Consider the following 41,146-nt stretch of genomic DNA (forward strand, 5'->3'; position numbering starts at 1 on the left):
CAAGGAAATGGGGTAGCATCCTTCATAAGTATGGCATCACCTTGCTCAGGTAAAATGTACCCTTGCTCCCCCAGCTCCCCCAGCTTCCCCAGCTTCCCCAGCTCCCCCTCACCACAAGACTTATTCAGCAGCCCCTAATTAATTGACTAACCCAGCGTATCCGGCAAGTAAAAAATAAATCACAGTCAATAATCAACAATGAACAATCAACAAGCATTGAATTTAATGGGTCTAACCAGCACCATTTGCCTAGTCGCAGCCGCCCCTGTAAAAGCCGGGGTTGTCGAAGTCACCGATGTGCAACTTAACCCCACAGTAGCCGGACTTGAAGTTATCTTAGAAACAAAAGATGATAGCCAAACCAGAGTCTTTACTGCCTCTCACGGAAATACCTTTTTTGCCGATATCATTAATTCTCAATTAGCCTTACCAGACGGTGAAGAGATTCGTCTGGAAAATCCCAGCGCTGATATTGCCTCCGTGCGAGTGTTTCACAAATATGCTAATACTGTTCGAGTTGAGGTGATTGGTCAAGCGGGTGTTCCGACTGTCCAAATTGATCGAAATAATCAACAATTAGCATTTAGTTTAGTTGCACCCGTAACTACAACGGCGACTCCACCGACTTCAACACCCCCAGTACCATCCACGGAAGTTCCCTCTTCAGATACGCCTACCCCCCCATCCACAGCAGTTCCAGTTTTCCCTGACACTCCAACCTCACCGTCTCCCCAAATACCCGTCTCTCCAGAAACGCCTACCCCACCATCAACAGAAGCCCCCATTTCCCCAGAAACCCCAACCCCACCGTCTACAGAAGTCCCCTCCCCGGAATTGGGACAAGAACCCCTGACGCCAACGGAACAGCCACCCCTGTCACCGGAAAGTCCTGATCCGCTACTTGAACGAATTATCGTCAGCGTCACTCGTACCGAAGAAGAACTCTCGGATGTTCCGCGTTCAGTAACCGTGATTACCCGCGACGAAATTGAAGAACAAAGCAATTTGACTCAAAATGTGGGTGATATTCTCGGTCAAGTTGTCCCCGGATTTGCGCCGCCGACTCAAAGCAGTAGCGCGTTTGGGCAATCTCTGCGAGGGCGGAATGTGCTGGTATTGATTGACGGCGTTCCTCAATCCACCAGTCGGAATGTATTTCGGGATTTAAGTAGTATTGACCCCTCGGCGATTGAACGGGTAGAAGTCTTACGAGGTCCCACCGCCATTTATGGGGATGGGGCGACGGGTGGCGTTGTCAATATTATTACCAGACAACCCACAACCAACCAATTCACATCAACCACAGAACTTGGTATCAATTCATCCCTAACTCACGTTGATGACAGTATTGGCTATCATCTCCAACAGCATCTCTCTGGCAGACAAGGAACGTTTGACTATGCATTAACGGCGTCTTTTACTGAGACTAGCGGCTTCTTTGATGCCCAAGGCGATCGCATTCCGCCTGATCCGAATGGACAAGGAGGGTTAGCTGATGCGGATATCCTGAATCTTTTGGGTAAAGTTGGCATCGATTTGAGTGAGGATCAACGCTTACAATTGACGATTAATCACTTAAATGATCAACAACATACTGATTTCACCACTGATCCGAGGATTCTGGACATAGATGGACGGCAAAAAGCCCGCGCCTTGGAAGGATTGGAGTTAGATGATCCTCAAGGTACAACAAATACGGTGATCAACCTTGACTACAGTCATGAAAATATTTTGGGGAGTCGCCTAAAAGGACAACTCTATTATCGTGATTATTCCACCCGATTTTTCCCCTTTGATGCCCGTAATTTTGATAGTTTAGGGAATGTTATTTTCCAATCGGAACTGGAATCGGAAAAATGGGGCGGTCGCTTCCAGGTTGAGACTCCCTTAGACCCGAATGAGTTTATTACGTTACTGTGGGGATTGGATTATTCTAGTGAAGACAGTTCTCAACCTGTTTCTATTTTTGAGGAAGATAGATTTGAACGGAGTAACGGTTTAGTGTTCCGAGAAACTGGGGAACGGTCTTGGACACCTCCGTTTGACCAAAATAGCTTGGGACTATTTGCCCAGTTGAAATGGGATATTAGTGAAAGCTGGATTTTGAATGGCGGCATCCGTCATGAACGAATTGGGGTTAATGCCGATGATTTTACAACCATTCGCGGCGATGATATTGGCGGAGGTGAGTTAGATTATGATGCCACGCTGTTTAATATTGGTGCTGTATTTTACGCAACCGATGAGTTGGATTTATTCACCAACTTTGCCCAAGGCTTTTCTGTTGCTGATGTGGGTTTAGCCTTACGAAATGCCCCGGCAGGTTTTTCAGTCGAATCCTTACGTCCCGAAGCCCAAAAAGTCGATCACTTTGAACTCGGAATTCGGGGAAATTGGCGAACGGTTCAAGCTTCTCTGGTGGGGTTTTACAACGAATCCGACTTAGGCACAACCTTTACCGCACCGGGAACCGTCACGCGATCGCCCCAGCAGGTTTATGGCGTAGAAGCAACACTAGACGTACAACCTGTCCAAAATTGGCAGTTCGGCACAACGGTGAGTTGGACAGAAGGGAAACGGGATAGTGATGATGATGGCGATTTTGATGCGGATTTGGATGGGTTTACAATTCCCCCGTTGAAAATAACGGCTTATGTGGAAAATCAAACTACACCGGATTGGCGCAATCGTCTCCAGCTTTTGTTTTCGGGAAATCGTGATCCGGAGGGAACTGGATTTGGTTTAAATGAGGTGGATAGTTATGTGACGTTGGACTACATCAGTCAGATTCAATTGGGTCAAGGGGTTCTGAAAATCGGCGTTCATAACTTACTGAATAACCAGTATTTCCCTGTGGTTTCGCAATTGCAAACCAATGAATTGAGTAATGCGGCGGCGAGGGGGATTACGTTGGGGGTTAGCTATTCGTTAACGTGGTGATTTTTCAGTGATCAGTTATCAGTGATCAGTTATCAGTGATCAGTTATCAGTGATCAGTTATCAGTTTTTCCAGATATACCGTAGGGTGTGTTAGCGAAGCGTAACGCACCTTCTCCCCTGTAGTGTAGCTGCGTAAGTCCTGCATTATTCTTAAATGCCGAACCGCTTACCTCTGCACGCCTATTTTCTGAGAAGGGCGGGTTTAGTTCCGTTATTGGTCATTGAAAAATGTTATCGGTAAAACCTGCCCCTACAACCTTAAAGGTAAGGTGGGCAATGCCCACCCTACATCGTTTGCCTACTGTTGCCGGTTGCCTTCCTTATGACACTTACTGCTAATAATCTAACTATTCGTTACGGTGAAAAACCGATTGTTCCGAACCTTTCAATCACTCTGCCAACGGGAGAGGTGACAGCTTTAATTGGACCCAATGGATCAGGAAAAAGTACCATACTGCGAACCTTGGCACGCCTGATCCAACCGAGTAAAGGAACCGTTTATCTCAATGGTCGCAATATCGCCCAGATGCCGACTCGCGAGGTTGCCCGTCAGTTAGCCATGCTACCTCAATCGTCAGAGATACCTGCTAATATTAGCGTTTGGGAATTAATTGGCTTTGGTCGCTATCCCCACCGCAGCTTGCTGGGTAGCTTTTCTGCTAAAGATATCGCCGCAATGCGATGGGCGTTGGAAATAGCAGGGTTAGAACCGTTGGCGGATCGTTCTGTGGACACTCTCTCCGGCGGTGAACGCCAACGGGCGTGGATTGCCCTGGCGCTGGCACAACAGACTGAGGTGTTATTACTGGATGAACCTACCACCTTTCTGGACATCCGTCATCAGCTTGAGGTACTGTCTTTAGTCCGGCGCTTAAACCGTGAACATCAGATTACCGTGGGATGGGTACTGCATGACTTGAACCAAGCCGCCGCCTATAGCGATCGCTTAATTGTACTGTCTCAAGGGACAGTTGTGGCGTCCGGATCTCCGGCTGATGTGATCACCCCGCCGACAATTTGGGATGTTTTCGGGGTGAAGATGGTTGTGGTTCCTCACCCCATCAATGGTTTACCGCTATGTGTTCCCTGTGATTTAGGTAAAACCGATGAATCAAATTAACAGACGCCAATTTTTAGTCACGGCGGTACTCTCTGCTTTAGGAGTGGCGTGTACAGCCTCTCCCCAGAAATCGACACCTATAACCAACACAGCTACCCGCGTTGTGGCTTTGGAATGGGAGTATGTTGAAGATCTGTTGGCATTGGGAATGCAGCCTGTGGGCGTTGCAGATATCCCAGGGTATCAGCAATTTGTGCAAATTGAGCCAACGTTGGCAGAAACAGTGATAGATGTGGGTACACGTCAGGAACCTAGCCTAGAAGCGATCGCACAATTGCAACCTGACTTAATTTTAGGTGTAGAGTTACGCCATCAGCCTATCTACGATACCTTATCTGCGATCGCGCCAACTCTTCTATTTAATCCCTATCCCGCCGCTGATGAATCCACACAACTAGAACGGATGCAGCAAACCTTCTTAGAGATTGCCGATGCTGTCAACCGACGCCCCCAAGGGGAAGCGGTTCTCAACCAGATGCAGGAAACATTTAACCAAGCTTCCAACCAATTACAAGAGTCTCATTTAACAACTCCTCGATTTATATTGGGGCAATTTGTCCCCGGCGTTCCCCAGCTACGCCTATTTACTGATGATGCCATGGCGGTGCAAATTTTAAGCCAAATTGGGTTAGAAAATGCCTGGATTGGGGAATTTGATCGCTTTGGATTTAATACAGTATGGGTGGAAGCGTTACCTGCTGTCGATAAAGGGAACTTTCTCTATATTGCCGAAAACCAAAATACGCATTTTAAACAGTTACAGAAAAATCCAGTTTGGCAGAACTTACAGTTTGTGCAAGAGAACCGCCTTTATCCCATAGGATCAGATACTTGGGTATTTGGGGGTCCTTTGTCAGCCCAGGTACTGGTTGAAAATGTGGTTAGCGCTTTTTGATTGTGTAGGGGCGGGTTTGACAATTATCCTTTTTTGAGACCCTGATTTGACTAAACCCGCCCCGACTGAGAGGGTTTTGTCCCTTCGCTTGGCTAGTCTGGCATTGTTTTCAGCCAATTTAAAATTGAATCGGGGCGGGTTTAGTTAAGTTAAACGTTTTCTCCTAAATGTTATCGGTAAAACCCGCCCCTACAAAAATGGGTTTAATTTTCAAAGGACGAGTATGACAAATGACGAATGACGAATGACAAAGGACTAAGGACAAGTCTGATCGCGCTGTTACTGCTGTTGGTTTTTGCTATTCATATTACCCAAGGGCAGGCAGATCTTGATATCAGCACGATTATCACCGCGATTTTCTCCCCAGATAACACCACGGCTGATAATCTGGTGCGTTACGTGCGTTTACCCCGCGCCACAATTGGTGTGATTGCAGGTGCAGCATTAGGCATCGCGGGGGTTTTACTGCAAACCGTGACTCGTAACCCCCTGGCATCTCCAGCTACATTAGGGATTAATGCAGGCGCTTATTTAGCCCTCACTACATCCGCGATCGCAATGCCGACTCTATTTGCCCAATCTCCGGTGCTGGTGGCATTTGCGGGTGGAATGGTAGCGGCGTTGTTGGTTTATGCGATCGCCTCTAGTGTGCAAATTACTCCGATCCGGCTTACCTTAGCCGGTGTGGCAGTTTCGTTGATGTTAGCGGCGTTGACTGCCCTGTTACAACTATTTTATGAAAATGAAATTGCCGGTTTATTTTTCTGGGGTGCGGGTTCCCTGGTGCAAACCGATTGGAGTGGTACAGTTTATGCAGCACCGAAGGTATTGCTAGGGGCAATTGCTGCGATCCTGATGGCGAAGTCCCTTGACGTACTCTCACTGGGAGATGAAATCGCGCGATCGCTCGGTCAACGGATACAATTGACTCGCTTGATGGCAACTGGGGTGGGTATCTTTTTAGCAGCCGTAGCCGTAAGTGTGGTCGGACCGATTGGTTTTGTCGGGTTGGTTGCGCCTCACCTGGGGCGATTGATGGGATATCAGAAACACCAACACCTGCTACCCTTAGCCGCCCTCTGGGGGGCTGTACTGTTAGTCGGGGCGGATGTGGTGGCGCGATTTGTTACCGGGACTGTCAGCGAATTGCCTGCGGGTACAGTCACCGCTTTAATCGGCGCACCGTTTCTAATTTGGCTAGTGCGGGTTTCTCAATCGGGACAACGGGGAACGGTTGGGGAATTTGCGGTGTCAGGGAAATCCTCTCGCCGTCTTTCGTACCCGGTTTTACTCCTAATTGTGATTGGATTACTCCTAATTAGCCTAGTGGCTGGCTTATTATTAGGCGGTATTTCCCTCAACGGGCAGCAACTCTTAAATACTATCCTTGGGCAGGGTACAGCACTATCAGAACAAGTCCTTTTCCACCTCCGCCTACCCCGTCTTTTAGTCGCCCTATTCGCTGGCGCATCCCTAGCCGCCAGTGGTTTACTCCTACAGGGTGTAGTTCGCAATCCCTTGGCTGGACCGGAAATTATTGGGATTACCTCCGGGGCTGGGTTAGGGGCGGTGTTTGTTCTGGTAATATTACCCAATGCACCTGTGGAAGCGGTTTCCATTGCCGCCTTTATCGGCGCGTTTGTCGCCTTTGGTTGCGTCTATTTAGCCGCTTGGCAAGGAGGCGTGTCACCCGCCCGCCTAGCATTGGTAGGGATTGCCGTTTCTGCATTTTGTGCCGCCGGAATTAATCTCCTAGTTGCGATCGCGAAATTACGAGTCGCACAAGCTTTAGTCTGGCTGGTAGGCAGTACCTACGCCCGCACTTGGGATCAGCTATGGCGATTACTGCCTTGGTTTCTAATTTTACTGCCTTTAGCTTGGCTGATCTCTCGCTGGTTGGATTTGATGGCATTAGGGGAAGACTTACCCCGTACCCTAGGGTTATCCTTGGAAAAAGCTCGCCTCATGTCCGTTGCGATCGCGGTGGGTTTAGCGGCGACAGCCGTTTCTACGGTGGGTACGATTAGTTTCGTCGGTTTACTCGCCCCCCACGCCGCCCGCCTCCTCGTTGGTTCCCGTCATCGCCAACTGCTTCCCATTGCCGCAATTTTGGGAGCCATTCTAGTCACCTTGGCAGATAGTCTAGGTCGAATTATCCTTGCGCCTAGAGAAATGCCTTCGGGACTGGTTACAGCATTAATTGGCGCTCCCTATTTCCTGTGGCTACTTTATCGCAATCAAAAGTAAAATTTTAGGGAAGAGAGAAAATTTTGAGAATTCCAGGACTATGCCTTTGCTAACTGCATAGGTTCCCAGACTCCAGAGATATAAAGGGTTATGCTCCTTCCTACATAGTCCCCTCAGCCTAGAACTGAGGGTTTTTTTTACTTTTCACCTTTTTTTCACAATTGTTCGATAGGTTTAATCATAGTTGTTACCCTGATGTGGAAGTGATTAACCACCCCCTGCTAAAATGGCGGGGGTATTTTTTTGTCCATCTTGGTCGGTGCGCCGATCATCAGCTTAAACTCTAAACAGGGAAAAACCAATGACCAATGACCAATAACCAATGACCAATGACGAAGGACAATTCATGAGTTCAACACTTCAGCGTCAAATTCAGCAGTTTTACGACGCCTCCTCTGGACTGTGGGAACAGGTTTGGGGCGAACACATGCACCATGGTTATTATGGTCCGCTGGGTCGCGAGAAAAAGAATCGGCGTCAGGCGCAAATTGATTTAATTGAGGAACTGCTGAATTGGGGTGATGTGCAGCACGCCGAGAATATCTTAGATGTGGGGTGTGGGATTGGCGGGAGTTCTTTGGACTTAGCCCAACGGTTTGGGGCGCAGGTACAAGGAATTACCCTGAGTCCCGTCCAAGCGGCGAGAGCAACAGAACGGGCAAAGGAGACAGGGTTAGAGGCTGAGGTAGCATTTCAGGTGGCTGACGCCTTGGATATGCCCTTTGCGGATAACTGTTTTGATTTTATCTGGTCGTTAGAAAGTGGGGAACATTTACCCGATAAACAGAAATTTCTGGCAGAATGCTACCGGGTTCTGAAACCGGGTGGGACATTTCTGATGGCGACGTGGTGTCATCGTCCGATTACGCCAGCCACGGGAGGTTTGACGGTGGATGAAAAGGAGCATTTAGAGCAAATTTACCAGGTTTACTGTTTACCTTATGTGATTTCATTGCCAGAGTATGCCGCAATTGCCCGTGAGTTATCTTTTGCGGATATTCGCACTGATGATTGGTCAGATGCAGTCGCACCGTTTTGGGATATTGTCATTGATTCAGCCTTTGAACCCCAAGCGTTAATCGGTTTACTCAAAAGTGGTTGGGGTACAGTGCAAGCGGCGCTATCGTTGGGATTAATGAGTCGGGGGTATCGGCGGGGTTTGATTCGGTTTGGTGTACTCTCTGCTCAGAAACCGTCAGCTATAACGTCGTAAATTATGTTTTTAAAGAAGTTCGTAGTCAGGGCTTTAGCCCTATACAAAATGACCTGTCCCGATGGCGAGGAAGTGCGGAATGTGGGTTTAACTGTGATGGTGATACGCCCCAAATTCGGGTTGAAAGGGAGCGATTTCTGGCTTCACATCTACGCCTAACTGATTTAGCATCGCCTGTAAAACGGAGTCAGGTGACAAACGTAAATAGTGGGGAGTGACTTCTAGGGGGACATGGCGATTACCGAGATGATAAGCGGCTCGCAGTAAACTCAGGGGATGGGGGGACGTAACGGTTAAAACGGGTTCGGGTTTCGCCGCAATCTGCACCACTATCTCACCTGTCTCAGATTGGAGTAAATCCCCATCCTTGAGAATCGTCCCTCTCGGTAAACGCAGATACAAACCCTGACCCTCTGGGGTTTCAAAGCGGTAGCGTGTCCGGGTGCGTTCCTCGGCGGTGAGGGAAAGTGTAAAATTAGCGGAGAGTTCTGTCGCTGAGTTCAAGCGTTTCGTCAACGTCAGCATATATTGCCCAATCTGTCAAGCTAAAGTGCCAGCTAAAGTGACCGTTTCAGGCGAATCAGTTGATTCTGAATTTGCCGTTGTAAATCGGGGTCAAATTGAGCTGTATTAGTAATGGCGTTAAATTGAGCCATGTTAAACCCCTGACTTTCGCCAATTTCTTTGGCTTTATTGCAGTAGTTGACGGCAATACCTTGGACATCATCGGGGAGTTCTTTGAGGGAATCGGGTTGGGTACAGGTAATATTAGGAATCTGGTCTTGGTTTATCTGTTGCTGAATTTCGCTGAAGGCAGTTTGACGGCTACTTTCAATCGCCAGAAGCGCCTTGGCGTAATTTTCGATTTCCTCTTCCGTGATAGTTTCGGGTGGTAACGGGGAAATAGTGGGACTTGCCTCTGGAGTGGAGTTAGAGGCACATCCAGAGAGAACGAGGGCGAGTGCGGTTACACAACTCGTCCAGGGAATCTGATAGGTTCGCGATCGCGCCTGTATGGACATGGAATCCGATTCAAGTAGCAACGGCAAAGTGTAACTCTATTTTGACAGGTTTTGACCGTTTGGAACTCAGGAACTTAGTAAAACTCAGGGTTCTTGCTTATATCTTATATCTAGAGTTCCTTACCGAGCGTTATTGTACCACAAGAGGGGCTTATCGTTGGCTCGATTCTTGCTGTCTTTGTAATGCATTTTGAATCCGCTGTCGTAAATTACTATCTTTTTCCGCCAGACGTGTAATTTGATTGAATCGGGAGGGGGTTAAATAATTATTCACCAGCGCTAACGCTTGGTTACAATAAGTATTGGCAATTTTTCGCGCCTCCTGAGACGGCAGTTGATTGATGGTTTCTGAGCGATGACACTGGATATCAGGAATGTTGCCATTTACGATTTTTTTAATTTCGTTATAGGCTACTTGGCGCAAGGGTTCCATGGCTAAAACTGCTCTAGCATAGTTGGTAACCTCCGCCTCGGTAACGGCTTGTTGAGCATAGACAGCACGGCTGAAGTCCAAACTTAGAGACTGTCGCGAAAGTTCGGGAATGAACCCAGACAGTAAACCTAAGCTAGTTAGTGCAGCTACAATAAGTGGACGAGAGAACCGAGGCAAATGAGGGTGATTACAGTAAGACGAGATCATAGCGATCGCAAATAATTAAACAGTACACAACAAAACCCAGAGTGGGCTTGTTTTTCCTGAACTATTTTAGGGGATAGAAGTTCCAGTGTCGGGTGTCGGGTGTGAGGGTGTGAGGGTGTCGGGTGTTGGGTGTTGGGTGTGGAGAAGCTGGGGAAGCCATGTAGAGACGTAGCATGCTACGTCTGGAAGCTGGGGGAGTCAACAAATGACAAATGACAAATGACAAATGACATAAGACGAATTAACGACAAATTTGACACAGTTTGATCACTTGAGTTTGCAGAGTGGAGAGTCCGTCAGCACCGCGTTTTAGGCTAACCTCTAACTCTAATAAAACTCGTAACGTTGCCATTAATTGATCCAGGCTGAGGTGTTGCACATCTTTCTTCAGGAAGTAAATACGCTTAGGGTTTCCGACTTCGGCGGCGTTAGCAATAACTTTTATATCCTTTTCTCCCTCACTTATCATTAATTTCACCCATAACCAAGTGCGAAATTGTCCCACCAGGGTGGCGACAATTCGTAATGGGTGTTCGTTATTGTTGATTAAGTCAGCAATCAATCCTAAGGCTTTATGGGTATCGCCTTTGAGGATACTCCCGGCTAATTGTAGACTATTGTGAGTGGTGGTAGTGACTAATGTAGCAACAGCGCGTTCATCTAAGCTAGTTGTCTCATCGCCAGCGTAAAGGCGTAATTTATCAAGTTCGTTGGCAAGTTGGCGGGTATTGTTACCCACTGCATCAGCCAGGAGTTCAGCCGCTAGGGGAGTGAGTTTGACACCTGTGGTTTGGGCGTAGGATTTAACCTGTTGGACTAATTCCTCGGTTTTCCAGGGAGGAATTAGGGGAAATTCTTTGATTTTGGCGTGTTTTTGCAGGAGTTTGGTGGATTTGAGTCGCCCATCGGGGCGATTATGACTGGTGAGCAGTAATATAGATTCTGGCGGAATAGCGGGAAGCGTGCGCTGAAGTTCCGCAAGAAGGTTTTCCGAACAGGTTTGGCAAACGGTGGTATCGACTAGCCAGACTAATCGTCCTCCCATTCCAAAAGGGGGAGTCATCGCCTGATTGAGTCCCTGAATTACGGCGTCTGATTGGTCTGGGGGAATTCTATCATAGTTAAAACTCAGCCAGTTGGGGTCGAGGACAGACTGGCGCAATTCGTTGACGGCTTGGGTAAGAGAAAAGTCATTGTCTCCCCAATAAAGATAAATTGGCATAAGGACGTTTAGCGTATTCGGAGGAAATTTAACGTGGATGATACTTATCCAACCTATGTCAATCGGGTGGCGAGGATGACTGTACCCGATAGTTATCACTCCCAGTTACCCAATATCCAGGAGTCACCGAAGTTTGAGCATCTGACTGATGGCACAACCAAGGCGGTTAATTTTCCAGGATACACGGTGATGACGCCACCGTGGGAGGATGAGTCGGAGAATGAGGCGTTTTACGGGAGTTTACAGGAGTTACAAGGGATATTAGAGCAGGAATTGCAATCCAGTTTGATGATATCGCTTCCGGCTAAGAGTTTTCATTTCACGCTGGCGGATTTAATTTGGGAGAATAATTATCGGGATGCGGTGCAGAATAATCCAGAGTTTGAACCTCAACTTCAGGGACGTATTCGAGAGAGTTTTGGGCAATATCAGGAGTTGTATAGGAGTTCTTATCCTATATATTGGCAGTTTTTCGGCGTGATTGTTATGCCCCGTGCAATTGGGGTTTCTTTAGTACCAAAAGATGAGGAGTCTTACCAACGAGTGGTTGAGTTCCGGCGTTGTCTTTATCAAAATCCGGGATTAATTGGTTTGGGGGTTGAGCAGCAGTACCATTTTACGGCGCATATTACGTTAGGATACTTCGGGGAAATTCCAGCACAGCTTGAGCGCGATCGCATCAGTAGTATGTTATCGGATTTGAATGAGCAATGGTTAGGGAAGGAGGATAATTTATTTTTGGTTAAGCGGGCTGAGTTGCGGAAGTTTGATAATATGACTCATTTCTATCGCGAATCGGATTTTCCAGCTGTTGAGTTTTGAGTTAGTGTGGCGTGGAGGGGTGGGTAAGGTTTAGCTTTGATAAGTTTAAAACCCGCCCTCTTTTAGGTTGTTGAAGATGGGATTTGTGTATTTGCGGTGTGAATGGTTTGGTTTCATGATTGAATCGTTTTTAACGCAGAGGTTCGCAGAGGGAAGCGCAGAGGTTCGCAGAGGGTTGGGCGTTAGTTGTGAGTAGGAGATGGTAGGATGTTTCTGGCTAAGTTTCGCTCTGAGTTTTTGCAGAAGGTGATTGAAGGGAATAGTGTTCAGGATTAATTTTTGGTTGAGTTGGGAGTTCGATAAATGTCATGGTGCGTTACGCTACGCTAACACACCCTACGCACTCTACGGATTAATGCTTTTAATTAGAATATTTAGTTCGCGACTCATTTAGGGAAAATAACGATAGATAATTTCTATGAACCCGCTAAATCATCCAATTCTAGAACAAAGTTTCGCTATCATTGACCAAGAAATTGGCGAACATAAATTCACGCCTGAGGAATATACAATTATCCGGCGGGTGATTCACAGTACCGCTGATTTTGAATTTGCCCAACTGATTCAGTTTAGTCCCGATGTAATTGCATCCGGAATTACAGCTATCCAGAATAAAATCCCAATTATTACTGATGTGGGTATGGTTAAACAGGGAATTACGGGAATGGTGAGTAAGACGTTTGGGAATCCGGTAATGGCGGCGGTTGAACAAGCATCGGTGGCGCTTCCTGGTAAGACGCGCACAGAAACGGGTTTATTAAGTTGTTATCGTCAGTTTCCTGAAGCTATTTATGTGTTTGGTAATGCGCCGACTGCACTTTTAGCATTATGTGCTGAGTTACAACAAGCTTCAGTAAAACCCGCTTTAGTTATTGGCGCACCTGTGGGATTTATTTCTGTCGTAGAAGCAAAAGAGACTTTAGCAAAAACCCCAGTTCCGCAAATTGGGATTAATGGGCGCAAAGGAGGTTCCCCGGTTGCGGCGGCGATTCTTAATGCTTTAATTGTTTTAGCGTGGGAAAACTTGTAAGATTATGTCCAGTAGAGCATTAGCTTTCAACATGAATAATTGCATCCACTGGTGACATATCATTCTCAACTACGGCGATAATCCCCGGTAAATACTGATCCATTGTCAGGACATTAGTGCAAACCAGTTGTTTGATTAGGGGGAAAGTGATACTATCTCCTTCCACATCAATGCTGGGTATGGCTGTCTGTTTTGGGATTGGGGCAAAAGACCAATCTTCTTTATCAAAGAAGTTAGTAACCGTGGTGAATACGGAATTGTTTGTTTCACTTTTGTTTTCTAGATCGGCTAAACCACTGTCTATTAATTTTTCAAATTTACCTGCAATTTCTTGGAATAGTTGAGGCGTAACGTTTTGGGCGGCTTCAGCAAAATTAGCTATTGGATGTTCTGTATTTTCTTTGCTTTCAAGCTGGGTTAGGTTTTCATCCAATACTCCTACCAAGCTCTCTAAAATTCTATTAAAATCTGTCGATAAGTGTTCAGAAGTATTTTGACTGTTTTCTAAAAGGTTGGTATCTGTCCATTTTTTTGAAAAATTGATCAGCTTCTCTATGATTGTATCACTTGTGATATCAGGTTGATTTACCGTTGAGGGATTAATATAATTCCAAAATGTGCTAAATCCCACCTCACCTGATTCTTGATGCTGTTTAACCGAGAGGCATAGCCAGCTTTCAGTTTTCAGCAGAGGGTTTATTTCTTGATTGGTTAACTTGCTTTCGGATTGTTGCTGGCTGAGATTTAAAAGATAATCAGCTGCTTCCTGAGCAGTAGTGGCGTGTTTCAGAAGGTGAGGAAGTAGATCCGGCTTTAGGGCAACCTCAATTTCGATGGGGGAACTGTCCTCAAAATGTTTATGATTATGAGAGTTACATCTCCAAACGTCAGGAGTGAAATTGAATAGTTTTTGGCTAGTAACACGTTGGTAAACGTTGGTGTCAATTTTAAATACAAGACGACAATCAACTATATTTTTACCATGTTTTAGCAATACTAAATTTACAGCATCAATAGGTAGAACAATGCTTGATTGATAACAAATACTGAGGTTGTTTATTAAAGCAAATTGCTTGGTCAGCATAATAGTAAATATAGCATTTTAAGGGTTCGTAAATGTAAAAAATTTTGAAAAAATTATCTATACTGCAAGGATTTATGCAACATGATTTATCGAAGCGTCTTGTCGCTGAAAGGGGCATTAGCAATTGCTCTATGAAGATTGTTTACGGCTTAAAATTGTTTCAATTAAATCTGTGTGATAATCATCATTGAATAAGCGCTTAATCTCTTGCAAACGTGGCTTCACTGATTCACTAGGTTGATAAACATCGTCTCGTCCTTCTAAAGACTCAAGAACTTGCTCTAAAACCTCAAGATCATCAGATTGCAACATATCCTCAAGGAGCGTAATAGCACAGATATTGCTACATGAGAAAAGTGCATCGGCTAACCGCCCTTGCCAATCGCGAGATCGCTCATACCAGATTTGCTCGATCATTTTCCAATCCTGATTATCAAGTGAGTCTAATAGTTGAACTGCTCGCTCGAATGAAAAATCAGACCAAGTATCAGGATGATGGTCAAGTTTGAGATAGTTATCCAGTTCTGTTAGGAGTTCAGACATTGCTGTTTTAAATGTGAATATCTTAAAAGCTAGTTGGTACAGAACCACCAGATGGATACGAGCTAGTTACTTTCCCTGTATTATCTTTAATTACAACCCATTTAACGCCATTAACATCACCAACGTGTAATGTTGCACCATCACTTGTCCGGGGACCTAAATGAATGGGTTCTTTTGCTATGGCATCGCCAGCACGTAATATATCATCTTGTGTCCATCCTGGTGGTGCTAGAGTTGATGTTTTTGGTTTCGACCAAACTGGTGGAGGTCCAGAATGCAACAACTTCTCAAACTTAGCCGTAATTGTGCCATCTGAGTTTGTCGTCTGCGATATTATTCTGAAGTTGGGATGGGTTAGGATATCGGGAGAGTGTCCACCGATTATTCTGCGCTGATTGCCGGCAGGTGCTGTTCCGGGGGGATGGGGATTAGGCTGTTCAGCATGAAGTATTTTACTATCAATTTTCTGTTGCTTGGCAATTGCTTTTTGAATTTCAGTAATGCTATGTTGACCAGAGCCCAAGTAGTTTTTGATTGCACGTTCAATACGCAAACCTGGTGATGTATTACCGTATCCTGCCTTATTGAGTAACCTTACTAAATCATCGACGTTGCTAACAGACTGCTTCAACCTCAAAAGTTGAGAAACATCATCTACCTGACTCAACAGTTGACGTAACTTTAGTGGATCTTTACTCCAGCGTAGCAGTTCAATGAGTGCATCAGGATCTTTTACTTTTTTAAGAAGCTGTAGCAATTGTATGGGATTATCAAGCTCATTGAGCAAATCTAGCAATTTTTGGGCATTACCAGCTTTATCCAATAACTTGCCCAGCATTTCAAGATCTGTAACTTTATCTAGCAACTGAATTAGCTTATCGGCATCACCAACCTTGTCTAGTAACTGAATTAACTTATCGGCATCGCCGACTTTATCAAGCAATAGGAACAACTTCTCCAGATCAGGTACTTTATTAATCAGGCGTAGGGCTTTAGCAACACCACCCACACGAGCAACTAACTGACGCAGGCGACCCAATTGTGCAAATACACCCAGTCGCTTGAGAATACCTGTACCAGCAAACGCCATGATGACTTCAAAAATTGCTTTACCCATCAACCGACCACGTTCACGGGGGCTGAGGTCAGGCTGAGTAATCATCAAGTAGATGTAGTAACCAGCAGCAATCACGCCAGCAATTACACCAATTACCAGCAGCACTTTTCCAGCAAACGCCAGTACCGCACCAATTGCCGCTAGCACCGCCGCTCCCTTGATAACCAGTACAATTACTGCAATTACCAGCACAACAGCGACAACAGCGACAACGATCCAAAACAGAGGTTCTTTAATCGCTTCCCATATCGCTTTAAGCGTCTCCCAAGCACCAATAACGATGCCTTCAAAGACACCAGCGACAAAATCCCAAATTGCCTCTAGGATACCTGGATCAGCGGCACGGGCGGCACGAGCATCAATTTCCGCCGAGAAGTCATTTAAAGCGCCATCTTCTTTCGCCAGTGCTTTGTCTACTTCCCCAGCAATTTCAGTAGCCTTTTCACTAAGCTGCTTTTCCCATTCACTATCACTCTTATCAACTGCTTCCTGTAGCTTTTTCTCTACCTCCTGGGTAACTAATTTCATGCTTTCCTCGCCCTTACCAGAGGCTTCTTGCATCTTGCCTTTGGTATCATCGGCAATTTTGCTGGCGTTGGTCTGGAAGTCATGACCGACCTGTTCCACTGCACTGATGATTGTTTGCGCTTGCCCAGTCACCTCTGTTTGTGCAGTTGATGCTGCCTGTCCAAAACTACCTACCACTTGTGCAACAAATTGTTGTTGCTCACTTTGCTGGGAAGCAATTGATGCCAAAACTTCAACCTTTGCATTCTGCACAAACGGTGGATACCAACCCCCCTCTTTTACCTGCTCGGCAAAGCTGTTCAATTCCTGAGATGTGCTAGCAGTCTGCGTATCAATTTTGGTGAGTGCATCCCTTACATTTTCGTCTAATGAGGCACTTAACCCTGGAGCAAGTTCACGAATCTGTGCTGCCTTACTTGCCTTATCAGTGCTAAGTTTTTGAACCAGATCATTTGTTTGGTTACTGAGCTGGGTTGCAGCATCGTCCGCCATATTTTGCAATGTTTCCAGCGTTTTATTACGGTTCTCTAAGATTTGCTGGCGAGCATCACCCTGCGACTTATTGAATTCTCCAGCAATCTCCCTTGCTTCCTCACGAAAATTCCCAGCGACCTCCCCAGCTTTTTCACGGACACCACTAGCAACATCATTACCAATCTGGAAGAACTTTTGGACTAGTTTAGGAACTTCGCTGTGAATATTACTAGCAATTTCTGCACCATTTTCACCATTTCTATACTGAGCAGTTTTCTGGCTACCAATTTCTTCAGCACGCCGACCTCGCTCAGTGCTTCCCTGCTGGGCACGTTGGGCTTCTTTATTACCCATCTCACGAGCTTTACCTGCTTTTTCGTTGCCCTTTTCCACAACAGCTTTCTTTTTGGCTGCAACTGCCGTTTCTAGTTGAGCAAGCTCTGCTTCAGCGGAGGCATTGACTCTAGCACGTTCAACCTCTAGTCCGCCATAAATTGATTGGCGCTGGGCTTCAGCCGTACCTTGGATACGGGCAATGACCTGATCGTAAGTCCCCTCAATCCTCACCGTCTGAGTTTCAACCTTCTGCTGAATAGTTTGCTTCTGTTGTTCAGCAGCATTGGTAATTTGAGCCTTCTGCTGTTCAGCATTCGTCAGCATAAGTGCATGCTGAGCAGCAAGTTCCTGAATCAGGGCAGCATATTCGGGGCTAGTATCATTAGTATCAGTGGTAAACTCAGACTTTACCTCAGATGCCGTGCTGACTTGGGACGCATTTGTTGAGTCTGTGATCACAGCCCCGCCACTCTTAGCTGTGGTGATACCTCCATTTCCTTGAGCTGTAGCGACTATTGCTGACGAGTTAACCTGATCAGATCCACCGTCAGTCCCAGCTCCATTAGCATCTGGGGTACTGCTGACTGCATTTTCTTGAGCGCCTGCTTCTGTACTCTGAGAATTCTGTTGTTGATTTTCAGAGATAACTTCGTTGGTTCCCACATCGCTGCTTGGCATATTTCCAGACGCCTCTGAAGAGGTTGGGTTATCGACGGCTGGTGCTTCTTTTATGGATTGTGAAGATTCATGACTATGATCGGTACTATCTCCTCTAGGGTTCTGAATAGAATCTGTTTGCTGATCTTCTTGTTGAATCTTATCTTGCTCTTTATTCGCTTTAGATGTAGGTTCTTGTTGAAGTTGTAGGCGATCGCGAGCTGGCAGATCCGAGGCAGGCGATTGTTCTAGCTTGAACTGAAGCTTATTCGACTTTCGCCTAACTCCTTCCTCACTCGGCTGCACCCCGGGAGCCAACTCCAAAGAACCTTGATTCTGCTCTTGAGTCTCTTGTTGAGGCAATTGCTCCTTGGGCCACAAATTCAACCGATTCCTTAGCGGAGCAACTCTCTGAATTGATGGTTGATGCCAACTTCCCAATCCCTTTTCCTTTGTCTGAACTGGTAGCGGTGGCGTTTGTGGCGCATGAACCGGTACCTCTAACGCATTGTAACCAAACTGGTTTGCCCCTTCCATTTTTTCTTCAACAGAACGGGTATCTGATGGTTGGGATAATCCTGGGTTGGGGGAGGCAAAAGGGCGTGGCTTTAGCGAATTGCTCTCAGGTAGTTGGGCATTTCTTGCCTGGATACCGTTACCGAACCCCCGGCTTTTGAAGGGATTGACAGGAGGAGTAAAAGTAGATTTACTAATGCCTTTCTTTTTGATGTGTCGCCGGGAACTCATAGACTCCTCTGCCTTGGTGATCAACTCTGCTAGATATTGGAGATATCGTATCTTTCTAGGAAAGTCCTCTTATTTCTTAATCATAATTGTATAATGATAAACGAAAAAGGGTAATCGCTTCTGAAAATGAACAAAAAAATTTACTTAGTGTAACAGTTGCTCAACAATTGTGATCGCCTAGCCAGTGCAGAGTGGTATAGGGACTAGGGTGAATGTCGACTGACCAATGACAAATGACCAATGACATCCATGTAATCGGAATCGGTTTAGATGGTGCGGCGGGACTGACAGAATCCGTGCGACAATTAGTTAAACGGGCGACGCTGTTAATCGGGAGCGATCGCGTCTTGGGTTACTTCCCTGAACATCCCGCACACCGCTTGGTTTTGGGGGATTTGACGCAGGTAATCCGCGAGATTCGTCGCCAGTTGGCTAAGAATGAGCTAAATTGCTGTATCATCGTGTTAGTGAGTGGCGATCCTTTGTTTTTTGGCTTGGGACGTTTATTATTAGCTGAATTGCCCCCTGAACATCTCACGTTTCATCCCCATGTCAGTGCGGTACAATTAGCGTTTAGTCGGGTTAAAGTTCCTTGGCAAGATGCGGTGACAATTAGTAGTCATGGGCGTTCTTTAGAACGGTTAACTCAAGCGCTACAACAGGGGACGGAAAAAATTGCCGTGCTGACGGATAAAATAAATACGCCGAGTGCGATCGCAAATCTATTACTTGATCTGGATTTACCCTGTGAGTACCAGTTTTGGCTGTGTGAAAACCTGGGTGGAATGGATGAACGGGTGCGGTGTTTGCCTGTGGATGCGGTACACTTAGAAGCGATCGCGCCGCTGAATGTGGTGATTCTCCTGCGTCAGTCTGAACCTAGTGATACTCCCCTAGATGTCGCCACTTTACCGATTTTAGGGCTATCGGATCACAGCTTTGCCAGTTTTCGCGATCGCCCGGGTTTAATCACCAAGCGAGAAATCCGTACTCTGATTTTAGCGGAACTCTCCCTACAACCCGAACAAATTATCTGGGATATTGGTGCGGGAACGGGTTCTGTCTCCATTGAAATTGCCCGATTATCGCCTACCTCTCACGTCTATGCGATTGAAAAAACGACGATGGGAACGGCTTTAATTGAACAAAATTGCCGCCGTTTACAGGTTAAGAATGTTACCTCTATCTATGGTACAGCACCGGATATATTATCTCAACTGCCCACCCCCCAGCGGGTTTTCATTGGCGGAAGTGGCGGTAATTTGTTAAAAATCTTAGAACGAACCCAGGCACAATTAGGAGATAATGGCATAGTGGTGTTAGCCTTAGCCACCTTAGAACACCTAAATCAGGCAGTCAACTGGTTTAGCGATCGCGGTTGGATGTATCGATTGTTACAGGTTCACCTTTCCCGTTCCATTCCCGTCGCCCAACTCACTCGTTTTACTCCCCTAAATCCGGTGACGATTATTCGAGCTATCCCACCGGATACAATAAGTAAATTGTAGGGGCGGGTTTAGCCATATTGATGTTAACTTAAGGTAAAAAGCAATGCTGGTCAGCTTTTATTGCTTCCCCCTCATCCCCTAACCCCAACTCCGGACCCCCCTCGTTCCCCCCTGCAAGGAGGGATGACAGAGGATGCTTCGCTTTTGTTGCACGGGAGAAGGGGAACCAGATTCTCTTACTCCCCACTTACTCCCCTCTCCCAAGCTTGGGAGAGGGGCTGGGGGTGAGGGCTGAAATTAAACTGAACCACCAAACCCGCCCTGATTCATACGTCGTAGATTATGTAGAGACGCAGCAGGCTACGTCTATCATCAGTGACATGAAGCAAGTTACAGTTTATCTCAACCACGGAAAACACTGTACCGGAAGCTCGGATAATGGCAGAACCACCACCGAGAACCATATCTTGTATCCCGGTGATATGTGTATTGTTGATCCCGCCCATTCCAACAAACACAAATATAGAGGTAGAATTGGCAGACTGGATGGAACTCAACGAAAAGGAATTCCCCGACTTTGTTTCATGGACAAAAAAGGCGGGTATGGTTACATTAATCCCGTTGATCTCTCCCCTCTCCCCGCCAATTTACCTGCTATAACCAGTATTAAATCATCGTCCCAAAAACCCCATCCCACCTTTGCGGTAGACTTACCCCCAAAAGTTCCCGGCGATAAAGATAGCCTGCAACGCGCCATCTGTCTCCTAGGAAATCGCACCAAATCCGAACTCAAACCCAAGCATCAAACCGAATTAAAAGAACTCATTGGCACGTATCCCAACCCCCAGAGAGCCGCCGACTGGAAGAAAGGGTTAAAGCAAGTGGTTAAACAGTCGGATTGAGGGAGATGAGGGAGATATGCTACGGCACGTCTGTGTGTAGGGGCGGGTTTAGGGAATAATATTGATGGCTATCCCTAGCTTAGCTGCAAAACCCGCCCCGACTAAATGACGAATGACAGCACTTCCTAATGTGCCTCTGTTTGCCAATATGATAGAAGGGGGCAAAACTCCGGTGCTGTCAGGTCAACAATTACAAGCGTTGGGCTTCAAAATCGTCGTCTATCCCCTCTCTGGCTTATTTGCTGCGACTAAAGCCATGATGGACTGTTTGACTCATTTACGCCAACAAGGGACTACCGCAGGCTTTACAAATCTCGTCTCCTTCCCACAATTTGAGCAGCTTATTGACGTACCGCACTATCGCCAACTCGAACAGCAGTTCACTGTATCAGAAGCATCACCACCGGGGGAAGCGTGAAGGGAGATAGTGTAGAGACGTAGCATGCTACGTCTCTGATCCGGTTGACCCATAGAAGAATGTCAGTATACATGGGTAGAAAGGGACGCCATCTTCAAAACTTAACCGGAATCCCCTGAAATCCCCTGTAGACGGCAACTACACCTAACCATTACGGTTCTGCCCACTGATACAGTCCATCATACAGAGGTAAAGTGTTAGTAGAAAGTACATAAAAATTTACAAATAAGGGTAAATCGTTTACCCCTTCAGCCAATCATATACCGCTCGGCAAAGGAAACCAACCATCCATGTTTGAACATTTTACAGACAGAGCTATCAAATCCATTATGCTCGCCCAAGAGGAAGCCCGTCGCCTGGGACATAACCTCGTGGGAACGGAGCAAATTCTCTTGGGATTGCTGCGAGAAGGAACCAGTGTCGCCGCGATTGTCCTCAAAGAGATGGACGTCACCCTGGAATCGACTCGGAAAGTCGTCGAGAAAATCATTGGTCGCGGATCAGGCTTTGTTCCAGCAGAAATTCCCTTCACTCCCAAAGCCAAACGCCTGTTTGAGCAATCCTTTAAAGAAGCTCGACAACTGGGACATAATTATATCGGTCCAGAACATTTGTTACTCGCCATTCTGCAAGACACTGACAGCGTTGCGGGTAAAGTGTTGCAAAGTTTAGGCGTCAACCCATCCACCGCCCGCACCAAGCTGATTCAAGCTATTGGCGAAGTAGCTGCTGCTGCAACCGCTAGAGGACCGGGTACTTCAATGATGGGTCGCACATCAAAGTCCGCCACCTTGGAAGAGTTTGGCAGGAATCTCACCCAGTTAGCCTCAGAAGGTAAGTTAGACCCTGTGGTGGGTCGTGTCAAGGAAATTGAACGGATTATCCAGATTTTAGGACGCCGAACCAAGAATAATCCCGTATTATTGGGAGAACCGGGCGTTGGTAAAACCGCGATCGCAGAAGGATTGGCGCAACGGATTTCCGATAGTCAGGTGCCAGAACTGTTGGAAAATAAGCAGGTAATCAGCCTGGATATCGGCTCACTGATTTCCGGTACTCGTTTCCGGGGTGACTTCGAGGAACGCATCAAGAATATAATGGCGGAAGTGCGTGAAGCCGGAAATATTATCCTGGTGATTGACGAAATCCATACCTTAGTGGGTGCTGGGGCGCTAGAAGGCGGCTTAGATGCGGCGAATATCCTCAAACCGGCTTTATCGCGAGGCGAACTCCAGTGTGTCGGGGCGACGACGTTGGATGAATATCGCAAGCATATTGAGCGTGACGCCGCCTTAGAACGCCGTTTCCAACCAATTATGGTGGGTGAACCCTCGGTTGAGGAAACCATTGAAATTTTGCAGGGGTTGCGGGATGCTTATGAGCAGCATCACCGGGTAGAAATCTCTGATCATGCGTTAGATGCAGCGGCGAAACTGTCCGATCGCTATATTAGCGATCGCTTCTTACCGGATAAAGCCATTGACTTGATTGATGAAGCCGGAAGTCGTGTGCATCTGATTCATTGTCAGCCGTCTCCAGCCACGCGAGACATCAAGCGTCAAATGCGTCAGGTAACCAAAGAAAAAGAAGACGCCGTTCGTCTGCAAGACTTTGAGAAAGCCGCCCAATTGCGCGATCGCGAACAGGAATTGGAAACGCAACTTCAGGCAATTCTGCAAGCGGAAACCGACGAAGATACCCCCGTGCAGACACCTCTGGTAAATGAAGAAGATATTGCCCACATTGTCTCCTCCTGGACAGGTGTACCCGTCAACAAGCTGACCGAATCCGAATCAGCCCTGCTGCTGCACATGGAAGATACCTTGCACCAACGCTTAATTGGTCAAGAAGAAGCCGTTACAGCCGTCTCCAAAGCGATTCGGCGGGCGCGGGTGGGGTTAAAAGACCCGAATCGACCCATCGCTAGCTTTATCTTCTCTGGACCAACGGGAGTGGGTAAGACAGAACTGGCGAAAGCGTTGGCGGCTTACTTCTTCGGGTCAGAAGAGGCGATGATTCGCTTGGATATGTCCGAATACATGGACCCGCACACCGTCTCTAAGCTAATCGGTTCGCCTCCCGGATTTGTCGGCTATGACGAAGGCGGTCAACTTACAGAAGCCGTCCGGCGTCAACCTTACACAGTACTCCTGTTTGACGAAATCGAGAAAGCGCACCCTGATGTCTTCAATAGCCTCTTACAACTGTTGGATGATGGTCGGTTGACGGATGCTAAGGGTCGTACCGTAGACTTCAAGAACACCCTGATTATCATGACCTCGAACATCGGTTCGCGGGTGATTGAAAAAGGTGGCGGTGGTTTCGGATTTGAAGATTCAGACAATCTAGCTGAGTCTCAATACAACCGGATTCGTAGCCGTGTGAATGATGAACTCAAGGATTATTTCCGTCCAGAATTCCTCAATCGCCTTGACGATATTATCGTCTTCCGTCAGTTAAACCGAGATGAGATTAAGCAAATTGCTGATCTCCTCCTGGTAGAAGTTTCAATGCGCTTAGTTGAACAGGGAATTACCCTAGAAGTGACCGAACGGTTCAAAGATCGTTTAGTCGAAGAAGGGTATGATCCCAGTTATGGGGCGCGACCTTTACGTCGGACGATTATGCGGCTATTAGAAGATAGTTTAGCCGAAGCCATGTTAGCGAGTCATATCCTTGAGGGAGAAACCGCTGTGGTTGATGTCGATGAGAATGGTGAGGTGAAGGTTTTACCTGGTGAATCGCCAGCGCGATTGCTGCAACCGGTTGGTTAAAATTTAGCAACCTCTTCCAGACGTAGCATGTCACTTGTTCTAGACGTAGCATGCTACGTCTTTTTTTTACAACCAAAACCAGCCGTAATTAGCCACGTCACCAAAGCTGCAACAAAGGCGACTGTTAAGTATAGCAACCGCCATAGCGGTTAGGACACATCATTTATGTAGAGACGTTGCATGCAACGTCTCTACAATGGTGCCGAACGTCCTAATCGATGTGTCTACTGCTATATAGCGCTACGCGAAGCGGGAATAGGCAATAGGCAATAGGCTTTCTTTGAAGAAAAAAGCTTACCTTACAGGGGATTGAGCGATTTTGAATTTTTCTTAATTTGTCCTAACGTGTCTGCGTAGTGCTATAAGTAGTTGGAAAAAAGAAAACAGCACGCTCACTAAATTCTGAACCCTGCCCCGAATACGGTTATTCACCCATTCCGATTCGGCACAACCGAATCGATAAATTAACGTAGACAGCCCTCACCCCCAACCCCTCTCCCAAGCTTGGGAGAGGGGAGCCATCAACTGATAGTAATAGAGACAAAGATTAATTATGGCGAGTTTTGGTGAGCCGTTATCGGTGAGAACGGGCGGGTTTTGTTGTTCCGTTATTTCAGCAATAGTTGACGTTAGTTCCTAAACCCGCCCCTACATTCGTTCCTAAACCCGCCCCTACACTCGACTGTAATGGATAAAAAATCTGCCTGTTGAATGGTGCAAGACTTGCTTCACCTATGCAACCTTCAAGTCAGGTACAGATACTCAAACAACAATATGTCTTATAATTACGAACTCTTAATCATTGGTGCAGGTTCTGGCGGTCTAGCAGCAGCGAAACGAGCCGCTGCTTACGATATCAACGTGGCTGTGGTGGAAAAAGAATCCCTCGGTGGTACTTGTGTCAATCGCGGCTGCATTCCTAAAAAATTAATGGTTTATGCGGCTGATTTTGCTTTACAAGATCAACTCGCCACCAGTTATGGCTGGAGTGAATGTCAACGCCAGATTAATTGGTCACAATTTCTCAGCAAAGTCCATCACCATATCGATAAACTGAATCAATCCTATCTGCAAACCCTGGAAGAGGCGGGAATCGACCCTATTTTTGTCATTGGTGATTGCACCAATCGTATCCCCTTAACCCCCGTCGCCATCGCTGAAGGTCAAGCTGTTGTAGATACGGCGATTGGCAACCAACCCCAGTCGGTTAATTACGACAGTGTTCCCTCTGCGGTGTTTACCCGCCCAGAAGCGGCGACTGTGGGAATGACACAAAGTAAGGCGCTTCAAAAATTTGGTGACTCCGTGCGCTGCTACCGCACTGAATTTAAACCCATGCTTTACAGCCTGAGTGAACAAGACGAAAAAGTGATGATCAAATTAATCGCTGAGGGCGAAAACCAGCGCATTGTAGGCGCTCAGATGGTGGGTGAACATGCGGCAGATATTATCCAAACTCTCGCTGTGGCGATTCGTCAAGGTGTCAACAAGCAAGAGCTAAATGCGACTATTTGTATCCATCCCACCATTGGAGAAGAGGTTCTCACGCTGGAGTAATGGGGAAGCCAATTTTATTTTCGGCAAATTGTATTCAGGCACACATTGGTACACTCAGACAAATTACAAATGATAATACTCGTCCCCCTATAATTGAGGAAAATCAAGAGCAAAGTAGCCCAAATGAGTGCAACAAATAGCGCTAATAAAATAAAATTCGGTACCGATGGCTGGCGGGGAATCATCGCTGATGATTTTACCTTCGCCAATGTCTGTAAGGTAACTCGTGCGATCGCGAGTTATCTGGATACAGCTTACGGCAAAGACCGCCCCGTCTTGGTAGCCTACGATACCCGCTTCCTGGCTGATGAGTTTGCCCGCACCGCTGCTGAGGTGTTGGCAGACTTGGGTTGGACGGTGAAAATTGTCAACCGGGATTGTCCGACGCCAGTGATTGCTTATCAAGCGCGTCAACTAAACTCAGCCGGAGCGCTGATGTTTACAGCATCCCACAACCCCGCCGCCTATTGCGGGATTAAATATATTCCGGATTATGCAGGTCCTGCTACCCCGGAAATTACGGATACGATTGTTTCCAATATTGCTGGGGCAGATGATGCACTACCGAGTGGCAAGCAGGGTGATAAAATTTCTACCTTTGACCCGAAACCGGATTACTTGGACTTTATTTACACACTACTAGATGTAGAACGGATTCGACGGGCGCAACTCAACGTAAAATACGACGCTCTCTATTCCACCTCTCGCGGTTATCTGGATGATGTCTTAGAATACTGTGGCTGTCAGACTGAGTCATTCAACACTACCCGTGATGTCTTATTTGGTGGCGGAATGCCGGAACCCAAAGGCGAGTATCTGGTGGGGTTAAGAGAAGCCGTGACGCGAGATAAGGCGGATTTAGGTCTAGCCACTGATGGGGATAGCGATCGCTTTGGTATCGTTGATGAACAGGGGAATGTGCTAACGCCTAATACGGTATTGCTGTTACTGGCACGTCACCTGATTAAAAACAAAGGTAAAAAAGGTGCGATCGTCCGTACCGTTGCCACAACTCACCTATTGGATAACTTTGCCGTAAAACATGGTCTAGAAACTTATGAGACAGCCGTTGGTTTCAAATACATTGGTCAGAAAATGCGGGAAACTGATGTGTTGATTGGGGGTGAAGAATCCGGCGGATTGAGCATTATTGGGCATATTCCGGAAAAAGATGGTATTTTAGCCAATATGTTGGTGGCTGAAGCGATTGCCTACGAAGGTAAACCCCTGAGTCAGTTAGTCGAAGAAGCGATCAAAGAAGCTGATGGTCCAGTTTATAATCAGCGTCTAGATTTGCATTTGAATGAGGATCACAAAGCCGCCGTCTTAGACACTTGTACCAAAAATCCCCCTAAAGAAGTGGCTGGGATTAAGGTTAAAGAAGTGGGGCGCAAAGACGGGATTAAACTCTATTTATCCGAAGGAAGTTGGGTGTTATTGCGTCCCTCCGGTACCGAACCTCTGATGCGGGTGTATATGGAAGCGGATTCTCCTGAAAAGCAAAGTCAAATTGCTGAGGCGATGAAGCAGATGATTCAGCAGATGGAACCAGCAACGGTATAACTAAAGCTTGCTGAATCAGGGTTGTAGAGACGTTGCATGCAACGTCTCTACACAGCAAGAGGAGGCGATTGAAATCGCTGCTACACAAACAAAGTCCGCCTGCGCGGACTGGATTACAGAAGATTTCAACACTGAAATGTAAAGCAAGAATCTGAAATTAAGTTGTTTCAATCCCTGATAGGGATTATAGAGGATTGCGACTGCCGACCTCTGAAACGCTTGCTGTATATGGTTTTCAAGGTTCAGTTCCGAGAGACTCTCTTTAATATACCATTTCAGACTTCGGCAGACAAGAAGCATCTTAAAAAAAACATCCAGAATCCAGTACCAGTAAGCGTTTCACGATTTCCGAGACCCTCATTTTTCTGCTAGTGTACTCAAAGCCAGAACCCATAAGGGATACAGCCGCAAAATCACCACAGCCTTTGAAAACACCTACCCCTTCTCGGATTTAAGCCCAAAAAATCGAATCATCCCGAATAACTTCACCACCGATGCGCTCAACCTTCCATTGACAACACCCCCAGAGGCAGTAAAACCGAATGCTATCCTGGTCTAGCTTAATAACTTTGCCCAGATGCGATCGCCACTCAGCATACTGGATATCGTCAAACTGCACTCATATAAACTATACTTCATCCACTGCCCTGAAGACCTAAGCTTGAGATGAAAGCCTTAACTAATCTACTCACATCTGTGATTGTCGCCGCTTGGATTGCGGCAATTGCCATCCTATCGGTACAAAACGCCACACTTGTATCCCTGAGATTTCTCAATGTTGAATCCATTAAACTCCCTGTGGGAGTTGTTTTAGCGTTTAGTGTGGGAATAGGCGTGATTGCTGGGGCAATTATTCCGTGGGTATGGCAGATAGAAGGCAGAAGGCGATTATAAGTAGGTGGACATAATTAACCTGAACGGTGAAGATAGTCATTCGTCATTCGTCATGTGTCATTTGTCATTTGTAAGGGTTTGAGGTTTGTTTACAAAACTTAGTGGGCGTGCTGTTTTCTTTTTAGGGACAATTGTAGGGGCGGGTTTAGGAAATCAATTATAGGGGCGGGTTTAGGGACAATTGTAGGGGCGGGTTTAGGGACTAAATTCAACTATTCACCAACAACGGAACAACAAAACCCGCCCTATCTCACCAATAACGGAACAACAAAACCCGCCCGTTCTCACCAATAACCGAACAACAAAACCCGCCCGTTCTCACCAACAACCGAACAACAAAACCCGCCCGTTCTCACCAACAACCGAACAACAAAACCCGCCCTCCTCACCGATAACCGAACAACAAAACCCGCCCTCCTCACCGATAACGGAACAACAAAACCCGCCCTCCCACCGATAAATCAACAACAAAACTCGCCCTCCTCACCGATAACCGAACAACAAAACCCGCCCTCCCACCGATAAATCAACAACAAAACCCGCCCTCCTTACCGATAAATTAACAACTCAAAATCAACAACTTGCACCCGTCCATTCCTCCACCGCCAGACAATCAATTAATCCCAAACCGAACAACAAAAATCAGCAGATTTCCAACCGCGATCGCCTATTAAAAATGTCGGGGTGAAAGGGTGGGGCAGGGCGGGTTTCGTAGAAAGATGATTGGTGGCTTCATTAATTTTGTCCCTAAACCCGCCCCTACATTGGAAAAACGATAGTATGGGGATTGCAAGGTTTATAATTCTTTACACCACTAACGCTGGACGCTGGTGAATCTCCGGATTTGTTGCTTCTAACCGAGTCGCCAAGGCAATCAGCGTGGCTTCAGCCGCAGGGCGTCCCACAAGCTGAACCCCCACAGGTAAACCCTTTGAATCAAATCCCGTCGGAAGTGCGATCGCGGGTAATCCACTGGCATTAAACGGAGGACAAGGTGCAACCCAACGAATAATATTTTGCAACGTTTCCTCTGGACTCAAATCCGCCCATTCCCCCACCCGAATCGTTGGGTGCATATAAACCGGAAGCACTAGCACCTGAAAATGCTCAAAAAATCCGACAATCTGTCGCGATATAATCTGCATCTGGGCAACGGCTTGCAAATATTCCCCAGCCGAACCCGATTGGGCGGCAATCCACTGGTTCATTGGACTCAACGCCGCTACAGGAATCCCTGTCGCCGTTACCCCGGCTTGCCACACCTTTTGAAAAGGTTCAATTAAACCCCTAAAATCGGGACAACCCGGTTCCACCTGATGCCCCATCTCTTCCAAGCGTCGCGCCGTTTCATGCACCGCTTGCTGACAAACTTCTGCGGCATCCCCTAGGGGGGGTATCGCTGTAGAAAAAGCAATTCGCAATTGACCCAGGGGTTGACCAGTGGCTTCTAGAAACGATACCTCTGGTTCCGGTAACCAATAGGGATCACCAGGAATATAGCCTGACATTACATCCAGCAACGCCGCCGCATCTGCAACCGTGCGGGCTAAAGAACCATTAGCGGCAATTCCATTTTGGCGATCGCCCACCGGGGCAAACGAGACTCGACCCCGTGCAGGTTTAATCCCCACCACGCCGCAGCAGGAGGCAGGTCCACGCACTGAACCGCCCCCATCAGACCCCTGGGCGATGGGGCATAATCCAGCAGCAACAGCCGCAGCAGACCCCCCACTTGATCCGCCTGGGGTGTACTCTAAATTCCAAGGATTACGGGCGGGGGCAAATCCTGGGGGTTCGGTATAGGGAAGGGAACCCACTTCTGAGGTGGCTGTTTTGCCTAAAATAATGAATCCGGCTTGTTTAATCCGGGCGACGACGCCATCATCGTAAGGTGCTATTTTATCTTTGAGAATCGGTGTGCCGTAGGTACAGGGTAATCCCTGGACAGCGGTGAGGTCTTTAATGGCAATAGGTACGCCAAAAAAAGGGGGCAGTTCAGCACTATCTCTTACCTGCGTCAACTGTTCAGTCTTGGCTTTGGCATCCGCTAGCGCCATATCCGTGGCGATACTAAAATAACTGCCCAATTGAGGATTAAACTGTTGGATGCGGGCTAAATACAGTTCGACTAATTCTAAGGGAGATACTTGACCTTGGCGAATTAATTGCGCTTGTTCTATGGCGGGTGTGAAGGCTAAATCAGTGTTAGTCATTTGTCATTTGTCCTTAGTCATTTGTCATACTCGCTTTCCTTGAGAAGCAAGCTACGTCCTTTGTTGAAGACTGCTTGCTGTCTGTCGAGGTAGGTTTAGCGAATGTAGTGGCGTGGCACACCTTAATTGGTTGATTAGAATTGTAGGGGCGCAAGGCTTGCGCCCAGTTTAACCGTCAAATCTATCCCACAATTTTAGCTGTGTCAGTCCAGTAGGGTGCGTTAGCAAAGCGTAACGCACCATTTCAAACGATAGTAGTGAAACCCTATAACAATAGGCAATTGAGCCAATGACGCAGAGGTTTAGGTTGGTTGGGTTCTTGATAATTATTCGGTAATAGTTTAATCAGCGCCTCTTCTAACGTTTCCATTGCCTTTTGGACTTCCTTCGGTTTGGGGCGTTTGGATTGAGGAAAGTGCAAAGGTTCGCCAAATCGCAGGGTTAATCGCTTGCGAAAATAAAGGTCATGAGTGCCAATCAAGGCTACGGGTATAATGGGTACGCCCGCCCGCAACGCATACATAATCCCACCTCGCGCTAAGGGTAATTGTAATTCACCTTCAACCTCACCCAGTCTTCCCTCTGGAAAGATTAAAACGCCATCCCCACGGGCAAAAATTGCCTGCATTGCCCGTTCTAGCTGTCGCATAGTACCCAATCCGGCGTTGCTGGGTACATCCTCTTCAATCGCGGCGGCTAAGTCGGCTAAGTCTTCGCGCCCTGCTTGGGCGGCTTCAATAACTGCTTTTTCTTCTTTCCAGCGCCGTTCTAAGGGAATGACACCCCCCGCCCAACCCAAAATCCGGCGTTTCCACCAATGGTTATAGAGAGTACGAGCATCAGCCGGGGTGTAGTAGTAGGGATATCCGGGGACTTCGGCGAGAATCAGTAATGGATCAATGTGATTGAGATGGTTGGCGGCGAGTAATGCAGGTTGAGTGGGGATATATTCCGGGTTTTCGATTCGCACCGGGAACAGCAGATGAATGAACGATCGCAGAATGAAACGCCTTACTTTTCCCCTGACTCGCTGATCTGACTCCCCATTCGCGATCGCGTCCAGATTATTCCTAGCATTTTCGACAGCATAACGCACTCTGCGATCGCGGGCTGCACTCAATCCTTCTTTCACCCGTTGAATCATTGCAGGTGTCAGAGATGACGATTGGGTTTGTTGAGTTTGCTGATTCTCTACGGAGGAACTCATAGGCAATTAGGGAAACAGGGAACACCGAGGTAGCCGGAATAGACTTCATCATTCATCTTTGATAACGTCTGTCCTCGATCGGAAATGCAATAGCCCAGTTTTTCCTTTGTCACCATCTCCACTTCGTTGTTTTGATTACACAATCCTGAACGGCTTGGAGTCGCAACGGTTCAAGTCACAACGGTAGTATAGACAGTTCAAAAACTGGCATACTATTTACATACGAGTTTTTCAAGTTGTTATGGGAGGATTCAGACCCTACACCATGCTCAACTAGCTTATCTAGGTGTGCAACCTAGATGGAATGGTATCGAATTAAGGCTGGTGGGCAATGCCCACCCTACGGTATATCAATGGTTTCGGTGATCCAAAAAGGCAGAAGGCGAGCGTGCCGTTGAACCTAGATGACTCCAACGAGTATTTTGACTTAGCCACTTCTTTTTGTCAAAAATCCTTAGCGTTTTCCCGATACGATTTATGAACAAATACAGTCGATTTATTGTTTCTCTTTTCGCCTTAATCATCGGATTTTGGTGTCTTAACCTTCCCCACCCTTCCCGCCTAGCTACGGCTGCGCCCCTACCCCACTTCCTTCCCACTACTCAAGTAAGCCTAGCATCAGTCGATTCATCCCTGTTTGAAACATTACTCAAACGCTCATATCTAAAAGCCGTTGAAGATGCGGAAATTGCAGATGAGTCAGAAATCGCCACAACTCTCCAACCTATTTCAGCCAACAATCCCAATTTAAAATGGAGAGATTACCAGGGGCAAAAACAAGTATTAATGGTTACCTGGACATCCTGGAATGGCTATGATACTCAAATTGGCTTACCCATGGAATTAAGCCGAGAAATTTGGGTAACGTCGGTTCCTGAACTGCAAACCTTTGCCCGAACCTTAAACCTTGACTCAGAAAGCCTCGCCTTACGCCTAGAACAATACCTCGGTTTACCACCTCACAATGGCAAAACCAAGTTTGTGGAAATGTGGGTGAATGCGTCTGATCTATTTCGTCCTTGTCCCGATGCAGAAATTAACGATACTCGCTGTGATGTGAACTTCCCTGAGACTGTTGATCTGCAACATCAGGATTGGATCAATAATTTACAGTTAGCCTCTTATGGTACTAATGGTTATCCTTGGACACGATTAGGTTATAGCTATGATTGGGGACATCTTGAGGGTGAAATTGGTGCCAGTGAATTTGTCGTCAGAAAAGGGGCAAACGTTACGATTGAATCTGTGAAAAACACTGTAGACTACTGCAAAGCTTAGGGATACCTGGAAGTAACCTAAATTACCAGGGGAGATTCTCAGTTGCCAAAAGAAGCTCCCCAAACTTTTATTTGCATTAATTCTCTGGAGAATTATCATCTGTAGGAGGTTGAATATCAACATCAGGCGCAGTAATCGTCTTTTCTTCTTGGGTAACTTCCACATCAGGAACAGTAATCTCTTTTTGCTCAGTTCCTACATCAACTTCCGGTCCCTCAACTTCATATTCTGGCAACTTTCCAGGATCTACGTTAACATCCACATCCGGTTCTTCACCGGCTTGCTCTTTTTCCACGCGACAACCTGTTGAAACAACAAGCAGTAAAGCCAGAGGAAGTAATAGAAGGGGTCGTTTTAGAAAAAACATAACTTTTTTATAGAATTCATTATCTCGTTACTAGGGAATTCACCTAATGTAATCACTCTTATAACGGAGACTCTCTCATTCTAGGAAATAAGGTCAATTTCAGCTTATACCTTTAGGATGAAATTTTTTAGAGTAGCGTAGCATGTCTAAATTGTTACATTAGCCTCGTAGGGGCGCACCGACGTGCGCCCGATTTAATCGTCAAATCTACTCAGCCTTACACAAATCGATGCATAAACTCGTAGGTCAAATCCACTCGCCCTTTACGTAACATCGCCGGGTCGAATCGTTCTGTGGTATTACAGGTCATTAATACCACTAATTTTTGCTGGGCTTTAATCCCGGTGTCATCAATCACACTCTGATACAACGTTCCATCTAGCAAACTGAGAATATGCTCCGTTTTATTATTCCATTGTGCCACCTCACTGGCTCGATTTTTGGCTAAGTTATCCGCTTCGTTAATAATTAGGGCAACTCGTTCCAAATAACTCGGCGGTACAAAATTTTCTACCGCATCATGATCCAGAATAAAAATAGTATACCCCAACGGTACAAGAACTTCTTTTGCCAGCGCTTGTGTCCATACCGTTTTCCCCGTTCCCGGTTCACCATGCACCACAATCGCTAACTGATTTTGATCCAGAATTGACTGCTGAACGGTATCGGTAAACTGTTGAATATCGCTGGGAAAGTCTCTAATCTGAAACTGACTGTGAACCTGTCCCACCCGACTTTGATAGCCACTTAGCATCACAGCTACATTATAGGTGGCTTTATTCACCAAAGGTCGAATCTCATCCGCCATTAAACTGTAGCAGCGCCGTCCTTGACCCTGGTTGTTAATTTGTAACCAAATTTCTGGATTAGACCAGTAGGCATAGACTGTGCCAAACACGTCTAAGCGTTGCCAACTAGCAAACTTTTCCAGAGGATAATAAAAGCGGCGATCCATATAATCTTGAGTAATTAAATCGGGACTGCCGAGAATATCCAACACTTTAAATAAAGTGACTTCTTGTAGTCGATTCAGAACATACTCAATTGGAATACTCTCACGGGTAACCGTTTGGGTGACGGGTGTATTGACAAATATCGTCTCCCGCTGACAATGATTAGGAGTTGGCGAGTCAGGGGTAATGTACTCCCAGAACTCATCCCACTCATAACGCATGTTTTCGGAAAATAAGCTCAAAACATTGGCAAAAATATTATAGTGATTTCGCCCTAATGCATCAGCCACATCACTGGTAAAATCTAGCGTTTTTTGCAATAACTCTGATGTATCATTTTGCAGCAAATGTAAAACAAAATCAACGTCGAACTGCCGAGATAAAGGTCGCCAGCCTACTCCCAACAACCCTTTTGATTGCCGATTGTTCTGACGAGAATTGTCTTGAGACCAAACTTGTTCTGAATTCATCACTATTTTTCCTGCTGAGTTGGAGACTCCTAGCGGATTAGAGTTGCTGTATATATTCAGGGGGAACAAAATCCACTAACCACACGCCATTGTCGGAACAGTAGAATGTATGACCCTTTTCGGACATGGCTTTAGCATCGACAGCCAAAACCACCGGAGAACCATGACGCTGCTGAGATATTTGCTAATTTTAACCAGCCGGGTAGAGTTCATGGTTGATTGAATCAATAGCTTTTGAGAATGGTTTCGCTAACCCTAAACAATGGTTGGATAACGTTGGCTTGAGTCTGAGTCAGATCAATGGGTTTAAACTCAGGGGTGAGGACTATGGTCGCTTGTATTATACAATACTACAATCAGTAAAAATTGTCTACCTGTCAACTCTTCTGTAGCAATTGAATCCATTCTCGCGCCGCTTAAACCGTAGCGGTAACAGGTTGGGCGTTTTCTGAGGTTACAGGCTTTTGCCAACAGCATAATGCTTTTGAGAATTCCCTTAGTGAGAGAGAATGGGGAACCAGGAATGCCTGTTTCAGTAGCAGAAAATGTGGAATTAACGCCACCTGCTAAAGGGTGAGTTATTCACGAGGTACTATTCTTACCTTTGATATAGATACTCCGCGATCGCACGATCATCTCGTATAACTATATGTTTTTTTCGGGTGAGTAGATACAATGAACCAGGCGTAGGAACACAGGAAGGGTTCTATGGAAAAGACATCAACCTCTAGCTATGGTGTAGTCTTAGTAACGGCAACATCTCCTGAAGAAGCCGACGCGATCGCTTCATCCCTAGTGGAAGCGCGAATGGCAGCTTGTGTCAGTATTACACCCGTGCGATCGATTTATACCTGGGATGGAACGGTGAATCATGACCAAGAGTGGCAATTAGTGATAAAAACAGATTTATCTCAATTTGACCAGTTAGCTGCAAAAATTCAGGAGTTGCATAGTTACGACGTTCCTGAAATTATTGCTTTGCCGATTATTGCTGGCTCTGAGGCTTATTTACAGTGGATTTCCGAGAATGTATCTGTGAAAAAATCGTGACATTTTGCTTCGGAAATAGCTCATAATTTGTAGAGGCGGATTTTACAACTATCGTTTATTTTAGACCCAAATGTGACTCAATCAGCCCAGTTGTAGGTTTTCGTTTTGCCATTTATGATAACGTTGAATCAAAACCCGTCCAGTTGTAGGGGCGGGTTTAGGGACTTTTGTTTAGCTATGGATGATAACATTGAATCAAAACCCGCCCTGACCTATTTTTCAATGGATAGGGATGAGGGATAAGTAATTTCTTGATGCCCTTTGTCCTCGGCTGTGGGATAATAATACTTTTGAGGAAGTCGCCATTTTTTCAAATTTGCACACCGTTACATTTCGTTCTGTTTAATGTTTATTTCTGAACTCTCAAACCGTATTCAATCCTTCTGGAAATTTCTGGTCAAATTATTAACCAGCAATTGGCGTTCTCTGGTTCTATTATTTCTGGGTGTCTATGTCCCCGTGCAAATCTTCGGAGAATTAGCCGAGGAAATTTGGGAAAAGGAAGGAGGTTTTCCCTGGGATGTGCCAATTTTATTAGCGATTCACTCCACAACTTCCCCTCAACTCGATACGTTTGTGATCTTCCTGACGAACTTGGGTGCATATTGGGGGGTGTTTCCTGTATCTGTGGCGATAGTACTGCTCTTGGCATTCCGACGCCAGTGGCGATTCCTCACCTATGCGCTGATCACCTATTTAGGCAGTCTTCTAATTAATCGTACTGCTAAGTTAACTTTCCAGCGAATACGTCCGAGTTTGTGGGAATCCCCTGCGCCAGAATCGGATTATGCGTTTCCCAGTGGACACGCGATGGGAAGCGTAACGTTTGCGATTGTATTAATGATTTTGACCTGGAATACTCGTTGGCGTTGGGTGACGGTGATTGGAGGTATCGTGTTTGCGATCGCGATTAGTTGGACGCGGATGTATTTAGGGGTTCATTACCCCAGTGATATTATTGCAGGTTGGATGGCATCCATTGCTTGGGCGGTTGGCGTCTGTTTAGTGATTAGACCCCACAGGAGTCAGCGACGACTGGAGAAAGAAGAGAAAGCGGCTACAGAAACGTCCTAGGGGCTGCTGAATAAGTGTTGTGGGGAAGCAGGGGAAGCAGTACACTTGTTCACGCAACCCCGATATAGTGAAACCCGTCCCTACATTTCTCAATTCTTAAAACGTTTCGCTCAAAGTTTGGCGATAATGAAAGAAAGCGTGTAAAGAACCACAGGACAACTTACAGTGGCTGGCTTTCAGTTAATCACGCTGGAGTTTAAGCCGATGCAGCCTGTGACTGGAAGAGAGCGCTTTGGCTAAACCAAACCAAGAGGAGGATTGGCAATGGATATAAATAGACGTGAGGGGAGTTATTTGTTGTGGTTCGGCTTTCTGTTTGGATTTGGAGGATTGCACCGCCTCTATAATGGTAAAATTGCCACAGGTTTGTTGTGGTTTTGTACGGGGGGATTATTTGGGGTTGGTCAATTCGTTGACCTGTTTCTGATTCCCGGCATGGTAGAAGAACATTATCTCAAATATGGGAAGCGCGATCGCATTGCTGGAGAAGCAACGGTTTTTGGTTCACCTGCATTAGTACAGCCTGATCCTGCCTCTGCGACTTTAAACCATGACTCCTTTGTTGTCCAATTAGTAAAAGCAGCTGAAGCCAGAGGCGGTAAATTGTCCGTGACTCAGGGGGTTGTCGATACGGGACGAGGGTTTGCGGAGGTAGAAGCGACGTTGAACGATTTGGTCAAGTCCGGTTATGTGAATATTGACAATGACCCCGATACAGGCGTTGTCGTTTATGCGTTTCCAGAATTAGAGTTGAGTGTTAATCCTGAGTTAAAGCGATGGGTGTAGGGAGGTTGACCACTATCCTATTTTGAAATATCGCATTATCCTACTCATCAGCATTATCCTCATTGCTCCTTTGGGGTATGCAGTACGGTTTTACGCACCTGCACCGGAATGGCTGAATGACCGACTGGGTAGCTTTGCTTATGAGATTTTCTGGATTCTCTTGGTTGGGCTTTTCTTCCCCCAAGCGTCTCCCCTGTGGACGGCGGTAGGTGTATGCATTATCACTTGTCTGTTGGAGGTTCTGCAACTATGGCAACCTCCATTTTTGCAGGCAATCCGAGCCACGTTACTGGGTCGCGTTATCTTGGGGAATACCTTTACCTGGTCAGATTTCCCCGCTTATTTTATCGGGAGTTTTCTGGGTTGGGTCTGGATGCTGACGGTGTTACGCTGTACATCTGTGGACAAACACATCTGACGCGATAGCAATGCCTTCAACCGATAGGTTGAGAGCAAAGGAGCCGTCCCTCAAAGCACGAATCATAATGTTCCGTGCGCCGCCCCAGTCTCGGTCATGTTCGTGACCACAACTGGGGCATTTGAATATTTTTGAGCCACCTAGTTTTGAGTGCTGGTGTCCGCACTTGGTACAAGTCTTTGAGGTGTAGGATTCATTGACATCAATCACTACAACTCCACGCTTGTTAGCTGCTTGCTTGACTGTTAACTTAAACCGATGGTGCGACCAGGTGAGCATTTGCCTTGCTGTTTTGCTGCGTAGCTTTCGCTTAGACTTGACAATCATCTGCGAAGTCTCAAAGGTTGGCAGGAAGATAACCTTGTATTGACTCGTGAGATAGTTGGCTACTTGCTTGTGGCACTCATCGACTAAGTTGCGAATCCGAATCCTGATTCGGTTGGCTGCCTGATACATTCGTCGCTTTTGTTTACGACAAGCTTTAGACGCTCGACTCAAAAGATTGTCGAGGTGAGAACACAGCCGTTGGATGCGTCCAATGTCTGCCCCGCCAAACTCTTGAAATGATTCGCCGTCGTAGCCTGTCAAGAATGTTCTGACTCCAGGATCTAACGCAATTACTTTGTCTAACTCTTTGGGTTCGACTTCTTCGAGTACAGGAATACAGGCAAACCATCGTTTCTTGTCTCTAACTAACTGGGTGGCAAAGTTGGTTTTTTGCAAGGGTTCAGAAGCCCTAAAGTTAAGTCCCTTAACCAGTGTGGGATACCACGTCTCTCCATTGAAGTTGACCCTGTGGAACTTAATGGATTGAACGGGTTGACGACAGCTTCTAAACGACGATTCTCCCTTTGCCGACTTGGCTTGTTTCCACGCATCCCAAGCATCAAAGATGGCATTTTCTTTGGGGTGAGCTGGCGCAGACTTAACCCAGTCCGGCAAGTCTAGTCCCAACACATAATCTCTCAACGAATATGCACTGGTTATCTTCTCTCCTGCTTTCAATGCGGCTATTGCCTTGTTGTAGCAGTAGCGAGACGCAGAAAGCCAAGACTTCCATTTTTGATGTAACTCTGGTTCTGGATACACCCGGATCTTAAGAGTCTTATTAGGCTTTGGCTTTGCTGTCTTGTGCCTCGGCTTCAGTTTGTAACTTCTGCTTGATTTGGTTTTCAAGTCTTCGGATGGAGTAAAGCCGACTGGAGAAACTGTGCAGGATGGCGACGATATCTTGAACAAGTTCTTGGTGCGGAGAGAAACTGACTTGGTTGAGAACCACGATTTTGCAGTCAAATTGCTCACACAACCACTCGATAAGATCAAAGCCAAATCGCGCAAGTCGGTCTTTGTGGGCAACCACAATAGTTCCGACATCACCTTGCAAAACTCGTCCCAAAAGAGAGACGAGTCCTTTCCGCCTAAGATTGAGTCCTCCTCCCACTTCTTTAATAACTTCAGCGCTTGGGTAGAGCATTGATAGTCTTTCAACTTGTCTATCAAGGTCTGATTTTTGAGGTCGGGTAGAGACGCGAGCATAGATAACAGTGGCGCGTCTTCTTCCGTTTTCTGATTCTTCTTTGATGAACTTTTCGATGTCGTACCGCCGTTGTCCTGACGGCGTTTTGATCGTGTTGATTTTACCTTCGGCTTCCCATCGTCTGAGGGTTCGGAGGCAAACTCCCAGAGTGTTAGCTGCTTCATTGGGTTTAACAAATTTAGCCATACCCAATTATCGTAGAGTATGGCTATATTGTCCAGTGTTGTCCAATGAATCAGGGATTAGAGGTTAACCGATCGGCTTGGGTCTACTCACGTCAGTCACATCGCCAAAGTAAATCATAACTCAATACGTTACCGCTTAAAGGCTGAGGGAATTGTATTAGTTTTACACAGCAGACAGTGTACAATCTGGCTGTATCGGACTTATACGCTGGGAGTGCTTTGTGTATTATCTTCACGAACCGCCTTATTTATTGTTGGTGATGGGTTTATTTGTTGGGATTACCTGTGGTGCGGCTTTTGAAGCCACACTGAAACAAAAGGTACAGGAATGGTCAAAAAACCGTTCCTCTCGCAGTCTGGCTCAAATGCAAGGATTGCCATTATTCATCCCATTCCTAGGAATTTCCGTCGGAATTTGTGTCTTTCTGGCGGCTGGGTTAGAAATTTTTAGCTTTCCCACATTCCTGGCTTACACTATCTCCCTACCCCTAACTCTATTCATTGGCTGGTTAGTGTGGTATCAGTTGGGTAAACTTTTAGGACAGCTAGAACGAGGCGGCTCAAAAGCCATAGACCTCGATGCTTGGGAATAGTCCGGCTCTCGTTCCCAGACGCGCCATGGCGCGTCTCTACACCCCCACCATTGGTGTCAACTTAAGCTCTTGCCAGAACGCTACCTTGAGTTTTCTTTAAGTTGACACCAATGACCGACGTGCGCCCTAATTACCAATGTGCGCCGTAATTAAGATATATTTATCCTGGAAAAACGTCTTAACCACGTAGGGTGGGTTAGGCGGAATTTAATTCAGGCGGTAACATTCAATGAGCTATCCAATTTAACCCACCGATGTTAATAGTTCTATGTAAGTCGTAGGGTGGGTTAGGCGGAATTTAATAGCAGCGAATAACCATTCAATGAAATATCCGCCGTAACCCACCAATGTTCGTAGTTTGTAGTAAGGGAACCTTAGCCTATCTTTGCTTAAATTACAGAACCCTGGGGCAAATTGAGTTCAAAAGCGCCATTAAATAAAGGGCGGGTTTTGTTGTTCAGTTATCGTTAACTCACCCAATTGAGTCCCTAAACCCGCCCCTACAATGGATTTATTTTTTTGACATTCTGGTTTAAAAGGGTTGAAACTGTTGCCTGTTAAGTGTTGCCTCTCCCCACCACAAGACTTATTCAACAGACCCTAAATAAAGGGCGGGTTTTGTTGTTCAGTTATCGTTAACCCACCCAATTGAGTCCCTAAACCCGCCCCTACAATGGATTTATTTTGGCTCTCTTAGACTGGTTATGGCAAATTAGCAATTTAAATGAGCTTAAACCCTTAAGTAGCAAAGGCTCTAACAGAATCAAAAGCCTGTTTTATTAGAATTGCTTTTTTTAATCTCCATGATTCTTGCGTAGCAAG

The 41,146-nt window shown here is 46.3% G+C and carries 33 protein-coding genes and 2 pseudogenes; 20 read left to right on the forward strand and 15 right to left on the reverse strand.

All coding sequences use genetic code 11. The features are described 5' to 3' along the window. Positions 1-198 precede the first annotated feature (198 nt). The 5 genes from RIB93_RS21500 (at position 199) to RIB93_RS21520 (ending at position 8,415) form a co-directional block, all read left to right on the forward strand. Positions 199-2,940, forward strand: coding sequence for a TonB-dependent receptor domain-containing protein (locus RIB93_RS21500; RefSeq protein WP_446375441.1), 2,742 nt, complete (start codon positions 199-201; stop codon positions 2,938-2,940). Between the two features lie 322 nt (positions 2,941-3,262). After that, the gene (locus tag RIB93_RS21505) at positions 3,263-4,060 is read left to right on the forward strand and encodes an ABC transporter ATP-binding protein (protein WP_446375443.1); all 798 of its coding nucleotides are present in this window, start codon (positions 3,263-3,265) and stop codon (positions 4,058-4,060) included. Continuing rightward, positions 4,047-4,955, forward strand: a complete 909-nt coding sequence (locus tag RIB93_RS21510) for an ABC transporter substrate-binding protein (protein ID WP_446375445.1) — start codon at positions 4,047-4,049, stop codon at positions 4,953-4,955. Before RIB93_RS21505 ends, RIB93_RS21510 begins: the two co-directional genes overlap by 14 nt. A gap of 237 nt (positions 4,956-5,192) precedes the next feature. Next, positions 5,193-7,202, forward strand: a complete 2,010-nt coding sequence (locus tag RIB93_RS21515) for an iron ABC transporter permease (protein WP_446375447.1) — start codon at positions 5,193-5,195, stop codon at positions 7,200-7,202. 346 nt (positions 7,203-7,548) lie between these two features. Beyond that, entirely contained in the window at positions 7,549-8,415 is an 867-nt protein-coding gene (locus RIB93_RS21520; protein ID WP_446375505.1) for a methyltransferase domain-containing protein, read from the forward strand. 87 nt (positions 8,416-8,502) lie between these two features. Here RIB93_RS21520 and ureE read toward each other — a convergent pair whose 3' ends face one another. From ureE to holA, 4 genes are all read right to left on the reverse strand, one after another. Beyond that, positions 8,503-8,940 carry an urease accessory protein UreE gene (ureE, locus tag RIB93_RS21525; protein ID WP_446375449.1) on the reverse strand — a complete coding sequence of 146 codons (438 nt, stop codon included), beginning with the start codon at positions 8,938-8,940 and terminating at the stop codon, positions 8,503-8,505. Positions 8,941-8,972: 32 nt separating this feature from the next. After that, a complete protein-coding gene (locus tag RIB93_RS21530) occupies positions 8,973-9,464 on the reverse strand; it encodes a DUF4168 domain-containing protein (protein WP_446375451.1) in 492 nt (163 codons plus the stop codon). A 124-nt stretch (positions 9,465-9,588) separates the two neighbouring features. Beyond that, positions 9,589-10,077, reverse strand: a complete 489-nt coding sequence (locus RIB93_RS21535; RefSeq protein WP_446375453.1) for a DUF4168 domain-containing protein — start codon at positions 10,075-10,077, stop codon at positions 9,589-9,591. A 241-nt stretch (positions 10,078-10,318) separates the two neighbouring features. Further along, on the reverse strand, positions 10,319-11,299 hold the full coding sequence (holA, locus tag RIB93_RS21540; RefSeq protein WP_446375455.1) for a DNA polymerase III subunit delta: 981 nt from the start codon (positions 11,297-11,299) through the stop codon (positions 10,319-10,321). A gap of 33 nt (positions 11,300-11,332) precedes the next feature. Here holA and RIB93_RS21545 point away from each other — a divergent pair, with 33 nt between their 5' ends. Both RIB93_RS21545 and RIB93_RS21550 read left to right on the forward strand, forming a co-directional pair. Then, a complete protein-coding gene (locus tag RIB93_RS21545; RefSeq protein ID WP_446375457.1) occupies positions 11,333-12,121 on the forward strand; it encodes a DUF1868 domain-containing protein in 789 nt (262 codons plus the stop codon). 418 nt (positions 12,122-12,539) lie between these two features. Beyond that, positions 12,540-13,151, forward strand: coding sequence for a cobalt-precorrin-8X methylmutase (locus RIB93_RS21550; protein ID WP_446375459.1), 612 nt, complete (start codon positions 12,540-12,542; stop codon positions 13,149-13,151). Positions 13,152-13,170: 19 nt separating this feature from the next. On the opposite strand, the gene RIB93_RS21555 is transcribed toward RIB93_RS21550, so the two are convergent. The 3 genes from RIB93_RS21555 to RIB93_RS21565 form a co-directional block, all read right to left on the reverse strand. After that, complete coding sequence (locus RIB93_RS21555; protein ID WP_446375461.1) at positions 13,171-14,235, reverse strand: hypothetical protein; 1,065 nt, start codon at positions 14,233-14,235, stop codon at positions 13,171-13,173. Positions 14,236-14,364: 129 nt separating this feature from the next. Then, positions 14,365-14,778, reverse strand: a complete 414-nt coding sequence (locus tag RIB93_RS21560; protein ID WP_446375463.1) for a hypothetical protein — start codon at positions 14,776-14,778, stop codon at positions 14,365-14,367. 22 nt (positions 14,779-14,800) lie between these two features. After that, complete coding sequence (locus tag RIB93_RS21565) at positions 14,801-18,637, reverse strand: hypothetical protein (protein ID WP_446375465.1); 3,837 nt, start codon at positions 18,635-18,637, stop codon at positions 14,801-14,803. 233 nt (positions 18,638-18,870) lie between these two features. On the opposite strand from RIB93_RS21565, the gene cbiE reads away from it, so the two are divergent. The 6 genes from cbiE to RIB93_RS21595 all read left to right on the forward strand — a co-directional run bounded on the left by cbiE (position 18,871) and on the right by RIB93_RS21595 (position 27,299). Continuing rightward, positions 18,871-20,145, forward strand: a complete 1,275-nt coding sequence (cbiE, locus tag RIB93_RS21570) for a precorrin-6y C5,15-methyltransferase (decarboxylating) subunit CbiE (protein WP_446375467.1) — start codon at positions 18,871-18,873, stop codon at positions 20,143-20,145. Positions 20,146-20,369: 224 nt separating this feature from the next. Further along, complete coding sequence (locus tag RIB93_RS21575; protein ID WP_446375469.1) at positions 20,370-20,987, forward strand: hypothetical protein; 618 nt, start codon at positions 20,370-20,372, stop codon at positions 20,985-20,987. Positions 20,988-21,099: 112 nt separating this feature from the next. Next, on the forward strand, positions 21,100-21,405 hold the full coding sequence (locus RIB93_RS21580; RefSeq protein ID WP_446375471.1) for a hypothetical protein: 306 nt from the start codon (positions 21,100-21,102) through the stop codon (positions 21,403-21,405). A 290-nt stretch (positions 21,406-21,695) separates the two neighbouring features. Then, positions 21,696-24,179 (forward strand): ATP-dependent Clp protease ATP-binding subunit, encoded by a 2,484-nt coding sequence (locus RIB93_RS21585; protein WP_446375473.1) that lies wholly within the window; start codon positions 21,696-21,698, stop codon positions 24,177-24,179. Between the two features lie 774 nt (positions 24,180-24,953). Beyond that, a complete protein-coding gene (locus RIB93_RS21590; protein ID WP_446375475.1) occupies positions 24,954-25,736 on the forward strand; it encodes an FAD-dependent oxidoreductase in 783 nt (260 codons plus the stop codon). Between the two features lie 123 nt (positions 25,737-25,859). Next, positions 25,860-27,299, forward strand: a complete 1,440-nt coding sequence (locus RIB93_RS21595) for a phosphoglucomutase/phosphomannomutase family protein (protein WP_446375477.1) — start codon at positions 25,860-25,862, stop codon at positions 27,297-27,299. Positions 27,300-27,750: 451 nt separating this feature from the next. On the opposite strand, the pseudogene RIB93_RS21600 reads toward RIB93_RS21595, so the two are convergent. Further along, positions 27,751-27,968 (reverse strand): annotated as a pseudogene (locus RIB93_RS21600) (CRISPR-associated endonuclease Cas2); the annotation flags it as partial. On the opposite strand from RIB93_RS21600, the gene RIB93_RS21605 reads away from it, so the two are divergent. After that, complete coding sequence (locus RIB93_RS21605; protein WP_446375479.1) at positions 27,966-28,193, forward strand: LapA family protein; 228 nt, start codon at positions 27,966-27,968, stop codon at positions 28,191-28,193. The pseudogene RIB93_RS21600 and the gene RIB93_RS21605 sit on opposite strands and share 3 nt — an antisense overlap. A gap of 806 nt (positions 28,194-28,999) precedes the next feature. Here the strand turns inward: RIB93_RS21605 and RIB93_RS21610 are convergent. After that, complete coding sequence (locus RIB93_RS21610; RefSeq protein ID WP_446375481.1) at positions 29,000-30,406, reverse strand: amidase; 1,407 nt, start codon at positions 30,404-30,406, stop codon at positions 29,000-29,002. 265 nt (positions 30,407-30,671) lie between these two features. Then, positions 30,672-31,613, reverse strand: coding sequence for a lysophospholipid acyltransferase family protein (locus RIB93_RS21615; RefSeq protein ID WP_446375483.1), 942 nt, complete (start codon positions 31,611-31,613; stop codon positions 30,672-30,674). A gap of 477 nt (positions 31,614-32,090) precedes the next feature. Here RIB93_RS21615 and RIB93_RS21620 point away from each other — a divergent pair, with 477 nt between their 5' ends. Continuing rightward, positions 32,091-32,891 (forward strand): hypothetical protein, encoded by an 801-nt coding sequence (locus tag RIB93_RS21620; protein ID WP_446375485.1) that lies wholly within the window; start codon positions 32,091-32,093, stop codon positions 32,889-32,891. 76 nt (positions 32,892-32,967) lie between these two features. On the opposite strand, the gene RIB93_RS21625 is transcribed toward RIB93_RS21620, so the two are convergent. The 3 genes and pseudogenes from RIB93_RS21625 to RIB93_RS21635 all read right to left on the reverse strand — a co-directional run. Then, positions 32,968-33,258, reverse strand: coding sequence for a hypothetical protein (locus RIB93_RS21625; RefSeq protein WP_446375487.1), 291 nt, complete (start codon positions 33,256-33,258; stop codon positions 32,968-32,970). A gap of 217 nt (positions 33,259-33,475) precedes the next feature. Next, positions 33,476-34,681 carry an AAA family ATPase gene (locus tag RIB93_RS21630; protein WP_446375489.1) on the reverse strand — a complete coding sequence of 402 codons (1,206 nt, stop codon included), beginning with the start codon at positions 34,679-34,681 and terminating at the stop codon, positions 33,476-33,478. A 37-nt stretch (positions 34,682-34,718) separates the two neighbouring features. After that, positions 34,719-34,850, reverse strand: a pseudogene (locus RIB93_RS21635) (RNA 2'-phosphotransferase); the annotation flags it as partial. A 539-nt stretch (positions 34,851-35,389) separates the two neighbouring features. Here RIB93_RS21635 and cutA point away from each other — a divergent pair. The 4 genes from cutA (at position 35,390) to RIB93_RS21655 (ending at position 38,009) form a co-directional block, all read left to right on the forward strand. Beyond that, a complete protein-coding gene (gene cutA / locus RIB93_RS21640; protein WP_446375491.1) occupies positions 35,390-35,731 on the forward strand; it encodes a divalent-cation tolerance protein CutA in 342 nt (113 codons plus the stop codon). A gap of 345 nt (positions 35,732-36,076) precedes the next feature. Next, positions 36,077-36,805 (forward strand): phosphatase PAP2 family protein, encoded by a 729-nt coding sequence (locus RIB93_RS21645; RefSeq protein ID WP_446375493.1) that lies wholly within the window; start codon positions 36,077-36,079, stop codon positions 36,803-36,805. A gap of 264 nt (positions 36,806-37,069) precedes the next feature. After that, positions 37,070-37,591, forward strand: coding sequence for an NINE protein (locus RIB93_RS21650; RefSeq protein ID WP_446375495.1), 522 nt, complete (start codon positions 37,070-37,072; stop codon positions 37,589-37,591). A 22-nt stretch (positions 37,592-37,613) separates the two neighbouring features. Continuing rightward, on the forward strand, positions 37,614-38,009 hold the full coding sequence (locus RIB93_RS21655) for a ribosomal maturation YjgA family protein (RefSeq protein ID WP_446375497.1): 396 nt from the start codon (positions 37,614-37,616) through the stop codon (positions 38,007-38,009). Here the strand turns inward: RIB93_RS21655 and RIB93_RS21660 are convergent. Next, positions 37,977-39,185, reverse strand: coding sequence for an RNA-guided endonuclease InsQ/TnpB family protein (locus RIB93_RS21660; RefSeq protein WP_446375499.1), 1,209 nt, complete (start codon positions 39,183-39,185; stop codon positions 37,977-37,979). The genes RIB93_RS21655 and RIB93_RS21660 overlap by 33 nt on opposite strands. Further along, entirely contained in the window at positions 39,118-39,732 is a 615-nt protein-coding gene (locus RIB93_RS21665) for an IS607 family transposase (RefSeq protein WP_446375501.1), read from the reverse strand. Before RIB93_RS21665 ends, RIB93_RS21660 begins: the two co-directional genes overlap by 68 nt. 220 nt (positions 39,733-39,952) lie before the next feature. On the opposite strand from RIB93_RS21665, the gene RIB93_RS21670 reads away from it, so the two are divergent. Then, on the forward strand, positions 39,953-40,324 hold the full coding sequence (locus RIB93_RS21670; RefSeq protein ID WP_446375503.1) for a hypothetical protein: 372 nt from the start codon (positions 39,953-39,955) through the stop codon (positions 40,322-40,324). The last annotated feature ends 822 nt before the right edge of the window (positions 40,325-41,146 follow it).

Origin of the sequence: Coleofasciculus sp. D1-CHI-01 (assembly GCF_040218875.1) — a bacterium.
Lineage (GTDB): Bacteria > Cyanobacteriota > Cyanobacteriia > Cyanobacteriales > Coleofasciculaceae > Coleofasciculus.

Bases quoted from the DNA above. Each gene is read 5' to 3' on its own strand.
- RIB93_RS21580 (WP_446375471.1), top strand. From the start codon at position 21,100: ATGACAGCACTTCCTAATGTGCCTCTGTTTGCCAATATGATAGAAGGG.
- RIB93_RS21645 (WP_446375493.1), top strand. From the start codon at position 36,077: ATGTTTATTTCTGAACTCTCAAACCGTATTCAATCCTTCTGGAAATTT.
- ureE (WP_446375449.1), bottom strand. From the start codon at position 8,940: ATGCTGACGTTGACGAAACGCTTGAACTCAGCGACAGAACTCTCCGCT.
- RIB93_RS21650 (WP_446375495.1), top strand. From the start codon at position 37,070: ATGGATATAAATAGACGTGAGGGGAGTTATTTGTTGTGGTTCGGCTTT.
- cbiE (WP_446375467.1), top strand. From the start codon at position 18,871: ATGACCAATGACATCCATGTAATCGGAATCGGTTTAGATGGTGCGGCG.
- RIB93_RS21620 (WP_446375485.1), top strand. From the start codon at position 32,091: ATGAACAAATACAGTCGATTTATTGTTTCTCTTTTCGCCTTAATCATC.
- RIB93_RS21615 (WP_446375483.1), bottom strand. From the start codon at position 31,613: ATGAGTTCCTCCGTAGAGAATCAGCAAACTCAACAAACCCAATCGTCA.
- RIB93_RS21550 (WP_446375459.1), top strand. From the start codon at position 12,540: ATGAACCCGCTAAATCATCCAATTCTAGAACAAAGTTTCGCTATCATT.
- RIB93_RS21515 (WP_446375447.1), top strand. From the start codon at position 5,193: ATGACGAATGACAAAGGACTAAGGACAAGTCTGATCGCGCTGTTACTG.
- RIB93_RS21500 (WP_446375441.1), top strand. From the start codon at position 199: ATGAACAATCAACAAGCATTGAATTTAATGGGTCTAACCAGCACCATT.
- RIB93_RS21535 (WP_446375453.1), bottom strand. From the start codon at position 10,077: ATGATCTCGTCTTACTGTAATCACCCTCATTTGCCTCGGTTCTCTCGT.
- RIB93_RS21555 (WP_446375461.1), bottom strand. From the start codon at position 14,235: ATGCTGACCAAGCAATTTGCTTTAATAAACAACCTCAGTATTTGTTAT.
- holA (WP_446375455.1), bottom strand. From the start codon at position 11,299: ATGCCAATTTATCTTTATTGGGGAGACAATGACTTTTCTCTTACCCAA.
- RIB93_RS21630 (WP_446375489.1), bottom strand. From the start codon at position 34,681: ATGAATTCAGAACAAGTTTGGTCTCAAGACAATTCTCGTCAGAACAAT.
- RIB93_RS21520 (WP_446375505.1), top strand. From the start codon at position 7,549: ATGAGTTCAACACTTCAGCGTCAAATTCAGCAGTTTTACGACGCCTCC.
- RIB93_RS21560 (WP_446375463.1), bottom strand. From the start codon at position 14,778: ATGTCTGAACTCCTAACAGAACTGGATAACTATCTCAAACTTGACCAT.
- RIB93_RS21605 (WP_446375479.1), top strand. From the start codon at position 27,966: ATGAAAGCCTTAACTAATCTACTCACATCTGTGATTGTCGCCGCTTGG.
- RIB93_RS21510 (WP_446375445.1), top strand. From the start codon at position 4,047: ATGAATCAAATTAACAGACGCCAATTTTTAGTCACGGCGGTACTCTCT.
- RIB93_RS21585 (WP_446375473.1), top strand. From the start codon at position 21,696: ATGTTTGAACATTTTACAGACAGAGCTATCAAATCCATTATGCTCGCC.
- RIB93_RS21610 (WP_446375481.1), bottom strand. From the start codon at position 30,406: ATGACTAACACTGATTTAGCCTTCACACCCGCCATAGAACAAGCGCAA.
- cutA (WP_446375491.1), top strand. From the start codon at position 35,390: ATGGAAAAGACATCAACCTCTAGCTATGGTGTAGTCTTAGTAACGGCA.
- RIB93_RS21595 (WP_446375477.1), top strand. From the start codon at position 25,860: ATGAGTGCAACAAATAGCGCTAATAAAATAAAATTCGGTACCGATGGC.
- RIB93_RS21590 (WP_446375475.1), top strand. From the start codon at position 24,954: ATGTCTTATAATTACGAACTCTTAATCATTGGTGCAGGTTCTGGCGGT.
- RIB93_RS21625 (WP_446375487.1), bottom strand. From the start codon at position 33,258: ATGTTTTTTCTAAAACGACCCCTTCTATTACTTCCTCTGGCTTTACTG.
- RIB93_RS21505 (WP_446375443.1), top strand. From the start codon at position 3,263: ATGACACTTACTGCTAATAATCTAACTATTCGTTACGGTGAAAAACCG.
- RIB93_RS21565 (WP_446375465.1), bottom strand. From the start codon at position 18,637: ATGAGTTCCCGGCGACACATCAAAAAGAAAGGCATTAGTAAATCTACT.
- RIB93_RS21665 (WP_446375501.1), bottom strand. From the start codon at position 39,732: ATGGCTAAATTTGTTAAACCCAATGAAGCAGCTAACACTCTGGGAGTT.